Source organism: Bradyrhizobium sp. Mp27, from assembly GCF_029953005.1.
Lineage (GTDB): Bacteria > Pseudomonadota > Alphaproteobacteria > Rhizobiales > Xanthobacteraceae > Bradyrhizobium > Bradyrhizobium barranii.
Map to the genome: position 1 here is coordinate 1 of NZ_JASAUS010000064.1, position 46,510 is coordinate 46,510.

The following is a 46,510-nucleotide window of genomic DNA, read 5'->3' on the forward strand; positions in this document are numbered from 1 at the left end:
GTCTCAAAAGTTCTTCTGGAGTGATCATCGATGGTGTCCACCTCGTTCATGGTGGACACCTCATCCCATCCCCGCGCTCAACTGCATAGGTGCGTAGAAAGGAGCGCTTACGGTTGTCTTGGCCCGCTGCACTTCGTGCGGGTGACGACGATCGCCACGCCGATTTGACTTGCGAACATAGGTGACGAGTGCCTCGGGGTTCTCGAGCTTGATCTTCAGCGCCGCGACCAATGCGTCCTCGGCTTCGATCGTGAGCACCTTGGCACGCACCCCGAGCTTCAACCCGACAGTATATGACGTCATGGCAGACTCCACGGGTCCAGGCTTCCACCGTACCTCAATCGGCGTCCCTTCGGAACAGCCCTGCTCGACACATCCCCTTTCGCCGCCGAACCAAACCGGATCACGACCGCTCTATCAGGATCGGTGAGCCGAGCTCTTCGAAATGAAAGAGCTGAAAGACCCGCTGGCCGTTGAAGTCGAGCACTCTCAAATCATCGGTCTCGTGCAGATTGCTTTCGACCGCGTGAAAGTGCCCGCCGTAGCGCTCTCTGGCGAGCGACAAGGGAACCTCGAACGCGACGAACTTGCCGATGCCTTTTTGCCTGAGCACCCCCAGGAGCTTCTGGTCGTCCAGGGACTGGTGCGAGGTGAGAATGAGCAGCGGACCGCTCGCCGTGAGCAGCAGAAGCGATTTCATTGGATCCTCCTTTGCGCCCCTCCCTACCTGATCTTCGCCATGACTCCTTCAGGCGCTCCAGCTCCGTACGAACCTGCGCCTCCACGGCGTCTTGCAATGCGAGTATGCTCCTGCTGGACAATTCTGCGGAGGCCTTTCTGTCCGGATTCTGCTTCCAATCCCGGATGGCCTGCTTGGTGGCCCTTTAGGCCTCCGACGTCGTCTTAACGTACTCCTTCATGTAGGCGTCGGCCATTGAGCATGTCTGGCACTCCTGGGCCGCGGCCGGACCCGAAAGAAGCAGGGCGAGTGTCTCGGTAGAGACCCTCATGGCGCTTCCTCCCGCGATGGCACAGCACGTCGCAGGGATGCCCCGGGGAGCAGCGCCCGGCGGCTTCAGCAACCGTAACCCGCCATAAATTCTCCTTCGCGCGCGCGTTGTGTTGGACAACGGTGAGGCCTATCCTTCCGACGATCGGACTGCCGCACTCCCATTGACGCCCGACTGGATGGAGCGCGCATCGGTGCCTGAAGCGAACGACCCCAAGCCTGATACCGGCAAGCCTGAGGCCCCCAAGCCTGATACCCAAAAGCCTGAGGCCGCCAAGCCGGACGAGGTGCGCGCCGATGGCGGGCTGGCGCGGGCCTATGACCAGATCAAGAGCGCAGAGGAAGAGCTTGCGCGGCTGGACCGGCTGGTTTCCGGAATGGAACGCGGCAACGAAGCCCCGCGGACCTCGCAGGCAAGCGCCGGTGCGAAGGCAGCCGAGGGTCCCAAGGACAAGGTGCCGGCACCGGTTAGCAAGGTGGGCAATCAAGGCCTGAAGGGAGATCGGACCATGCTGCGTGCCTTGGTTGGCCTCGTGCTGGCGATCGGCCTTCTCGGTGCCGCCTTCGCTTCGCAATATCGCGATGAGGCCAAGTCGATGACCAAGTCCATCATGGCGCGATGGGCTCCGCCGGCCGCGAGCGAGCCCTCGAAAGCTTCCGTGGTCGAAAGTCCGGCGCAGCCGCCGGCCGTGCAACTGGCTGCTGCGGATGGGCCCACTCCGGTGCCCGCCCCGCCGCTCGGCAAGGAAACGGAAAGCGCTCCAAGAGCTGAAGCTCCAAAAGCTGACGCTGCAAGACCTGAGGCTGCAAGACCTGACGCGCCAAGGACTGGCGCCACGGCGCCTGACCCGTCATCGTCCGATCTCGCGCAATCGCTCAAGACCATCACCGGCGAGCTTGCGAGCATCAACGGAAAGCTCGAGCAACTGAAAAGCCGCAACGAGCAGGTGCTGCGCGAGCAGGCCGACACCATTCAACAGCTCAAGGCGGCGCAGGAGAAGGATGCGACGGACAATGCGCGCCTCGCCGCGCAGGTCCAGGCGCTGCAAACGCAACTGACGACGTCATCCGCGCCTGCACCCGCGAAACCGGTCGTGCGGAGCGCGACGAGCAACGAGACGGCTGCGCCTGCACGGCCGCACGTGCAAGCGGCCGCACCCCGGCGGCCCAGGCCGCCGCCGCCGCGAGGACGCTGGATGCCCCCGCCCTATATGGGCGACCCCTACGGCGATCCGGATTGGTGAGCCGTCAAGAGCTTTGGTGCCAAGAGCCTTGGTGCTATGCTCCGCGGCGATCGGCCGGCAGGCCCTCGGCCACATCTGCGCGACCTCACGACGGGCCTCGGCATGAAGGAGCGAGCCCATGACCAGGCACCTTTCACGCGTCCTGTTGGCCCCCATGATGCTTCTGTTTGCAGTCTGCACGGCCAGCGCCGCAGACGGCTGCGGCACCGGTTGCCACGCCACCGTTTCCGGCGCGTGCGTGGTCGATGGCTGGGCAACGGGTGCGCGGGTCTGGAATCAATGTCCGACCACGTCGCGTTCGCGTCCGCCTTGCGGCGGTTCGGATTACGTCTGGGACTCTCGCAAACGAGCTTGTTTCCCGTCCACGCGCGATTGGCTTTGAAGCCCAGCCCGCAGGATGGGGGCGCGAGCGCTTATCCATCCTGCGAACTGCGCTCTACGCCCGCCTCACCGTACCTCGTACACCGACACCTTGGCTTCGATCCCGGTCGGCTCGAGCTCTTCCGTCGCGAGCTCCTCGCTGCAGTACTCGCCGACCGAGACGTCCTTCATCCTGCGCTTGACCTGCTCGCACGTCTTGCGGACGTCTTCGGTGAAGAGCGCGCATTCCTCGATGCGCTTGAAGATCTTCCGCCCCTCTTCGCGATACCCCGCTGCCGTCTCGCGCATGAAGGCGATCGCATCATGGACCTGGGCTGTCAGCGCCTCGCATTTTCGCGCGGCATCGATCAGCTCGGCGCCCATGGCCTCGATCTCCTTTGCAGCGGACTCATAGTCACGAATGACCGCCTCAGCACTGAGCGCGCCCACCCGCGTGACCCCCTCGGTGTGCTCGACGTAATCGGGCAGCGCAATTGAAGCAATCGAGCTTCCCGTGCGCACCGATGCAATGTCCGCCTCGAGCTGGACCAGGTTTACTCCTTCACGTCTGCGCAATTGTTCGACACTTGCCATGATTGACCCTCCCAATACGCTCCCCGTACCCCAAACGGCACTGAGTGTATTACGTGGAAAAGCGGCCTTCTAATCAGATATGCAGTTGACAGTCGCAGCTTTGCCATTTTTATGCAGCTGCCGTCGCGGCACGCAATGATAATGGATGTCATCAGCGCTCAACCTCTCCTAGTTGCGGTGTCGAATTGCGGTGACGGTGCACCCAACTCCCAGAGGATCGGGACGAATCGTTGCAGTGATCCCCCCACACGATCCATAGGATGAGTGGAGCGAATCGATACCCATCAACTTCGTCAGGTGATGGATTTCGCAAAGCCTCAACTCATCCACGCGCTCCCGCCAGATCCATGCCACGAAAAAGCAAACGCCTCCTCCCCCGCCTTCGCAGCGTCCGGCGGGGCGCCCGGTGGGTGCGAAAGAGGTTCGCGCGAGCACCGCGGATGGTTCGGATCGCGGGCAGCGTGGCGATCCTGCTTGCGGTCGCAGCGCTTGTGAACATCGTCTATCACGTCATCCGCAAGCCGACCGAGCTGTTCGTCCTCGTCGGCAACGCGCTCGACAAGGAGCCGGCCGAGAACTGGCGGCAATACGGGCCGCTGTTCCGCACCTATTCCACCGCGACGATCACGCCCGAATTGCTGGCCGCGCTGGCGCAGGTCGAAAGTTCGGGCAATCCGGTGGCGCGCACCTACTGGCGCTGGCGTCTGAGCCTCAATCCGCTCGCGATCTACCGGCCCGCCTCCAGCGCCGTCGGCCTCTACCAGATGACCGATCCGGCTTTCGCCGACGCCGCACGGTTCTGTGTCCGCGGCAACGCGGTCACGGAGACCGGCTGCGGGTTCACGGGCCTCTACACCCGCGCGATCCCGAGCCACGCCATCGAGCTGGCATCGGTGTATCTGGACCGCAACGTGGCTGACGTTCTTGCCCGCGCAGGCGATGTGAAGGCGAACGCGCAGCAGAAGCAGGATCTGGCCGCCTTCATCCATCTCTGCGGCGCCGGCCCCGCCACGGCCTACGCGCGTCGCAAGTTTCAGATGATCGCCGACGAGCGCTGCGGCGATCACTCGGTTGCAAGCTATATCGCCAGGGTCAACGCGATGAAGCGGCAGTTCCTGCGACTATCGGCGGATGACCCGTAGGGTGGGTTTGCCTGCGGCTGCGCGAAGCGCAGTGCACCAGCCTAGACATTCATTGTCGCGAGGGGGCGTGCTTCAGCGGGCTGGCCGGCGCTTTGAGGCGCGTTGATATCCTTCCAACACTCATCGCTTTGATGGACTGCGAGAATGTTGATGTCGAGAGCCATGAACCGGTAGCCGTTGTCCTTGAGCCATTGCTCGAGTTGCCGGTTATCCGTCTTGATTTTTTCGATCAGGAGGATCGGGCGGTACTTCTTGATTGTCTCCCGAGCACCCGCAAGGGCCTCCATCTCCATGCCCTCGATATCGATCTTGATGAAGTCGACTCGCGGCAAGTTGAGCTCGTCCAGCGTCATTTTTCGGATGAGGACGGTGTTGTTGGTATAGTCGATCGGCTGACCGATGAATTCGTTACTCGGGCGCTGCCGCAATTCCAGGCTGCCGAAGCTGGAAGGCGCAAAATAGTTTGGATGTGGAATTTTCATCGTGCCGGATTCGGAGGAAACGGCACCATGCACCGCCAACGCATTGAAGCAGTTGTTGATGGCAATGTTACCCGCCAGAGCATAGTAGATCCGTTCCTGGGCTTCGATCGCAACCACCGAACCCCAGCCCGTCATCAACGAGGCCCATTCGATCGTGTGGACGCCGATATTCGCGCCACAGTCGATGGCGACCACCCCGTCACCGTGGTACCGCCGTCGTAAGGCCAGCAGTTCGAGAGCTATCTTGACCTCGACTGGATCGAAGGCAGCCGTTTCGAGGATCTGAAACCCCACGCCGTAGCCGCGGTCGGGAGCGACCATGCGATAGTCGAAGCGATTGACGATCATCGTTCCATGGTTGGACGAGGCCATGACAAAGGCCAGCTTTTGCCCCGCGATCGGCATTGCAGAATCTCCTCTAACTCGGAGATGCCACTATCCCAACGCGCGCTTATGCGAAGCTTGTCACGACAACGGCGCAACCAGTGCCTTGACCAGTGTCTTGCCAGCCGCGAAGATCATGCGTTTTCGCAAAGGCTCAACCCATCCTTGTAGGAGCGTGCTTTCCGCCGCGCGCTTGCGCCCTACCTGATCTTCACCAGGCACTCCTTCAACCGCTCCAACTCCGAACGAACCTGCGCTTCCATCGCGTCCTGCAATGCGAGTATGCCCCTGCTGGACAATTCGGCGGAGGCCTTTCGGTCCAGATTCTGCTTCCAGTCCCGGATTGCTTGCTTCGTGGCCCTTTGGGCCTCCGACGTCGCCTTGAGGTACTCCTTCATGCAGGCGTCGGCCATTGAGCATGTCTGGCACTCCTGGGCGGCGGCCGGGCTCGAAAGAAGCAGGGCGAGTATCGCGGTAACGACTCTCATGCTGATTCCTCCCGCCCAGGAGCATAGCACGTCTCGGGGATGCCTCGAGGAGCAGCACGTAGGATGGGAGAAGCGCTTGCGAAACCCATCGTGCCGCGACAGCTATCGATGGGTTTCGCTTCCCGTCTATTCCGCTCCGCGTCCGTCGGCGGCCTTTACCACCAGTACGGCCACCGCCATCCCTCATAGCGAACCCATGACGACACATAGGGCGGGCCGTTCGGATCGACCCGGTCGTCTTCAGGGCGATAACGATATCGTGGAACAATGTAGTAATCCCACGGCGTTGGCCTGAGCACGGGCGCCGTGACGATAAGCCTCTGCTGTGGTTCGCGAACCACCTGGGCCTTCCGCGTCCGGGCTTCAGCGCCTGATATCCCGAGGTTGCACAGCACCAGGGCCGTTCCGAGCGCACACGCGGCGGTGATGATCTTCATGCGTTGGTCTCCTTCCCTGGAAGAGTGCAAAAGGACGCAAGGCAAGGCAAGCTAAATTCGCTCGCGCTACGTGCGCGCGCGGCGCAGAGCCTCCTCGAGCTTTTTCCTTTGCTTGTCCCACCGGCCCTGCTCGGCCTCGACGCGTTCGTCGAGCGCGGCCCGCTCGGCTTCGATCGCCTCCGCCTTCGCGTCGTGCTCCCGCCTCGCATTGTCCAGCGCCGCCTGGGCTGCGGCGACCGCCTTGCCGCGGCTTGCGCGCTGCTTAGCGCGCTCCTTGGCGAGGGCGGCCTCTTCCTTGCGTCGCTCGGCGTCTCGCCGCCGCTCTTCCTTCTCGAACGCCGCGGCTGCTTTGCGCGCGTCTTGATCGTCAATCTTGCGTGACTGTTTTGTTGCGCCCTTGGCCGGACGCTGCTTCGACTTGGATTTGGACTCGGGCTTGGGCTTGGACTTGGATTTGGATTTTGGCTTGGCCTCACCGTCGGCGAGATCGGTCGGCAGCGCGGCGCTCTCGGTGAACGGACCGCCGGAGCCGACCGGACGCCGGAGCACGACGCCCGGACTTGCCATGGTCGCCGCGACGATGTCGGGGTCGTCGGTCTCCTTCGCAGCGCCCTGATGGAAGAGGTTGGAGCTGGCGCCCCAGGCCTCCAGCGCCGCCTTCATCGAGGGTGCGGCGACCGCCTGGTCGTAGAAGCCGAGCGAGGTCTGGTAGGTCTTCAGTTTTCTTTGCGGTTTTCTTGTCGCTTCACTTTTCAGATTTTTCGGCATCTCGCCCCGCGGCCCCGGCGAAGCACCTCTCCCTCGCACCGGCGCCACCATGCCATATTGCCCCTGTTTTGCCCGACGAGTCAAATTTTATTCGGGATCGCCGAAATCGACACAAGGCAAGCGACGACCGGGATTGCCGGCGGATCGACACATTATACGGTCTCGCAGACCCCTGAAATCATGCGTGTTTTCTACGGTGCATGAGGTTGTTTTCGACATTTTTGTTGGCCGAACGGTTCCGCGAGGTGTCCCCCTACGCCGCGTCGACGTCCTCAGGCGCCGGACCTGCGACGAGCCCGTCGAGACCGACCATCAGCAAATCAGCGATGTGCATCAGCTGGTAAAGCGGAATGTCCGCCTCGCCATTCTCGGCCAGCGCCAGAAAGGCGGGCGTGACGCCGATGCGCTCGGCGAGCTGGGCTTCGGTGTAGCCGCGAGTCTCGCGCGCCGCTCTGACGCGCGCGCCGATCCCGAGCCGGTGCCGGGACTGCTCATCCGCCGTCATCATGACGGCCTGCTCGTCAGGGCTCGCATAACCCTCGCCGAACGCGCTGCCGATCAGTCTGCCCTTGCGCCAGGCGACGCGGCAGTCCTTGCGCAGTCCGCTGCTGAAGACCAGCGTGAACTGCTCGGCCACCCATAGCGACGAGTTGAGCTGCAGGCGGGCGCCGGTGCCGGAGACATCGCGGATCGTGCAGGGCACGCTGACGAGGCTGCCGGTGCCGTTGTCGAACTCGACAATCCCGGTTCGCAACGTCTGATGTCTGGCAGCGGCACGATGCTCGCTCATGACCTGGACTCCCAAAGCTTGCGGCAGCGTTGAACGGCGTAGCCGACGCATCCGTATGATCAGGACATGGATACCGCGGAATTTTTCCCGAACTCCTAAGGCTCCGGCACTTCAACCGGGACCGCACGCCATGGTAAAGGATTTGCTCCCAATCCATCTTTTTCGGCGGAATGTGCGCGGCGCGCCCGTGAGAGCGTTTTCGAGCGAAGTGGATACAGGCTCGCGTAAAGAAAACGCGCCAAAACAAAAACCTGGAGCCTTCCCCGTTCCGATTGCATCGGAACGGGAGAGGCTTTGGGGGTAATGAGGCAAGCAATGACCGAACCGATGAAATGCCCGAACTGCCAGTCGGAGCACGCCTATCAGGACCGCGATCTCTGGGTTTGTCCGGAATGCGCCAATGAATGGAGCGCTGGGGGCGATGCGGCCGCGAAGGCTCCGCAGGAGGCCGGCGAGCGCGATGCGCATGGCAATGCGCTCGCCGATGGCGACAGCGTCATCGTGATGAAGGACCTCAAGGTCAAGGGGGCATCATCGGTCGTCAAGGGCGGCACCAAGGTCAGGAACATCCGCCTCCAGGACGCCACCGACGGCCACAACATCGCCTGCAAGATCGACGGCATCGGCGCGATGAATTTGAAATCGGAGTTCGTGAAGAAGGCGTAAGCTGCCCGCGTCCGCTCGAGCTATTCCTCCAGCAGCGCGTCATACCCCTTCGCGCTGAATGCCAGCAGACAAAATCCGTGCCCGAACGGATCGGCCAGCATCGCGATCCGGCCATAGGGCGCATCGCAGGCGGGCGCCTCGAGGATCGCACCGGCGGCAAGTGCGCGCGCGACAGCGGCATCGACATCGTCGACGACGACGTCGATATGCAGCGGCGTCCAGTGCCGCTCGTAGCGGCGGCGGTCGCTGCCCGCGCCCGGTGTGCCGGCCTGCTTGGTCAGAAGATACAGCGGCGCGGGCCAGCCCAGCAGCTCGACGACGTCGGTGCCGAAGCGGCGGCCGACCGTGAGGCCGAAGGCGGCGGTGTAGAAGGTGGTCGCTTGCGCTGCGTCGGGAACGTCGATGTTGAGCAGGATGGTCATGACGGGGGCAGCGTAACCCGGACGGAGCGGACGCATAATCCGGAATGTTGCCGCACCTTTCGGTCCCGGACTTCGGTTCCGCTCCAGGCTAGTCGATCACCGCTGCCGCTGCGCCAGATAGAACCCGCACAGCACCGTGACCAGACCCGCCACCTGCAACATCGTCGGCGGCTCGCCGAGCAGCAGCCAGCCGACCAGGAGCGTCAGCGCCGGCACGCAGGCCGGGATCACCGCGGCGCGGGCGACGCCGAGGCGCTGGACCGAGACGGCGAACAGATAAAGCGCGGCGGGGCCGGCGAGCACGCCCTGCGCCAGCGCCTGAATGGCATTCTCGGTCACGCCGATCGCCACGACATGGGCGAAACCGACGGTGGCGAGATAGATCGGCAACAGCAGCAGCGACAGCACGTTGATGACGAGCGCGGCCGACACGGCGGAGACGCGCCAGTGACGCAGCAGCGCGCCAAAACCGGCGAACATGAATCCGGTGAGCACGAAGGTCAGATCGCCGAGCACGCCGTCGGCTCCGATATGCCCGATCGATTCCGCGCCGATCACGCAGAGGCCGCCGACGATGACCAGGGCGCCGGCAAGGCGCGACGCGGAGATGTGCTCCTTCAGCACGACCGCCGCGAGCAGGAGGCCGCCGAGCGTCGCGCAGGAGGGCTGGATCACGCTGCCGTGGCCGAGCGGCACGAACAGGAATCCGGTGTAGGAAATCAGCGACATCACGGGACCGCCGAGCACCATCAGCACAAGGCCCCTGCCCCAGCCGATGCCGCAGAGATCACCGATTCCGGCGCGCGCGACCAGCGGCAGGAACGCGATGCCCGACCAGACATAGCGATGCACGAGCAGATCGACCGGGGTGAATCCGACCTTGAGGCCGTGCCGCGTCCCCGCAAAGCCCAGCGCCCAGAACAGCGCAGCCGACAGGCCGCAGACGACGCCGAGCAACGCCGGCGCCGCAACGTTCTTCTGAATGAGAGCGTCAGCGCCGCTCGTTCGCTGATCCATGAGCAAGCCTTATGTCAGCGCGTGGACCGCCTCAACCCACGCCGTTGCAGGTCTGGCACGCAGCGTAGCCCAACCATCATGCCTCCTCGCCGAACACCATCCGCCATCCCTTGCGCGTGTCCATGTATTCCCGCACCTCGCGAATGCGGTCCCCGGCCACCGTGAACACGAAGCAATAATCGTTCTCGTAGGGCTTGCCGCCCGCAAGCGTGGCACGCATCCGCTCCTCCACGATCACGACATCGCCGTCGGCGTAGACGCCGCGAAAGGCGATATCGACCGCGGAAAACAACCTGTGCATCTCCTGCGCGATGAAGCGCGCGATCGCTTGCGCGCCCACCATGTGATCGGTGTGATCGAGCGCGACGGCGGTGGCGTTGCCCTTCGGCGCGATCCATTTGGCATCGTCGGTGAAGAGTGCGGCGATGCGGCCGGCATCGCGCGACGAAAAGGTCTTCCAGGCGTTGAGGACGATGTCTTTCGGGCTGGTCACGGCGCGCTCCAGAACTGGCATTGAGGGGGCTTGCATCGAGGGCCGCCTTCTAGGCCGCCATGCGGGTTGCGGCTCGCCACAATCGGACTCGGTCATCCCGCGGCCCTTCCGCCAGCGCGGGCATGCGCTATCATCCGGCCATGCTGAGTTTTGACGACTGCAACGCCGCGCGCCTGCGCAGGGATCCCCGCTATGACGGCCGCTTCTTCACCGCGGTGAAGACCACGGGCATCTATTGCCGCCCGGTCTGTCCGGCCAAGCAGCCGCTGACGCGCAACGTCGTCTATTACCCGACGGCGGCCGCGGCCGAAGCCTCTGGCTTCCGGCCCTGCCTGCGCTGCCGCCCCGAAACCGCACCGTTCTGCCCGGCCTGGAACGGCACGCGTTCGACGGTCGCGCGCGCGGTGAAGCTGATCAACGAGGGCGCGCTCGATGAAGATTCGGTGGTGACGCTCGCGATGCGGCTCGGCATCTCCTCGCGTCACCTGGCGCGCTTGTTCGAGCGCCACGTCGGCGCGACGCCCCAGCAGCTTGCCAAGACGCTGCGCGTCCAGCGCGCAAAACGCCTGCTCGATGCCGGCGAACACACCATGACCGACATCGCGTTTCAGGCCGGCTTCGGCAGCCTGCGGAGATTCAACGCCGCGTTCGCCGAGCTCTATGGAAGATCGCCGTCCAGCCTGCGCTCATCGAAGCATGCTTAGCTCGAATCGAGCTGCGCAAATTCGCTCAGAAAAATCCGGGGCTGAGGTCGAGCCCGTAGGTCAGGCTCAGCACGAACACGAACAGCGCGGCGGCTGCGAACAATGCAAGATGCCTGAGAATGAACGCGCGCGGCGAGGTGGTGGCAATAACGGCTTTCTGCGCAACGGGCATGACGCCCTCCATTATGAAAACGCTTCTTGGCCGCCAATGAGCGGCGCCCGCATCAGGCGCCGCGATCTGCAAAGCAACTATTAAAGAGATCACACTCGTCTTGAACGGTCGTCCACAATCGGCACGCGACGGCGATTTTTCTTACCGCAACTTTCTCAACCCGCGCACCGCGCGCCGGATCACGGCTCGCCACGTCAAAGAAAAGACCGCGCTCCCCGAAAGGGAACGCGGTCCGTGCAGGCCCGGGAGGAGACGAGCCAACTTCGTGTTGTCTTCAGGCGATTGAGATCAACGGGCCGCGCCCGTCGTGACGTCCGCGGTCTTGACCTTGCGTGGCGTGAGCGCGCGGGCCTGGTGGACCGAAGCGACTGTGGTCGGCACGGTTGCCTGCTGCTCGACATGCGCGGCACCGAGCACGCGCACCTGCAGGGGGGAGACCGGAAAACCGTTGGCCTCATAGGTCGGCAGCTCGGCGGCGAAAGCCGCAGTGCTGCCCGCGATCGTCAGGATGGCGGCGGCGATCGACAGAGTCTTCTTGTTCATTGGTGATGCTCCTGAGTGGAAGGTTCGGAGCACATCTAAGCGCGTTTTGTTGCATTGCGACATGCTCTGCTGCATTGCAACAGCGCGTCCGCTGCATGGCAATATGTTTAATGCGCACAAGCGCTTGGTCGAATCCCCGCTAGACGCGACATGACACTTTTATGGGCGAGCACATGCCCCCGCGTCCACGCGGCCTATTTCAACGCCGTCGCCAGCGATTGCAGCTTTGCGACGAGATTGGTGCCAAGCGCATAGATGATCTCGATGATCGCCAGCGCGATACCAGTTGCAATCAAGCCGTATTCGATCGCGGTGGCGCCGGATTCATCGGCGGCAAATTCGGTCAACAGGCATTTCAATTTCACAACTCGCATCCTTCCAACTCTACCGCACGTTGCCGGCACGGGAAAGATACCAAACCGCAATCCAAGATTGAGTAAATTCAATCCCTTCAATTTGATGACAATGAATGGCTGCCGCTTTTCAGCCACTTGCCGCCCCTGAAGCCGTAGGGAATTCGCGTTGCACCTCGGCAACACCCGCCCGAAAAGCCCCGTTTGGCCCATTTGCGCCATTGCGCCGCCACACCATCCTCCGAACAATTGACGCGTCGCGTGCCTGGCTATGCAAGATTGGTTCGAACAGAACCGTTTGGAGGCAGGGATCATGAACGATCGGCGGTCTCTTCTGGTGGCGGTCTCGTGCCCCTCGGCCGTTCTCGCCGGCTGGCTGGCGCTCTCCCTGTCCGCCTACGCTCCGGCCCTCATCGAGAAAGGCAGCGCCAATGCTTCCGCCGTGTCGCACGCGAAAGATCTTGGCCGGCTCGAGCTCGCCGACGTCCCGCATGCTGCGGCCATCGAGGATGGCATCGTCCTGACCGCCGATATCGCAGCCGCTGTCGCTGCGACACCGAATCCGGATCCGGCTCCCGAGGCCGCAACAGCCGAGATGCCCGCCGGCGTCATCAAGCTCGCCTCGGCCGATCCGGCGCTGATCTTGCCGGCGGAAGCGCCGCCGGCGCTACAGATTTCACCTGAACCCGCGCCCGTCCTCAGCGAGGCTGCACCAGCAGAAGCCGCACCGGCGCCGGAGCCCGTGGTCAAACTCGCCTCCGCCGATCCCACCGAGATCGTGACGACAGATGAGCTGTCGCCCGCGGCGATCGCGACCGGCCCAGCGCCTGCCGCGAGCAAGCCGTCGCCGCCAGCCGACACCGTCGCCGTGCTCGATGAGTGCTTTGTCATGGACGCCTGCATCGACCGCTATCTGTGGACGCTCTATCAGCGCACCGCGAAGGAGGATTCGATCAAGGTCGAGGACCGCCGCCCCGTCACCATCAAGCGCAGGGGCAAGATGGTCACGGTGATGCGCAGCTTCACAAAGCTGGTCGATCAGGATTTTGGCTGGAAGGATCCGAAAGCGGCCGAGCGCGCCAGCATGCCGATGATGGATTACGTCATCGGCGGCATGGACAAGAGCTTCAAGCGAAAGCTGTTTCGCATGCTGCTCGCGGCCGAGGCCGCCGGCCTGTCGCCGGGCATCACCAGCGCGTTCCGCGACGACTACCGCCAGTCGATCGCGAGCGGCCTGAAGGCCGCGTCCGACCGCTCCTATCATGGCGGCAGCACGCGCGGTGGCTACGGCCACGGCATGGCCGCCGACATCGTCAGCACCCAGGGCAACAACCGCGCGCAGCGCTGGGTCTCGACCGAAATCCTGTGGAAGTGGGTTGACGCCAACGGCAAGTCATTCGGCATCGGCCGGCCCTATCTCGGCCGCGATCCGCCGCATGTCGGCCCGGTCGACGGCCAGGAATACATCTCGAAGCGCGGCACGGGAGACCACAAGGAAGCGGCCAACGTGAGGTCCAAGAAGGTGATGCGGGCCGCGGCCCACGCAAAGCTGCGAAAGACACACGCCGCGCGCGAGCAGAAGGGTTTGGCCAAGCCGCAGAAGTCGGCGCAATCGGCCGGCAAGCGCGCGACCTGAACCTGTTACGGCTTCCGTCCGGGGATCGGCAGCGGTACGAGGCGCATTTCGGCGGTGCCCGCGTCTTGCGTACGCACCAGCACCGCAAAGATGGTTTCGACCGCAAGCCGCACGGCCGCCTGCATCGCCTTGCCCTTGGCCAGATGCGCCGCAATCAGGCCGGCAAGGAGATCGCCGGTGCCCGAGGGGCGGATCGGCAACCGCGGCGTCGCAAAGCGCGACAGCTGGCCGTCGGCGCACAGGATCGTCTCCACCTGCCCTTCTGCCGTGTCAGCGAGCGTGCAGCCAGTAGCGACGACGTCGATCCGACGTTGCCCCGCCAGCGCCGCGCAGGCCGTGCGCAGGCCCTGCGTGTCCGCGATCGTGACGCCCGACAGCAGCTCGAGCTCGAACTGGTTCGGCGTGGTCAGGTTGGCGGCCGGCAGCAGCCGGTGCTGCACCACGTCCAGAATGCCGTCGGCGACATAGACGCGGCCGTCATCGCCGATCACGGGGTCGCAGAGATAGACCAGCTTCGAATTCCGCGTCAGCGCCCGCTCGACGAAGTCGGCGATCACCGCCGCGTTGCCCGGCGAGCCGAGATAGCCGGTGACGAGCACCGCGGCCTCGTCGACGAGGTCGCGCTCCTCGACGCCTTTCAGGAGATCGGCGACGAGCTCGGTCTCCAGCACCCGCCCGCGCAACGTCGGATAGCGCGGATGGTTCGACAGCAGCGTCGTCGGCACTGCCGCGACGTTCACGCCCTCGGCCTGCATGGCATAGGCGGCCGCGCTGTTGCCGACATGGCCGTGGACCACCTGGCTTTGAATGGAGATGACGAGCATGCAGAGGTCCGTAAGATCAAATGCTGAGCGAAGCAAGCGTAGCAGGAACGGCTGGCGTAGCCCGGATGGAGCGAAGCGTAATCCGGGGTTCTCAGATCGCGGCATGAATCCCGGGACGCGGAGCTTGTCGTCGGGCGGCCGCTTTGCGCCGACCCGTTGGCTCCATCCGGGCTACAAGTTTAGAGCATCTCATACCCCAGCCCCGGCCGCAGCGCCTGCATCCTCCGCGCCAGCCGCCGGTGCCCCGTCTCCTCCGACCGCGCCAGCCGGTCAGCGACGGCGACATGGTCCGCATCGCTCTTGTGCTGATTGAGCTTGGCCTGCCCCTCGACGGTGTCGACCACGAGATCGACGACCCGGATCGCAGCCAGCATGCTCTCGCGCTTGCCCGGCTCCATCTGCGCGAGGTCCCAGGGCTGCTTCGGCAACCGCGCCTCGGACACCGCAAGCAGCGCATCGCCGTGCCCGCGGTTCTCGTCCAGCTCGCGCAGATGCGCCACGCCCGACAGGTGCACGGCCTCGTAGAGCCAGGTCGAGACATTGTCGCACGAAGAGTACCAGTCGTTGGAGATGTAGGCGTCGTCGCCGGCAACGATCAGCAGGAAGCGCCGCGTGCCGTCCGCAAGCGCAACGAGCGGATTCTTGGCGGTGAAATGGATCTGCACGATCACCTGCCCGTTGCGCCGGTCCACCACGAACGGCACATGCGAGGCGCGCGGACCGTGCTCGTCCGCCGCGACGATCATGCCGAAGCCGCGTCGCCCGGCAAATTCCAGCGCGCGCTGCTCCTCGATGCGAAACTGGGGGCGAAGCACATGCATGGCGCGGCGCTCGATGGCTCGAATAGGGGACGGCGAGCGAAGGCTAACCCATGAGCCGGCAAAATCTGAAGAACAATCGGCCCGCAAACGCCGATGTCAGCAATGCCTCAGCGCCGCGCCAGCGTCGCAAGATAGGCGCAGAACATGTCGGCCATGGCATCGGCATAGACTGCGATCTCCGTCTCGCCCCGCGTCTCTTCCGAAAAACTCTTGCCGACCTCGCTCAGCGTCGCCGTGATCAGCTCGCCGGCGAGGATACGCGTCGCATCCGAGGCTTTCGGCAGCGCCTCCCGCATGAACGCGGCGACGATCCCCTCGCCGGCTGCCCGGGCGTCCTGCGCCTCCGGCGCGTCGCGATACAGCGGTGCAGCGTCATTGAGCGCGACGCGGATCGCGGCCTCCTCGCACTCGGAACGAATGAAGGCGTGGACCAGCGCGCGCAGCCGCGCCGGTGGCGGCTTCGCCGCATCCGCGAGGATCCCGCGCAACAACTCGCTCGTGCGCCGCCACTCGTCGCTCTGGAGGCGGAACAGGATCGCCGCCTTGTTCGGAAAATATTGGTAGAGCGATCCGACGCTCACACCGGCCCGCTCCGCCACCCGCGCCGTGGTGAAACGCTGCGCTCCCTCCTTGGCCAGGACCTGAACAGCGGCATCCAGAATGGCCGCCACCAGCCCGCTCGATCGGGCCTGTTGCGGCTGTTTTCGTGAGGAAATTGAACGGCTTCGGCGGTCGGCCATGGCGTGCTCGGACAATGCGAATAGGAAATGCGACGAATTAGTCGTATTTCACCCCCTGCGCAAGCACGCGCTGCTTCGCGAACTCTGGAGACATCAAATGACCACCCCGACCATCACAACGCTTGCGCCGCTGCTGGATCGCCTGTTTGACGAGGCCGAAGCAGCCAGGGGCGCAACGCATGCCGCCGTCGCCGATTTGTCCGACGCAGACCGGGCGCGGATGATGCGGAGCAAGACCGCTTACCGCGACCTCTACGGACGCTTGAAGGACGCACCGCTCGCGGTCTCTCGCGAGACGGGTCACCTGCTCTACATGCTGGCGCGCAGTTCGCGCGCCAAGGTAATCGTCGAGTTCGGGACCTCGTTCGGCATCTCGACCCTGCACCTTGCCGCAGGCTTGCGCGACAATGGCGGCGGCCGCCTCATCACCAGCGAGTTCGAGCCGTCCAAGGCGGCGCGGGCGCGGGACAACCTCTCGGCCGGCGGACTGATCGATCTCGTCGAAATCCGCGAGGGCGATGCGCTGAAGACGCTCAGCGCCGATCTGCCCGACACGATCGACCTCGTGCTGCTCGACGGCGCCAAGGCGCTCTACCCGGATATCCTGGATCTGGTCGAAGGCCATCTCAAGCCGGGCGCGATCATCGTCGCCGACAATGCTGACGACAGCCCCGACTATCTCGCGCGCGTACGCAAGCTCGCAAGCGGCTACATGTCCACGCCCTTCGCTGAAGACGTCGAGCTGTCCGTGCGGATCAGCTAACGCCGACGCTCCCAAGCCGCCGCCCGGGTCATCGCGCGGCGGCTTCGTTTTCGCGGCGAAACAGCCAAAACTCCGGCAAACCGCTGCCAACAGGCTCCGCCCTGTCGCAGGCTCGTCACTCACACGTGATACCTCCACCCGCCAAAAGCCATGTTCCGCGTGCTAAACATACCTACCGCGCGGTATCTTTCGCGCGCCACATCTGAGCTCGCCATGACCTCCGCCTTCAATGCCTACGCAGCGCTTGCCCTCGCCATCGTCTTCGAGGTGACCGCGTCCGCCTTCCTGCAACAGTCCGCGCAGTTCGCGCGGCCATGGCCGACGCTGGCCATGGTGCTGTTCTACGTCGCCTCTTTCTACGCGCTGTCGGTGGCGATCCGGGTCATTCCGCTCAGCATCGCCTACGCGATCTGGGGCGGCGTCGGCATTATTCTGACTGCGACCGTCTCCTTCATGCTGTTCCGCCAGATGCTGGACGCCGCGGCCTTCGTCGGCATCGGGCTGATCGTGTCAGGGGTCGTGGTCATCAACCTGTTCTCGCAGACGACGGCGCATTGATGCCGGCCAGCGCCTACACCCGCGCCAAGCAGCCCGAGCAGGTCCGGCGCGCCCTGCTCGACCATGCCGCGGCGATCGCCATGGATCACGGCGTATCGGGGATCACGGTGCAGGCGGTGGCAGCGGCGGCCGGCGTCACCAAGGGCGGGCTGTTTCATCATTTCGGCAGCAAGCAGGCGCTGATCGAGGGCCTGTTCGCCGATCTCCTCGCCCGCGTCGATGCCGAGATCGACGCCGCTATCGAAGCGGACCCGAAGCCACGCGGCAGCTTTACGCGGGCCTATGTCAATGCGGTGTTCACCGGCAAGGCCTTCGGCTTTGCGACGCCCTGGGCGGCGCTGAGCATGGTCGTGGTCACAGATCCGTCCCTGCGCCGGCTCTGGAACGACTGGATGAAGGCGCGCCTGAAGCGCCATCGCACCACCGACGCAGCGCCCGAACTCCACGTCGTGCGCCTCGCCGCCGACGGCGCCTGGCTGTCCTACATCACGACGGGACAGACGCGCATGGGCGCAGACTTGCGTGCCGTGCACGACCGCCTGATCGCACAGTCCTATCGGCGCGGATAGCCGGAACGACGGCTATTGGCTCTGCACTGCCTTGGGCGGACGCGGCGCGGATCTGGCCGGCTTTGCACTGGACTTGGCCGCCGCGCGCGGCGGCGGTTCGTCGACGGACACCAGATAGGCGGCGAGTGCCTTGGCGGAGTCGGAACTGGTCACGTAATGGTCCTTCAGGAACCAGGCGAGCGTCAGGCTGAAGCGCCCTTTCGCCAATCCTCGCGGGCTGCGATGGCAGCTCGCACAGCCGTCCGCGAAGAGCTTTGCGGCCGGCTTGCCAGCATCGAGATTTTGCGCGGACGCGACCGTCATCGTCAGAGCCGCGGCCGCGAGAGTCACCAGGGGCGCGATCACGTCGCGCCCCGGTCGAAACAGCGAAATCAATGTCGTCCCCTAGAGCGTTTTCGAGCGAAGTGGATTCCGGTTCGCGTAAAGAAAACGCGTCATCGGCCCCGTCGCGCGGTCACGCCGCCAATAGCTGATCGAATTCGGGCGGAGTGTAGGCCTTGCCGTCCGGGTCGGTGATGACGACCTGCCAGCCCTCGCTCGCCCATACTTTTGCCTTCGCCACGATGAGCAACCGGCTCTCGCGGGCAAAACTGCACTTCTCATTGTCGCGTTCTGCGACCATTTTATAGGCCAATTCGCATCCCCTTGCGTCGCCCTGCACCAACTCTCCTCGTGGCAGCGGGCTTTGGCGGCAATTCGCCGGGAGCGTGGCAATTTGGTGCCATCGACGGCAGCATTGTGCCCTGGTTCCAACTGAGCGATGGAGATTGATCGTGCGCAGCATCAGAAATGCGATTCTGCTTGTCGCGGGCTTGCCTGGCATGGCGCTGCTTGCCACCGCACCTGCGCGGGCGCAGACCTACGATCCGCGCTATCCCGTCTGCATTGAAATCTACACCATCGACGGCAGCAGCATCGATTGCAGTTTCACGTCGATCGCACAATGCGCCGCGACCGCTTCCGGGCAGTCCGCCCAGTGCTACGCCAACCCTTATGCCCTGCGGAGCCGGCCACCCGGCCCCGGTCCATCGCCGCCGCGACGGAACCGTTAGGGTATCGCGATCCGCTCAGTGGACGCGGATGATATGGGGACGGCCGAGATCGATCAGCCCCTGCACCGCCGAGAGACGGTCGTCCAACGCTGCGATGGTCAGCAGCAGGTTGTTGCGGCGCTCGTCGAGCATGCCCATCTCGGCACCGGTGAGCTTCGTGCTCGTCCGCTCCTTGTGAATCCCGTCGAGGGATTTGCGCAGCCCGGCGATCAGGCTGGACAGCTGTTTGGCCTCCTTGGTCATCGACCGCTTCGCGACATTTTGGCGGCGCGTCTCCGCCTGGCTCTGTCTCATCGTCATCCTCCCGTGCCCCGCTGCCCCGAGTGGATGCTTACAGCTTTGAGTACACATATTACGATCGATGAAATCTGCCCGCGAAGAACTTTCTTAAATTGGACAAGCCGGGAACCCGAGGGCGCCCCTGACAGAAAGCCCGGCGCGAGGGCCGGGCCTTCTTGGGCGATGTCAGTGCTTCTGGTGACCGCCACCGGGCCCGCCGGCCGGCGCGCCGCCGCCGCGCGGAGCGGCATTCATATGCGGAGCGCCACCGCCGCCGTGCGGCATCGCAGGTGCTGCTGTGCGCGGCGCAGGCATCTGCGCGCGCGCATTCATCGGCGAACCGTGGCTCACATTCGGCTGAGCCATGTGCGGTGCTGCAGGACGTGCGGCAGGCGCGGCCGAGACACGCGGCGCGTCATGTGCGCGCGCCATCGGCTGCGCACGCGCCGCAGCGCGGCTTTGTGTCTGCTCGTGCATCATGCGCGCCTGTGCATCGCGCGGATTGCGGGTCTGCACATTGGCGCGTTCATGCGCGATGCGCTCGCTCCGTCCGGCGTGGGTCCGGTCGGCCGTGACCGCAGCGTCGCGCTTCGCGATCGCAGCGTCGCGCTTGGTCATCGCGGCGTCATGCCGTGCGGTCGCAGCGTCACGCCCGGAGATCGCGGCGGCACTCCCGTTACCCCTGTCGCCCTTGCCGCGCACACCCTCGCGTCCCAGCGCGATTGCGGCGTCATGCGTCGCCGCACGGCCGATGCGGGCCGCACGCGGATCGATCGTCATCCGCGTCGCGACGCGCTGATGCGAGCTCCAGTAATTGTTCCAGTAGGCGTGGCGTCGATAAAAGGGACGCCCCTCGTAATAGTTCGACCAGTACGAGGTCAGCACGAACGGAACGATCGGCACGTCGATCTGGTCGGCGTAGTCGGGCAGATAGACGTAGTGATTGCGATAGAGATATTCGAGATATTGCGACGATACCCAGCCGCGATCATCGGAGAAGCTCACGTCGCACCAGGCATTGCCGCGCAGGCAGCCATGGATGTTGACGCGGGCGCCCTCGGGGACGCGATCGACCAGTGGAAAGCCCGCACCCGGCCCGGCGCGCAAGCCGGTCGAGACGGTGACGATGCCCGGCGCAGCCAGCGCGGCCGTCGGGGCGAGCAACAATGCTGCAACTAAAGCGGTTCTGAGTCTCATGGCGAATTCCTCCTCGTGCGAGTCGGAACGCGCTGGTGCAATGAGCGTTCCGCGTGCAGCCGTCACATCCGTCGAAAGATTGAGACGGACGTCGCGCGCGGTTCAATATTCATTCGCCGTTCATCGGCGCAGCGCGGCGAGAGCGCTTTAGCTCGTCAATTCGCTTGCAGCATGAAGCCATCGAAGTACGACGCAAGCGCAGCAAAATCATCGAGCGGCAGCACCGTCGCAACATACTGGTCCGGCCGCACTACGACGATGCAGCCGACCTCGCGATCGATGCCGCGCACTGCAAAGACATCCTGGCCGCTCTTGAGGTCGGGGCAGAACATCTTTTCGTAGTCGAGCAAACCGTAGCGGCCCTTGCGCGGAAGCAGCAGGGAAGGCATCGCTTCGATGGCGAGCTTGCGATGATCCTGCTGGAAGACCGCGCGGAGGTCGATCACGCTATCGATGTCGGCGCCAGCGGGCGTGTATCGCCTGACCGGTGATTCCCTGGCTTCGGTGAGGAAATTGCACAGGGACCGAATGGCCGAGCCAGCAGCCGCGGGATCTTCCGAGGGCGAGAACGCGTAGATGCGGAAGCGACCATCGGCCTGCGATGCGTGGCCGAGATGGACCGGCTTGGCGTCGCCCAGCCGAATGACCGGCGCGGAATGGAAGCGCGTGCCGATGACGAGGCCTCCGGCAAGATGCTGGTGTGATGTCGCGCCAGTGAGAAGCGACGGCCGGTAATGCGTCGCCGTGCCAGCGGTGTAGCGCCCGTGCCTGACGAAATAGTCCTGCGTCCTGGCCGCATCGGCACCGCCGGCCTTGGCGGCGGAGGCGAGAATGCCCGCCCATTCGCGGTCGAAATCGATCAGCTCCTTCGCCACCGCCTGGCGCTCGGCCGAATAGGAATGCAGGAGGCTCGGTGCACACTGCCCCCGGAGGACGGCGGCGAGTTTCCAACCGAGATTGAAAGCGTCCTGCATCGAGACGTTCATGCCCTGCCCCGCCTTCGGGCTGTGGGTATGGCAGGCATCGCCGGCGATGAAGATGCGCGGCAGCCGGGAGGCGATCTCGGCCTCCGGCACGTCGTCGAACTTGTCGGTCAGGCGCTGGCCTATCTCGTAGACCGACCACCAGGCGATCTCCTTCACGTCAAACGTGTGCGGGTTCAGGATCCGCTGCGCTTTCGCAATCACGTCCTCAGCCGTGATATTGCGATTGGCGACGCGCTCGCCGACGTCGAGTTTTGCGAGCTCGACATAGAGGCGGACCATGTAGCCGCCTTCGCGCGGAATGATCAGCAGGCTGCCGTCCTTCGCCGACTGGATCAGGGCCTTGAAACGGATGTCGGGAAAATCGGTCACCGCAAGCACGTCCATCACGCCCCAGGCGTGGTTGGCGGAATCGCCATGCAGCTCGCGGCCGATCGACTTGCGCACCGTGCTGCGCGCGCCGTCGCAGCCGACGACGTAGCGCGCCTTGATCGTTTCGATCTTGCCCTCGTTTGCACCATCGACGCGTTCGAGCCGCACCGTCACGGCGTGGTCGGCGGGACCCGCGGCCGGATCGACCTCGAGGTCGAGCAGGCGCCGGTTGTAATGCGGTTCGAGCTTGGCCGGCGATTTGCGCATGACATCGAGAAAACCATCATGGATGCGCGCCTGGTTGAGGATGACATGCGGGAATTCAGACAGCCCGTCCTCGACATCCTGCACACGTCCGCTGCGGACGATCGTCTCGGGCTTCCGTTCGTCCGGCTTCCAGAACGTGGTCTCGTTGACCCAATAGGCCTCCTTCAGCACGCGCGCGCTGAACCCATAGGCGTGGAACATCTCCATGGTGCGGCAGGCGATGCCGTCGGCCTGCCCGACCAGCAGCCGACCCGGCTTCTGGTCGACGATGCAGGTCTTGATGTGGCCGAATTGCGCAAGCTGGGCCGCGAGCGTCAGGCCCGCAGGGCCGCAGCCGACGATGAGGACATCGACCTCTTCAGGCACGGCCCCGGCTGCGCCCGAAGCCAGAACGCGTTCGGCGGGATCGGCGATTTCAGGATCGCCCGGCTGAAATCCATTGAGATGGAATTGCATGAGCACCTCTCCTGTCAACGTCTTCTTCGATATTGCTCAGTATGCTGACTATCAGTATACTTGTCAACGAGCCGCGCCTTCCCTGCCGCAACGGAGAATTCGGTGAAAGACAACAACGACATGCCCGGGCATCTGGCGCGCCGGTTCCAGCAGATCGCGGTGGCGGTGTTTCTGGCCGAGGTCGGCGAAGCCGGTTTCGACCTCACGCCGGTGCAATACGCGGCACTTGTGACCATCAAGGCCAATCCGGGGCTCGACCAGGTGACGCTGGCAGGATTGATCGCCTACGACCGTACCACCATCACCGGCGTCATCGACCGCCTCGTCCAGAAAGGCCTTGCCGAGCGCCGCGCCTCCAGCCGCGACCGCCGCGCCCGCGAGCTCGAGATCACCGACGAAGGCCGGCGCACGCTGCGCAAGATCACCCCGGCCGTGGAGTCCGCCCAGCGCGTCATGCTGCGCGGCCTCAGCGCGAAGGAAGGTGAAGAGCTGATGCGGCTGCTGCGCAAGGCCATTGCCGCCGGCAACGAGCTCAGCCGCGCCCCGCTGCGCGAGCTGGAGGCATGAACCCCGTATTTCCATCCGTAATTGTCGCAGTGCCGTGAAACCTGGAACTAACCTTCGGCTGCTACGGTCGCCAACATTCGGCGCTTAACGCGCGATTAACTTTGCCGCTCGGGAGTTTCGGATGTTCAGGTTCCTCATTGCGGCGACAGCCATCGCGCTCTCGGCCGGTCCTGCGCTTGCCAACGGCCATGGCGGCGGCGACCCTGCTCCGCCGAAGCCCGAGGCCACGACCGCACCGGCGAAGGTGGTCCTGACCAAGCAGGGCCCCACACTCGTCGACCTCAAGGGCATGACGCTCTACACTTACGAGCGCGACACCATCGGCAAGACGTCGAACTGCAACGGCAAGTGCACCGAAAGCTGGGTCCCGCTATCCGCAACGGTCGACGCCAAGGCCATCGGCGACTTCACCGTGATCAGCCGCAACGACGGCAGCAAGATGTGGGCGTACCGCTATCGTCCGCTCTACACCTCGCCGGCCGACAAGGCGCCAGGCGATGCCAACGGCAATGCCACGACGCTGCAATGGCGCGTCGCCCGGCCTGAGAACTAGGTCTCAACCGGCAGCCCTGCCCACGACGAAAGTCCCGTGAGCAGTGGAATGACCGATCGCACCGCGCTTACCCGCGCCAGCTAGACCCCGCGTCGACCCGTGCATTCTGCCCGGGCGGCAGCACCACCACCGTGGCATTCAGCTTCACCCGGTCGAACAGATCGATCACGTCCTCGTTGCGCATCCGGATGCAGCCGGACGAGATCGCCTGCCCGATATATTCCGGCTGGTTGGTGCCGTGGATACGATAGAGCGTGTCCTTGTTGCCGAGGTAGAGATAGATGCCCCGCGCGCCCAGCGGATTGGCGGGGCCACCGGCGACGCGCGCCGGATATGGTCCGAGCCGCGCCTGGATCTCCGCTGTCGGAACCCAGTCGGGCCATTCCGCCAGACGGCCGACGCGCGCGACGCCGGAGAAGGCCATGGCTTCCTCACCGACCGCGACGCCGTAGCGGATCGCCTTGCCTTCGGGCAGCACGAAATAGAGGTAGCGCGCATCGGTATCGACCAGGATCGTGCCCGGCTGCTCCTTGCGCGGATAGTCGACGATATGACGGAGATATTGCTCAGGCACGTTCGCCTGCGCGTAGGGCGTGTGCGCAAGCAACTGCCGGTCGCGCGGCGTCATGCTCGCATCCGTCGATGGAGAAAGCGTCGTCTGCATGCAGCCGGCGAGCGGAAGCATGGCAATGACGAACAATATGATTCGAGATTTTGGCACCACCGGCCCCCCGATAGCGGATAGCAGCGCCCCCAGCCCCGCTAGATGCTGCCCAAATCGTGCTGAAAAAAAGGCAGTGTGGAACACGTGCACGTGTTTGACCGGCCCGGTTCCATCACCACAAACGGCGGAGAAGCGTCGCACAGTCTCCATCCCCTCGCCTTGCTTTGGTCAAACCCGGCTGGACTCGTGGGTCATCGTGCTGACTCATCGGATTTGGGATGGGTTCACCTCGACAGATCGGCTCGCGCCAATGCGGACGCCTATACTTTAAACACTCGGACTTCAAAGGAGCTGCGATGCTCGCGACGCTGAACTCTAGGCAAATCGTCGATGAGATCGTGAAGGACACGGTCAAGGACAACGATCCGCACGACGCCATTCAGATTTCACCCGACATGCAGATTTCACCCGACATGGTGCTGGCTTCGCGCCCCATCAGTGGTGCGCCCGCGTTGGCCCCTGAGATCGCAACCCGTCCAGAGCCGAAAATAGATCCGAAGTTCGCGCCGGAGCGCACCACCAATCCGGAGCCGAAATTCAGTCCCGTCCTGGAGCCGCAGACGGCAGCGCCGTCGGTCGACACCGCCGTGCGCGTCGCCGCCAGCGATGGTCGCAACCGGCAGAAGCGATCCTCCGCCGGCAAATGGCTGCGCGGCGCGTTCGTTATGATCTTGTTTGCGGGCGGAAGCGCGGCCGCCACTGTCGCCTGGGAGAAACATGGCGACACGGCCAGGCAGATCCTCGCCGAATGGACACCAGCGTTGACTGCGTTGACCTCGCTGCTGCCTTCGACATCGCGAACGGCGGCACCGGTGCCCGCCGCGCCGGTCACCGCCGCGCAGGCCGCGCCGCCCACAGAGCAAGCCGCAACGGACCAAGCGACCGATCAATCTCCTCAACCTGCGACGCCGCCTCCGGTTCAGGTTGCAACAGCAGCACCTGTCGCAACACAGCCCGATCCCGCGCAGTCGGTACAATCGATGACGCGCGATCTCGCGGCGATGGCGCAGCAGATCGAATCGCTCAAGGCCAACATCGCCGAGCTGAAGGCCGGGCAGGAGCAGATGGCGCGCGAGATGGCAAAACCGCCCGCGCCAAAGCCCGTCACTGAGGCCAAGCCGGTCGATCCGCGCGCGCGTGTGTCCACGCTCCCGCCGCGGTCTCCGGCGCCTCCGGTGCGCAAGCCGAAGCCGGTCGTGTCGCAAACCTACATGCCGGCCTATTCGCCCGCGCCGCCTGCGCCTTCGCCGGCTGCCGCGGTCGCGCCGACAGCAGCACCGGTCGCCACGACGCAGGCCGTTGCCGATGACGACGGACCTGTCGTGCGTCCGCCGATGCCGCTGCGCTAGACCAGGCGCGAGCGCAGCGTCGCTGTCGCGACGTCGCCCAAGCTGTCCGAGTCGATGCGATGCGTTGAGTCCGGGCAATTACGGAGACCGATATTTCGATCGTCTCCCGTCAAGAGAAAAGGCCGTCGGGATTTATGCCGCCGGCCTTCTCTTGCAGCTGCCGGTTCCCGGAGCCCGGTTCTGCTGCAATTCCATGCCTTATGATCACGTCGACATATTTAATAAAATCTTAACGCGCACGAATGCTGCACATGATTTCTGCGCCATAAGCACAGAGATTGCGCGACCCGTTCATTCGAAAATATCGACTCAGTGGTATCATCCGAGATGTGTTGAGACTTCCACTGAAGCTCACGTCGTCACACCGGGGAAATCGAATGCCCTACTATTCCTTCGATCTCGTGGTTGGTGAAGAGTTCAAGAACCAGGGTGGAATCATCCTCGAAGACATCGAGGTCGCTTCCGATCGCGCCGTTCAATTGGCTACCGAGCTGTCGCAGGTGAAGCCGGAGCTGCAACGGAAGGGTTGTGCGGTGCGCGTCACCGATCGCGATCACAACGAGGTCTATCGCACGCCGCTCGATCCCGTGCCCGCCTGGCGACGCTAGGCCAGAGCGTTTTCGAGCGACGTAGAAACCGGTTCGCGTAAACGCGCGTCGAACCGTGACTCAAAAGTACCGTTCCGAGTCATCGGAACGGGTCCTTAGTCGTCCAGCTCCGGCGGCTCGAACCAGTTCGTCAGCGACAATCCGCCGTCGACGACGAAGGCTGCGCCGGTGACGTAACCCGAGAGCTTGTTCGACAGCACCGCAAGCGCCATCGGCGCGAGGTCCTTGGCCTCGCCGAGACGCCCGAGCGGAATGTGCTTCGCCAGCGAGGCATCGGCAACGAACCCGCCCGCCGCGATCGCGCCGGGCACCAGCGCGTTGACGCGGATGTCGTGACGCCCGAGCGTCTTCGCGAGCTCCTTCACCAGCATCGCCATCCCCGCCTTCGCCGTCGAATAATGCGGCAGGTTGCGCGGCGTACCCGCGTGCAGCGAGGTGAGAAACAGGAACGAGCCGGGCCGTTTCGCCGCGATCAACCGTTTTGCCAGCCCGCGCGCCAGATGGAATCCGGCATCGAGATTGACGGCATGCATCTCCTGCCAGGTCTTGCGATCCACCGCGAGCGCATGATCGGCCTCCCGCCGCGGCGGCGATGCGCTGTGCACGAAATGCGAGACCTCGCCGAGCGCCTCTGCGGCGGCCAACAGGGCATCGCAAGCGTCTGACCTGGCGAGATCGCCGACCCACGGTACCGCCAGTTCAGGCCTGCTGCTCGCGCTGATCGCCGCACTCACCCGCTCCAGGCTCACATCGGCGAACACGGTCCGAACGCCCTCGCCGACCAGCGCCTGCGCGATCGCGCGGCCGATGCCGTTGCCTGCGCCGGTGACGAGGGCCGTGTCGCGTGCGGGGTCGAACGGCGTGCTCAACAGGCTCATGTCGCTCTCCGTGGCCAGGACGGGATGACGATAGCGCACCGCACCGGGGAGCGACAAATACGTCCCGGCACCATTGCGGAGTGGCTTGCCGGACGCTAGCCTCCAAAAAAACGGAGGAGATACCAAGGATGCGCACCGGTTTCCTGATCGCAGGTCTGTTACTGCTCGCCGCGCCGGCCCAAGCGGCGGACCATCCGCGCTCAACCTATGTGACGATGGTCTTGCAGGCCTTCGCCGCCAGGGTCGAATGCCCGAACACCGATCTCGTCTATCAGGACCTCGTGCAGAAGGCGCAGCAGATGCAGCTGCCGGACGGCACCACCGAGAAGGTGCGCAAGGCGATCGCCTGGATGCACACCGGCGGCAAGATGGGCGAGAAGCAGGACGACGATTTGATGGCCGAGGTCGCGGTCGCGACGCAGGCGACCGACATGGACCAGCGCCGCCTCGGCATGCCCGGCTGGTGCGAGGCCCAGAAAACCAACCTCGCCGGCCTGATCCGTAGCAAGGGCGGCTAGGCGCGTTCTCGCGGCGTTAAGCACGCCGCGGCGGAACCGTCGGGGCGGCTAACTATCGTCATAATCCTCGACACCATGCGGCCTCTTCGAATTCGAGCAGGAGAGGCCACATGCGGAGTATCCATTTCGTTTTCGCCGGCGCATTTGCGGCCGCCACGGTGCTGACCGCGCCCGCCCTGGCGAAGAATTCCGATGCCCAGAAAGGCGAGGAAAAATCCACCTCGTCATCCTGTAGTGCCTACCAGCAGGCACCCGACGGCTCGTGGGAACCGCTCCCTTGCAAAGAGACAGGCGAGCGCCCCCAGCCGCAGACGCAAAATCGCACCTCGCAGCCGGACGCCGACCGCGGGGAGCGCTGAGCGCGCTGGCCGCGGATCAGCTCTGGTGCGGGCCGCGGATGATCTTCATGGCGTCCTCGATGTGACGCCACTCCTTGGCCTCATCGGCCTCGCCGCGGCCCTCACAGGCCTGGGCCTGCTCGGCAGCCTTCGCAATCGCAGCGAAACCATGTTTTTCCAGCATCTGGCGCGCGATGGTGTGGACCTGGACCTCGGATATCATGGGCGCTCTCCTGTTCAGGAAACCGCAGCGCCTGACTTGGCGCTCCGCGGCCCCTGACAACGATTACGCCGCAGGTCCCGTTCCGCCCACGACCGATCACATCGGCAGGCCTTCAAACAGGACGCCTTCAAACAGGACGCCTGCAAACAGGACAAAGGCGGTCCGCTATGCCCAGCGGACCGCCTTCTCACCCACCCCAAATCGGACGTCTTCGGCCGCGTCCCCTACCCGACCGCCGCGCGCTTGCGCTCGATATCGTTCGGCACCTCGATATCGACCTCCAGGGTCGACACCTCGTCGCCGCGCTCGAGCCGGACGATCACCTTGGTCGGATCCAGCGTGACGTGCCTGGACACGACGGCGAGAATTTCCTCACGCAGCACGCCGAGCAGGTCGGGCTGGCCGCGCAGTCCGCGTTCATGCGCAAGCAGGATCTGCAGCCGTTCGCGTGCGACGGGTGCCGAAGCCTTCTTGCCGCGGAGAAGTCGAAGCAGACCCATGCTCATGCAGCCCTCCGTCGCAGCAGGCGATCCATGAAGCCTCTGCGCTCGGCAGGAACATGCATCGTCACGTTCTCGCCGCTGAGGCGCTTGGCCGCGTCCATATAGGCCCGCGCCGGCGCTCCATCCGCGTTCGACAGCGTCACCGGTGTGCCGACGTTGGAGGCCTTCAACACGTCCTGGCTCTCGGGAATAATGCCGAGCAAGGGCGTGGCAAGGATCTCGAGGATGTCGTCGATGGTCAGCATCTCGCCGCGTGCGGCGCGCGAGGCATCGTAGCGGGTGATGAGAATGTGCTTCTCGACGCGCTCGCCCTTCTCGGCCCGCACCGTCTTGGAATCGAGCATGCCGATGATGCGGTCGGAATCGCGCACCGAGGAGACTTCCGGATTGGTGACGATCACGGCCTCGTCGGCAAAGCGCATCGCCATGGAGGCGCCGCGCTCGATGCCGGCCGGGCTGTCGCAGATCACCCAGTCGAAGCGGCTGCGCAGATCGGCAATGACCTTGCCGACGCCCTCTTCCGTCAACGCGTCCTTGTCGCGGGTTTGGGAAGCCGGCAGCAGCCAGAGGTTCTCCAGCCGCTTGTCCTTGATCAGCGCCTGCGGGAGCTTTGCGACACCCTGCACCACGTTGATGAGGTCGAACACGACGCGGCGTTCGGCGCCCATGACGAGATCGAGGTTGCGCAGGCCGACGTCGAAGTCGACGACGACGACCTTGTCGCCGCGTTGCGCCAGCGCAGCCCCCAACGCGGCGGTCGTCGTGGTCTTGCCGACCCCGCCCTTGCCTGATGTCACGACCAGTACCTTACTCATCTGAAATGTCTCCTTTGCTGGTCAGTTCAGTGCTGTAATTCGCATGGTATTCCCCTGCAGCCAGGCCTGCGCCGGCTTGCCGCGCAAAGCGGCGTCGATGTCGTCCGCAGTCTGGTAAAATCCATCAATTGCAAGCAGTTCGGCCTCGATCTTCTGACAATAGATGCGGGCGCTCGTGTGCCCGTTGACCCCCGCCATGGCACGCCCGCGCAGGGCGCCGTAGATGTGGATGGAGCCGCCGGCGACGACCTCGGCGCCGGAGCCGACCGAGCCCAGAATGGTGACGTCGCCCTCCGGGAAGATCACGGTCTGGCCGGAGCGAACCGGGCTTTCGAGCAGAAGCGAGGTCGGCTTGGTTTCGACCTTCGCCTCGGCCTTCTTCGGCGCGCTCGGCTCGACCACGCAGCTGCGCCCGCCCGAGAGCAGCGGCGGCATCGTCGGCGCCAGCCGGCCCTCCTCGACCCCCTCGATCCCGAGCACCCGGATGTTGCGATCCTGGAGGCTCGTGAGCAGATGGGCGATGCCGGACTGGCTGAGATCGACCGAGGACAGATCGATCACCACGGGCCGGCCAGCGAAGAAACCCGGCGAGCGTGCGATCGTGGCGTCGATCTCCTGCAGCCAGTCCTGGATCGGAACCGTCGGCACGAACACGAAGGCCACGTAGGAGCGCCCGCGCAGGCGAACCATTTGGCGTTGGACTTTTGCTGCAGCCTCCATAGCGGCCGACTCGATCCCTGTTATTGAATGGTTAACGATGCGGCGGATTTGGTTAATGGCTGGTTAATTTATCCTTGGGCACGTGGGGGTGTGGACGGGCTGGGCCTGCGGAAGGGCTTGGGCGAGCGCTTCCGCGCAACACACCGCTGTCATGCCCCGGCTTGACCGGGGCATCCAGTACGCCGCGGCTTATCCGCATCATGGCATGGCCTCTGGAATACTGGATCGCCCGCCTACGCGGGCGATGACACTGAGAATGTCGAGACAGTGGGCCCTCACGCCGTCCATTGTGATCGCAGGCCCGACCATCCGGATTGACATGCTCATGGCATCTGGTTTCGATCCGCCTCCCCCGTGGACGGAGCCGATCATGTCAATTCAGTCTTCCATCGGGCGCAAGACCGCGCCGGACATCCGTGCACGCAAGCGGGGCGAGCCGATCGTGATGTTGACGTCCTATCACGCGCATACGGCCGCACTGGTGGATCGGCATTGCGACGTCATCCTGGTCGGCGATTCCCTTGGCAACGTCATGCACGGCTTCGAGACGACGGTGCCGGTTACGCTCGACATGATGATCCTTCAGGGCGCCGCGGTGATGCGCGGCTCGAAGCAGGCGCTGGTCGTTGTCGACATGCCGTTCGGCTCGTATGAAGCTTCCAGGGAGCAGGCGTTCAACTCTGCAGTGCGGATCATGAAGGAAACGCAATGCGGCGCGGTGAAGCTTGAAGGCGGCGTTCGCATGGCGGAGACGATTGCATTCCTGTCCGGGCGCGGCATCCCGGTAATGGGTCATATTGGCCTCACGCCGCAATCCATCAACACGCTCGGTTCGTTTCGTGCCCAGGGGCGCAACGAGGTGGACTGGGGCCCGATCGAGGACGATGCGAAGGCCGTCGCCGATGCCGGTGCATTCTCGGTCGTCGTCGAAGCCGTGGCCGAACCGTTGGCGCGCAGGATTACGGAGACGATTGCGATCCCCACCATAGGCATCGGCGCGAGCGCGGCCTGCGACGGTCAGGTGCTCGTGCTCGAGGACATGCTCGGGCTGTCGCCACGAACCCCGAAATTCGTCCGGCGCTACGGCAATCTTGGTCCGGCCATCGAAGCGGCGATCGAAGGGTATGCCACCGACGTGCGGTCACGCGCCTTTCCCGGGCCTGAACACGTCTACGAGATGAAGAAAAGCTGAGGGTAGCACCGTAGCCCGGATGGAGCGCAGCGAAATCCGGGACAGCGCATCCTCAGCGGCAGGTTTCCCGGATTGCGCTTCGCTCCATCCGGGCTACTGGTGCCCTACTTCTTCACCTTGCTCGCATCCATCTTGACGGCGGGATCCAGCATCTTCGTCGTGAACGCCGTGGTCACGTCGAACGGCTTCTCCATGCCGAGATAGGTCTGGACCAGCTCATAGTCCTTCTTCATCCGCTCGCCGTCGATCCAGCCGAGACCCTTGGTGGTCGTGAACTCGTCGGTCATCAGATACTTGATGCGCTCCCACTGACGTTCCTGGTTCTCCTTGTCGAGACCGGAGACCTGGTCGAGCAGCGCCTTCAGGCACGGCGTGACGTCGGCGACGCAGGCCGCAAAGGCCTTCTGCGAGATGCGCACGAACTCCTCGACCAGCTTGGGATTCTTCTGGAGATAGGCGCCGTTGACGATCAGCGAATTGCCGTAGGGGTTGAGCCCGATGTCCTTCCAGTTGACGAAGCCGAGATCGGGCCCGAACTCGATCACCTTGAGATCGTGCTCGTTGTAGAAGTCACTGATGATATCGACGGTATGGCTCTTCAGCGCCGCGATCTTCGCGGTCGGCCCGATATTGACGAAGCTGACGGCATCAGGCGCGATGCCTGCGGCCTTGGCAAAGGCCGGCCACATCACGCGCGAGGCGTCGCCGGGCGGGTTGCCGATCTTGTGGCTCGGAAAATCCTTGACGCCATTCACGCCGTAGCTCTTCAGCCAATAAAACGTCTGGCCGGTGTTGGCGTAGATGCTCATCAGCGCGACGTCGTCCGCGCCCTTGCTCTTGGCGACCAGCATGGTGGCGAGATCGGCGATGCCGAACGGCGAGCCGCCGGAGCCGACCTTGGCGGCGGAGACGCCGGAGCCCTTGCCGACCTCGATGGTCAGGTCGATGCCGGCCTTCTCGTACCAGCCCTGCGCCTTGGCGTAATAGAACGGCGAATGGTCGGCCGTCGGCGTCCAGTTCAGGATCAGGTTGACCGCCTCCCCCGCGCTTGCCGGCACCGCCGGCACACCGAGCATCAGGGCCAAAGCCAAAGCCGAGCCCGCAGCCTGCAAACGCTTCATCGCATCCCTCCTCATTGCCGCGACCCGGCTTGTCGCTCTCCCCGTGTGAGGCTACCAATGCAACAAGCCCGCCCTCGACTTGTCAACTGTCTGGTTGGAAATGCCCGCAAAACGTTCAGGCGACACCGTGCCGCAGCGGCGCGATCCCGTCGCCACCCGCAAGAAGCTGCTCACCGCGGCGCGCCTGGAGTTCGCCCGGCACGGCTTTGCCGGCGCCCGCGTCGACGAGATCGCCGAGCGCGCGGGGGTCAACAAGCAGCTCGTCTACCACTACTTCGGCGACAAGGACGCGCTCTATCTCGCCGTGCTCGAATGGGTCTACGCCGACATCCGCGAGCAGGAGCGCCAGCTCAACCTCGAAGGCCTGCCGCCGGAAAAGGCGATCCGGAAGCTGATCGAGGCCTCGTTCGATTACCTCGCGACAAACCCCGATTTCATCGTGCTTCTGAACGACGAGAACCGCGGCGGCGCCCGCCACGTCCGCGGCTCGACCCGGCTGGAGGCGATGCATTCGCCGCTGGTGAAGAGCGTCTCCCACATCCTCCACGAGGGCGTCCGCGCCGGCATGTTCCGCAAGGGGATCGACCCGATCCAGCTCTATATCTCCATCGCCGGCCTCAGCTATTTTTATCTCTCCAACACGCCGACGCTGTCGGCGATCTTCGGCAAGGACCTGTCGAGCCGGGCGGCAAGGCGCGCCCGCCGCAGGCATGTCGTCGACCTCTTGCTGCATTCGCTCCGGCCCTAATCAACCAACTGGTTGAAACTTGCTGCAAGGCCGGTTAGGCTGACGAACAGCGGCAAGGTGGCCGCTGGCAACACGGAGCAACCGGTGACCGGAGACGGCGCACGCACCTCGCGCAGCTTTGCGATCATCTTGATCGTGCATCTCGCCGTGCTCGTGTTCTGGCAGGTCGCGGTCGATGCCTTCCACGTGCCGAAATTCATCCTGCCCTCCCCGCTGGCAACGGTGCAGACGCTGGGCACCGCGAGCTATGCCTGGGGCGCCAACACGCTGGTCACGGCGATCGAGATCCTCGGCGGCTTCGCGCTCGGCGCGTTCGTCGGCGTCGCGCTGGCCGTGATCTTCAGCTGGGCACCGCTGCTCAGCCTCGTGCTGCTGCCGTTGTTCGTGACGATGAACATGATCCCGAAGGTCGCGCTCGGCCCGCTCTTCATCGTCTGGTTCTCCTACGGCATCGTGCCGAACATCCTGATCGCCTTCAGCATCTGCTTCTTCCCGATCCTGCTGACCACCGCGCGCGGCCTGCGCGAGGTCGAGCCGGATCTGCTCGACCTCGTCAAATCGCTGCGCGGTTCGCGCTGGACGCTGTTCCGCAAGATCCAGTTGCCGGGATCGCTGCCTTACGTGTTCTCCGGCATGAAGGTCGGCGCGATCCTCGCGGTGGCCGGCGCCATCGTCGGCGAGTTCATCGCCTCCGAGCGCGGCCTCGGCTATCTCATGATCCAGGTGCAGTCGTCGCTCGACACGCCCGCGATGGTGATGGCCGTTGTGCTGCTGACCCTGCTCGGCGTCGCTCTCTACAGCCTGGTCCTCGCCCTCGAACGCATGTTCGTGGTCGGCGACGCCAGGCAAACTTGAAACGGCAGAACTAACAACAAGGACCGATCCATGCTGCTCACCCGCCAGACGCTGCCGAAGACGATCCCGGATATCGCAGCCCTCGACGATCTCCTGTGCCGGCCGACCCAGGCGCTGATCGACGACCTCAAGAAGGTCGAGGGCGACATCATGATCCTCGGCGTCGCCGGCAAGATGGGGCCGACGCTGGCGGGGCTCGCGAAAGCCGCCGCACCAGATCGCCGCGTCATCGGCGTCGCTCGCTTCAGCGACGCGAGCGTCAAGGTCTGGCTGCACGCGCGCGGCGTCGAGACCATCAGTTGCGACCTGATGGACGAGACCGCAATTCACGCATTGCCGAAGGCGCCCAACATCATCTTCATGGCCGGCCGCAAGTTCGGCGCCGAGGGCGACCTGTCGCTGACTTGGGCGATGAACGCGCATGTGCCCGCGCTGGCCGCGCAGGCCTTTCCGTCGTCGCGCATCGTGGCGTTCTCGACCGGCTGCATCTATCCCTTCGTCCCTGTCGACGGCAAAGGCGCGACCGAGGACATGGCGCCGAACCCGCCCGGCGAATACGCCCAATCCTGCGTCGGCCGCGAGCGCATGTTCGAGTATTTTTCGCGCAAGTTCGGAACCCCGGGCCGGCTGTTCCGGCTCAACTACGCGATCGACATGCGCTATGGCGTGCTGCACGACATCGCGACAAAGGTGCTCACGGGCACCCCGATCGACGTCAGTCTCGGCCACGTCAATTTCATCTGGCAGGGCGATGCGTCCGCGCAGGCGCTGCGCTGCCTTGCGCATTGCACCGCGCCGACCTCGCCGATCAATGTCAGCGGCCACGAGATCTTGGCGGTGCGAGATCTCGCAGCAAAATTCGGCGCGCGCTTCGGCCGCGCGCCGGTGCTGACAGGCCAGGAAGAGCCGACGGCATGGCTCACCGACACGTCCAAGGCGGTCGAGCTGTTCGGCCTGCCTGTGGTCGGCACCGAGCAGTTGATCGCCTGGACCGCGGACTGGGTCTCGCGTTCCATGCCAAGCCTCGGCAAGCCCACCAAATACGAGGTGCGCGATGGACGCTACTGACGGTCCGCCCATCCTCAAGCTCGGCGTCGACGACGCGATCGCCGGGCTGGTGCTATCGACGGAAGCGCAGTGGAACCAGACCGAGGAGGACTGGCGCGTCTTCCTGCGCGATGGCGTCGTGTTCGGCATTCGCGACGGCCTGCGGCTGGTCGCGACCGCCGCGCTGCTGCCCTATTCCGACAACAACGCCTGGATCAGCATGGTGCTGGTATCAGGCACGCATCGCCGCCGCGGCCTTGCCACCCGTCTGGTCGATGCCTGCCTGGAAACCGCGCGCAAGAACGGCCTGACCAGCTGGCTCGACGCGACGCCCGACGGCGCCGCCGTCTACGGCCCGCTCGGATTCACGCCGACGCTGCAATTGCGCCGGCTGAAGCTGGTGAAGTCCGGGCGAGCCGAAGCCCCACCGCCTTCATCGGCGACCATCGATGCGCTGCGGGCGCGGGACCGGCGCGCCACCGGTATCGACCGCACCGCGCTCCTCTCCGCCATCGCCCTGCGCTCCGGCTCGCGCATCGTCGCAGCGCATGGCGCCATCGCGCTGGTTCGCGACGGCCGAACCGCGCGCCATATCGGGCCGTTGTTTGCCAACAATGCCGCGCCGGCGCTGGCCCTGGTTCATGCGATCGTGCGCTCCGAGACCGGCCCGATTCTGATCGATGCCGTTGCGTCGCAAGCCGCATTCCTGGACGGATTGACCGCCTCGGGCTGGACCATCGAGCGGCCGTTCCAGCGCATGCGGTTCGGCCTGGCCACCACCGCTACCAAGGAAACGCCATTCGCCGTCGCCGGCCCTGAATTCGGATAGGACATCATGCACCACAGCCAGATCAACAGCGACGTCCGCAAGCTGATCGCCGACGGCACCGTGTTGCCGGCGCATCCCCTTGCGCTCACGGCGGAGCGCCAACTCGACAAGACGCATCAGCGCGCGCTGACGCGCTACTACATCGACGCCGGCTCGGGCGGCCTTGCGGTCGGCGTCCACACCACACAATTCGCGATCCGCGACGTCGGTCTCTATCGCCCGGTGCTCGAGCTCGCCGCCGAGACCGCTGCGAACTGGACCAGGCGTCCGCTGGCGATGGTCGCGGGCCTCGCCGGTCCAACAAGCCACGCAACGGCTGAGGCCCGCACCGCGCGTGATATCGGCTATCACGCAGGGCTCCTCAGCCTCGCCGCGATGAAGAGCGCCTCCGAGGATGAGATCATTGCGCATTGCACGGCGGTCGCCGCCGAGATCCCGCTGGTCGGCTTCTATCTCCAGCCGGCCGTCGGCGGGGTCGTCCTGTCGAGCCGGTTCTGGCAGCGCTTCGCCGCGATCGACAATGTGATCGCGATCAAGATCGCGCCGTTCAACCGCTATCGCACGCTCGACGTGCTGCGCGGCGTCGCGGCGGCGGGTGCGCTCGACCGCGTCGCGCTCTACACCGGCAACGACGACCATATCCTGCTCGACCTGATGCTGCCGTTCGACCTGCGCGACAACGGCATCACCACGCGCACCTATTTTAGGGGCGGCCTGCTCGGCCATTGGTCGGTGTGGACCGCGAGCGCCATCAAACAGTTCGAGCGCTGCAAGGCGGCGCGGCACAAGGAGACCGTGCCGGCCGATCTGCTCGCCCTCGATGCCCGCGTCACCGACTGCAACAGCGCCTTCTTCGACGTCGCCAACAATTTTCACGGCTGCATCGCCGGTTGCCACGAGGTGCTGCGGCGTCAGGGCCTGATGCAGGGCCTGTGGTGCCTCGACCCGAACGAGGGCCTCAGCCCCGGTCAGAAAGAGGAGATCGACCGCGTCACTCGCGAGCACGCCGACCTCGGCGACGATGCGTTCGTCGCCGCCAATCTGAGCAAATGGCTGGCATGAGCGCCGAGCCCTTCATCAGCCTGAGCGGCGTCCGAAAGGTTTATCGCAGCGGCGGCGCCGAGTTCCTGGCGGTGTCCGACGTCACGATGGACGTGCAGGAAGGTGAGCTCGTCTCGCTGGTCGGCCCCTCCGGCTGCGGCAAGACCACGGTGATGAAGATCTTGGCCGGCCTGCACGGCGCCGACGGCGGCACCGTCAGAATTGGCAATGCCAAGAGCCCGTTCGATCCGACCCGCGACATCGGCATGGTGTTCCAGCAGGCGCTGCTGCTGAAGTGGCGCACCATCCTGGACAACGTTCTGTTGCCGGCCGAGATCGTTGGCCTGCCGATCAAGGCCGCGCGCGAGCGGGCGCGCGATCTGCTCAACCTGGTCGGGCTTGCCGGCTACGAGCAGAAATATCCGCGAGAGCTCTCCGGCGGCATGCAGCAGCGCACCGCGATCGCGCGGGCCTTCATTCACGATCCAAAACTGATCCTGATGGACGAGCCGTTCGGTGCGCTGGACGCCCTGACGCGCGAGCAGATGAATCTGGAGATGCTGCGGATCTGGCGCGAGAGCGGCAAGACCATCATCTTCGTCACGCACTCGATCCAGGAAGCCGTGTTCCTGTCCTCGCACTGCGCCGTGCTGACGGCGGGCCCGGCGAAGATGGCCGACTACTTCCCGATCGACCTGCCCTTCCCGCGCGACCTGCCGCTGAAGACGACCGACGCGTTCGGCGCCTATGCAAGGCGGATCTATGCGAAGCTGGGCCTGGGCGCGGCGTAAAACTGCCCGATGAGTCCGTAGCCCGGTGGAGCGAAGCGTAATCCGGGGCGGTGCCGTTGACGTGCGAGATCCCGGATTTCGCTGCGCTCCATCCGGGCTACGGAAGCGGGGCGCGGCGTAACCACCGCGCCCCCTTCACACTCAAGTCTTATTCCGCATCTTGCTGAGCAGATAGTTGTCGTAGAAGTTTTCCGCGATCTGCGTGTAGAACAGCAGCTCCTTCATATAGGCGTCGTGGCTCTCCTTGGTGCGCTTGAACAAATCGCTCTTGGCGGCGAGCTCGTTCAGATGCTCCTGGGTCGCGTTGTAGCAGGCCTCCAGCACCGGCTGCGGGAACGCCTTCAGCTCCGCGCCGTTGGCGATCAGCCGCTTCAGGGCCGCCGGATTCACGCTGTCGTATTTCTCCAGCATCCAGGCGCCGGCCGCCGAGGCAGCCTGATTGACGATCGCCTGGTACTGCTTCGGCAAGCTCGCCCACTTCTCGTCATTGACGATCATGTGCAGCATCGCGCCGCCTTCCCACCAGCCGGGGAAGTAATAGTACTTGGCGACCTTCTGGAAACCGAGCTTCTCGTCGTCATAGGGACCGACGAATTCAGCGGCGTCGATCGAGCCCTTCTCCAGCGCCGCATAGACGTCGCCGCCGGCGAGCTGCTGCGGCACGATGCCGAGCCTGGCCAGCACATGGCCGCCCATGCCGGCGATGCGGAATTTGAGGCCCTTGAGATCGTCGACGGTCTTGATCTCCTTGCGGAACCAGCCGCCCATCTGGGTGCCGGAATTGCCGCAGAGGATGGCGTGCGTCTTGAACGGCTTCAGCGCCTCGTTGGTGAGGTCGGCACCGCCGCCGAAATACCACCAGGATTCCTGGTGGCGATGGTTCATGCCGAACGGCGCGCCGGTGGCGTAGGCCAGCGCCGGCTCCTTGCCGATGTAGAAATACAGCGGCGTCTGCGCCATCTCGACGGACGCGACGCTGACGGCATCGAGCGCCTGGAGGCCGGGGACGAGCTCGCCGGCCGCAAAGGTCTGGATCTGGAATTTGTTGTCGGTGGCTTCCGCAACGTATTTCGCAAAGGTCTGCGCCGTGCCGTAGATGGTGTCGAGCGACTTCGGGAAGCTCGAGGTCAGGCGCCATTTGATCTCGGGCGCGCCTTGCGCAATTGCAGGTGCAGCAACCAGCGTCGTCGCGCCGGCGACCGCGCCGCCCTTGAGGAATGTACGGCGTTTCATGTTGGGGTCTCTCCCTGGAAGTAAGTTTCAAACATATCGGGGTCTGGCCACGGCCTTCGCGGACCGTTTGCCCGTTCCTATAGCGGAGTTCAAGCCGGGAGCGGAAGGCCTGCCGGCGTCCGTAGCCCCGGATGGCGCGCAGCGCGATCCGGGACGAGAGCGCGTTGGAAGGCCGCTCAGAGCAGCTTCGCGCTCACGAACAGCGCGCGCACGGCGTTGGTCGCCTGCACCGCGAGCATGGCGTTGTCGGCGGCGCCTTCGAGCGCCGCGACCGCCTCTTCATGGAGCGAGCGGAATTCCATCCACTCGACCGATTTGAAGTTGGTGAGGAATTGATAGGCCTGGCCGACGGTCGCAATCGCCAGCGTGTCGCCGTTCAGCTTGATCTTGAACGTCGTACGCAGCGGGGTCTCGGAACTCTGGGGATCACTCATGGGCTGCTTCTGGACGAGGTGGGCTTAACGAAGGGGAAACGGCACCCCCGCCGTCCAGCAAATATCAGGAGTCGGTGCTCGCGCGCTGCGCGGCTATCGCCGATCCACTCAGGCTCGGCACCACGACCAGGCGGTTGAACTCGCCATTGTCCCAGGCCTTGAGGAAACGATCATAGTCCTTGATCGAGACGCAGCCGTTGGAGTCGCCGCGCGGTCCGAGCATGTAGCTGTGGGTGAGCAGCCCGACGCGGCCAAGCGCGCTGGTACCCTCGGTCGGCGTCAGGCGCAGCGCGCGGATGCCGTGGAACAGCTTTTCACGCGGCTTCAGATCGTAGGTCGCGGGCGGGGTCGCGCCGACCATGCGCTGGTCGACATGATTGGGGTCGTCCATCAGCGCGCCCATGCCCGAATGGGCTTCCAGCGCGACGCCGCTCGGCAGGTAAAGCGCCTTGGCCTTGATGTCATAGACCGCCGTGCGTGAATCGTAGCCGAGCGCGGCGAGATCAGGCGCCCTAACGAGCAGGCCGTCGCCGGGAGTCAGCGAGGCCAGCTTGATCTTGTCGGTGAACTTCTCGAAGAAATTGCGGTTGTCGACCCTGGGGTTGGTCTCGGCATAGGCTTGGCTCGAGGCGATCTGAGACGCGAGGTCTGCCTGGGTCGGGCGCGAGCGCGGCATCGGGACGGCGTCGGCGCGCTGCGACGGCCTCGTCTCGTCAACCACGTGCCGGTCGTCATCGGTCAGGGTCGAGCCGGTCAGGGTCGAGCGCCAGTCGTCGCCCTGGAGTTTTTGGGCCAGCATCGCTTTGGCGTCGCGCAGCTTGAGCTGGACCGCGCTCACCGCGGAACGCTCCAGCGACCGCAGGCCGAAGTCACGGGCGGGCGGGCTGCTGGATACCGAAGCGAAACGGTCGTCAAACGAAGGGCCATTGGCCGGAGGCAGTGCGGTGGCCGGAGGCAGTGAGGCGGTGACCAGCGGCGTCGAATCGCCCATGTCCGCGACCCAGGCGGCAGCTCCCAGTGCCAGCGCGACGGCTGCCAAAGACAGCAGTATCGTCTCCGCTCGCCCAATACGGCGGCGCGACAACAGCCTTTCGGCGCTTGCGCGGTCGGAAACCATCAGATCCCCAAATCGACCCCCGGAGGGCCCAGCCCCGTCCGGAGACTCTATACCAGCTATGGCATTGGGAGCCAGCTCTATGATGGAATTGTGGCTCGGTAAAGAAAAGTTGGAAGCCCTTACAAAATAAGGGTTTTTGGCAAACACTCCGGGCCACGTTTTCACGCGTTGGCCCCACGTTTCCGGTGAGTCGGTTAGCCGGGGCTACGCTCCAACCTATCAAGTTTGAGGGGCAAATGCCGTACATCACCGACCTCCATCTCAAGGCCTCCGACACCCGCCAGAGCATCAGCGACTGCCCCGTGAAGGGCCAGAAGGGGTTCGTGCTGCGCACCACCCCCAACGGGGTGTTCAGCTTCTACTACCAGTACCTGAACAAGAAACGGCTGCATCCCGAGACCGGCAAGCCGGTGCGCGAGTGGCACCTGATCGGCGAACACCCGGTGTGGACGATTGCCCGCGCCCGCGCCGAAGCCACCGCCCTCGCCGGGCTGGTCGCCAGCGGCAAGAGCATCACCGCTGAGCGCGCCCGTGACCTCGTCCTGTCCCGCGCCACCGGCCGCACCTTCCGGCAGATGCACGACGCCTACATGGCCTATTGCGAGGAACCGGTGCTGCGCCGCTGGGGCACCGTGCCCCGCAAGGAGAGCCACGACGGCATCCGTTCGGCGCTGAGCCGCCCGCTGGCATGGTGGGGCGACCGGGTCGCCAGCGAGATCACCAGCCAAGAGATCATGGAGCTGTACCGCAGCTACGTCACGGAGAAGCACCCGGCCCAAGCCAACAACGTCCTGCAACAGCTTGGCACCATGTTCACAGGGGGCAAGCATCCCGACCGCGCCTTCGTGACCATCAACCCGGTCCCGACGCTGAGGGGGGACGACCGCGCGACCGAGGTCGGCGACATCGAGGATGGTCTCGTCCTCACCGCCGACCAGCTGCGCAAATTCTGGTTCGGTCTCGACGCCCCGCACTGCCCCGGCTCGCCGCTCACCAAGCTGGCGCTGAAGCTGTCGCTGGTGACACTGCTGCGCACCGGGGAATGCTGCGCGATCCCGCGCGCAGGGATCGGGCCCGACACGGTGACGATCCCGCTCGCCGTCACCAAGGGGCGTCGCTCGCCCAAGGCGCGCGACCTCGTGCAGCCGCTCAACAGTCTGGCGCGCGAGATACTCGGTCAGGTCTTTTCGATTGGCGACCCGATGCGGGAGTATGCATTCCCGAAAGCGCGCGGCGGCCGCAAGTCCAGCAAGGCCGCCACCGCCAACAAGCGCTACATGGCGCAGTGTTCACTCCAAATCATGACACGCCGTCGCGGATGCCGCGACAAGGAGCGCAGCCAGATCGGCATCAACCAGTATCTCGGCCTGCCCGAAGGCTTGTCGCCGCACGATCTGCGCCGCACCGGGGCCTGCATCCTTGAGCAGTTGGGGTACAGCGACGCCGAGATCGGCAAGGTGATGACGCACAAGGCCCCCGACAAGAACGCCGCCCCGGTCACCCGCAGGCACTATCTCGTGCCGGTCAAGATCATCGAGCGTCAGATCGTTGACCCGCGCGTCAAGGCACTCGACGACCTCGATGCCGCGCTGCGCGAAATACTCGGCCTGTCGTCAACGCCGCATTTGGTCGAGGCCGCCTGAAGCGTTCGCCAACAATCGCTCACCAGCCAGACCCCGCCACGGCGGGGTTTTTCTTTTGAGAATTGTATGCTCACAATCCATACAATCGCGGAACGACACGATGAAGTCGCGATCTCGCCATCCAGCTCGATGGCGCCTGCTTGAGCGGCAATCGCGCGGCGTTTGCTGACTTCTTTTAATGCGAATCGCATCTCGACGCGGCAAATTTTGAATCGAGGAACATCGCGGCCTTGGTCAAGTTTTCCCGACGCCCTCAAGCTCGTGAGGGCAAACTCAAGCCCCGGCTCATGCCCTAACGTGGGCTGGGGTCCTTTTGAAAAAGCCCGGCGCGGAGGCCGAACACCCGCCGCCTGCGTCCGGTGTACGCTCAACACTGTGCATAACTGTGCCCCAGCATCCACTATGCAGTTTGTGCCACTAACCATTGTCACTGGATCGCGCGCGCAGAACAGCTACCTCCCCGCTGTGCAAGCAGAGACACCCATCCCGCTGAAACTGTCGAACGCCCGTCGCGCGCTGGCGGAAATGTTCATCGATCTCTGCTTGGCGTTTCACGCCACCACGGTGCCGCTGGATCAGGAGCCGGGCGAGACCGATGCCAACCGCGCCTTGGTCGCTGTCGCCGCGATGCTGGGTCACGCCGAAGGGCGCGCGATGAACGCCAGCGAGATCGCCGTCCGCCTCAACATGCCGCGCACGTCTGTCATGTGACGGCTCGACGTGTTGCGGGAGCAAGGTCTGCTGCAGCGGATCAAGGGCAGATATTATCTTGAGCCACATCGCGCGGCGCAGGTGCCACACCGGGACAAATTCACGCTGATCCTGGCAAAGGGCTTCAAGGAGATCGCGCCGCTCCTGTCCGAAATGGACAGTTGATTTTTGCGATGCAGAAAAGTCTTTCCGCGCCTTCGCATTTCTGCGGGGAACGTTCTCCGCAATTCTTGCTTCGCACCTTATGCGATAATTCGTAGATGATGCGACCTGTAACGCCTGCCTCATTTCTGTCGTACTCTGTACGCTCTGTTGACTCCGAGGGGATTCGACGATTGATTAACAATCGCGCCCCAGTTGAAAACTGAGAAGGCGATTGTGTCGCGTAATGTACGACACCTACAGGAGGACGGGGACGGTGGCGAAGAAGAAGCGGGTGGCAAAGCTGGGCCCGACGAAAGTGAACGCCGACACCGAACGCGAGTTCGGCACGCGTCTGCGACTGGCGCGGCTCGCGAAGAACATGAGCCAAGAGCAACTGGCTACTCAGTTCGGCCTCTCCTTCCAGCAGATCCAGAAGTACGAGAAGGGCACCAACCGCATGTCCGGCTCCCGCCTGATCCAGTTCAGCAAGGCGCTCGACACCACGCCGCACCAGCTGCTGGGCGGGACAAGACCGAGAGTGCGGCGATCATCGACGCCGAGGTGTACAGGCTGGCGCAGGTGTTCATGCAAATCCCGGCGCTGCTGCGCCCGCTCGTGCTGAAGCTGCTCAACGGCATCGTGGAGCTGGTCGCGTGAGCAACATCGTCCGCATGAACCCCGACGAGAGCGAAGGATAACAACCATGGCCTATCAGAACGAACTCACGGAGATCGCGATCAACGAGCTGAAGGCGCACGGCATCCGGCCGCAACTCCGCGACACCAACGGCGGCCACATCGAGATCGCATGGCAGGTTGTCCCCGAGAAGGAGGTGCGCAAGGTTGTCGTTGCGAAGACGACCAGCGACTGGCGCTCACGCATGAATACACGCGCGGATGTGCGCCGCCTGTTACGCGCCGACAATGTTTCGTTGAAGATGTCCACCGACAAACCAAAGAAGCCCGAGAAGCTGAAGGTCGAGCAGGCGCTGTCACTGCCGGTCGAGGTGCTGCCGATCCCCGATCAGGTCGCCGCGATGCGCGGCGAAATGGCCGACCTCGCCGAGTTGGTCGTGCGCCTCGTCAAGATCGTCACGGGCGTGCGCGACACCATCTCGACCTACGTGCCGAAGGCCGTGGAAGTCAAACCGGCACCAGCCTCGTCGCGCAGCATCAAGCTGGTCGAGTACCTCTCGCATGACCGCTGGACGAACATCGACACGCTGCCGCGCGACACCGGGTTGAAGCCCGAGCAGATCAAGCTGAAGCTGCAATATCTGAAGACCCACGATGAGGTCGAGATTTTCCGGGGACAGGTCAAGCTGAAACCGCCGAAGCAAGACGAGGTGCAGCCGAAGAAGGTCCACTGGAAGACCGCGCAGAAGATCGCGCGCGAGGAAGCCGAGCGGGCGGCGCAGGAGAAGGCGGCGGCAAAGAAGCCTGCCAAGGTGGCTGCGAAAAAGAAGGGACCGAAGACCAGCAGCGCCGCCGCCGGGCCCGCGTTCCTCAACGGGGCCACCGCCGAGAAGGCGACATGAAGCTGGAGATAGCGAACGAGCCGGGCTGGATCGGAGACTTCTCCCGGCATCAGGCCAAAGGCGCGATCCCCAACGGCTCGCGGATCATGAAGACGCGGGCTGAGCCGCGCGACATGAACCCGGTGGGGACATTCGGCACCGTTCTCGGCTCCATCGACACGCGTGAATCGACCCGGCCTTCGCCACGCGCATGAAGACCGAATACGCCTACTGGGTCGAGTGGGATGACGCGCCAAAGTGCGCCGTGTTCATTGTCGGCTGGAAGATCGGGCGACCGACCTTTTGCGTAGGGTAGCGGCACTTGAAAACGTGGTCACGACCTGTGGGGCTGCTCCGCGATACTACGGAGGGCGGGCTGGCGCTCTTCCATTGCAGGTCGAGCCAGCCGGTCTAGACTCGTCCCGATCTACCAAATCGATTCGAAGAGAATGGCGAAGTCTTCAAAACTTGTGGTCGCGAAGAAGGGACGCGTGCTCCTGGTCCGACGACGACGCGATAGGCTCTGGATGTTTCCGGGCGGTCGCAAGCGTGCAGGTGAGAGCGAAAGGAAGTGCCTCCGCCGCGAGATCAGGGAAGAACTGCCGAAGCTCAAGCTGGGACCGATGAAGCTCTGGAAAGAAGTAAAGGCAAAGAATCGTCGGTCCGGTCGTAAGATGAGTGACGCGATCTTCTTAGCAAAGAACGCGTCCGGCCCGCTGAAGATCGGCGACAAGAAGGAGATCGACAGGGCAGTCTGGTGCAAACCACGAGGAATTAGGCTGACGCCGACTTCGCGTTACATTCGGGACAAGTTGTTTCCGAAGTGAACTGTGTCCCCACAGTCGGCAAGTTGGCAAAACGCCTTGCATGTTCTCAAAGGTTAGTGGTCTGGCTTTTCGCGCACGATGACGCCGGTTTTGGGATCAGCATGAAATTCCATCTTCTGTCCGTTCTTGATGCCTTCGCCCTCCCACTGGCCGTCGTCGGCTTCAAGCTTAGTGACCTGAGAATAGCCGGACTCGATGACCTTAGCCTTCACTTGCTCCATCGGCATCCAGTCAGGTCCGGGTTGATCGGCGCTTGCTGCTGAGGCCACGGCGAGAGAACCGATAACCAGAATTGTGGCAAGCTTCATTTTGGCCTCCTCTCGTTAGGGCGTTAGAGGCGTTAACGAGAGCGCTGACATGGTTGTTCCCCTGCCACTCTCGCAAGTTCTCGCGCTGTGCCTCTGATAGCGCCGCAATAGCGGATCTCAGCAGAGGTCCGCGAGTTGGGCCATGAACGGACTCATGCACCGCCGCAATCGTCTATTCGATCACCTCATCTGCGCGAAGGAGCAATAAGGTCGGCACGCTGAGACCGAGTGCCTTGGCAGTTTTCATGTTGATCACGAAGTCGAATTTGACCGGCTGCTCTACCGGCAGATCAGACGGCTTGGCGCCTTTGAGGATCTTATCGACGTAGCTTCCTGCACGGCGGAACAGATCGGCTATATCGGGGCCGTAGACGATCAATCCATCACTAGCGAATTGTCGGGAGAAATGAATCGCAGGCAGATGATGTTTCGCCGCGAGCGCGACAACTCGGGGGGCCTCGACAGAGCTGGCCCCGCAAATTCGGACAGTAGCTTGAGTGGATTTTCTGCCTGACAGCGGCGAGGATTCTTGCTGCGAATCAGGAGCGAAGATGACGAAGAAGAGCCGCCGG

At 64.3% G+C, this 46,510-nt stretch carries 62 protein-coding genes; 28 read left to right on the forward strand and 34 right to left on the reverse strand.

Going from position 1 to position 46,510, the window contains the following annotated elements:
- Window positions 1-60 precede the first annotated feature (60 nt).
- Window positions 61-303 (reverse strand): hypothetical protein, encoded by a 243-nt coding sequence (locus tag QJT78_RS27615; RefSeq protein WP_281460370.1) that lies wholly within the window; start codon window positions 301-303, stop codon window positions 61-63.
- 100 nt (window positions 304-403) lie between these two features.
- Window positions 404-700 (reverse strand): hypothetical protein, encoded by a 297-nt coding sequence (locus QJT78_RS27620; RefSeq protein WP_014495618.1) that lies wholly within the window; start codon window positions 698-700, stop codon window positions 404-406.
- Window positions 701-1,188: 488 nt separating this feature from the next.
- Between QJT78_RS27620 and QJT78_RS27625 the strand changes: the two genes are divergently transcribed.
- Window positions 1,189-2,253, forward strand: a complete 1,065-nt coding sequence (locus QJT78_RS27625) for a hypothetical protein (protein WP_028154592.1) — start codon at window positions 1,189-1,191, stop codon at window positions 2,251-2,253.
- A gap of 447 nt (window positions 2,254-2,700) precedes the next feature.
- Here the strand turns inward: QJT78_RS27625 and QJT78_RS27630 are convergent, their stop codons facing one another.
- Window positions 2,701-3,207 (reverse strand): hypothetical protein, encoded by a 507-nt coding sequence (locus tag QJT78_RS27630; protein ID WP_038943795.1) that lies wholly within the window; start codon window positions 3,205-3,207, stop codon window positions 2,701-2,703.
- A gap of 347 nt (window positions 3,208-3,554) precedes the next feature.
- Here QJT78_RS27630 and QJT78_RS27635 point away from each other — a divergent pair, with 347 nt between their 5' ends.
- Entirely contained in the window at window positions 3,555-4,349 is a 795-nt protein-coding gene (locus QJT78_RS27635; RefSeq protein ID WP_028154646.1) for a transglycosylase SLT domain-containing protein, read from the forward strand.
- 41 nt (window positions 4,350-4,390) lie between these two features.
- Here the strand turns inward: QJT78_RS27635 and QJT78_RS27640 are convergent, their stop codons facing one another.
- From QJT78_RS27640 to QJT78_RS27660, 5 genes are all read right to left on the reverse strand, one after another.
- Entirely contained in the window at window positions 4,391-5,236 is an 846-nt protein-coding gene (locus QJT78_RS27640) for an FkbM family methyltransferase (RefSeq protein ID WP_038943794.1), read from the reverse strand.
- Window positions 5,237-5,415: 179 nt separating this feature from the next.
- A complete protein-coding gene (locus QJT78_RS27645) occupies window positions 5,416-5,703 on the reverse strand; it encodes a hypothetical protein (RefSeq protein WP_028151753.1) in 288 nt (95 codons plus the stop codon).
- A gap of 155 nt (window positions 5,704-5,858) precedes the next feature.
- The gene (locus tag QJT78_RS27650) at window positions 5,859-6,140 is read right to left on the reverse strand and encodes a hypothetical protein (RefSeq protein ID WP_071914421.1); all 282 of its coding nucleotides are present in this window, start codon (window positions 6,138-6,140) and stop codon (window positions 5,859-5,861) included.
- 66 nt (window positions 6,141-6,206) lie between these two features.
- Complete coding sequence (locus QJT78_RS27655) at window positions 6,207-6,908, reverse strand: hypothetical protein (protein ID WP_028151754.1); 702 nt, start codon at window positions 6,906-6,908, stop codon at window positions 6,207-6,209.
- Window positions 6,909-7,161: 253 nt separating this feature from the next.
- Window positions 7,162-7,698, reverse strand: a complete 537-nt coding sequence (locus tag QJT78_RS27660; protein WP_028151755.1) for a helix-turn-helix domain-containing protein — start codon at window positions 7,696-7,698, stop codon at window positions 7,162-7,164.
- A 315-nt stretch (window positions 7,699-8,013) separates the two neighbouring features.
- Between QJT78_RS27660 and QJT78_RS27665 the strand changes: the two genes are divergently transcribed.
- Complete coding sequence (locus QJT78_RS27665) at window positions 8,014-8,364, forward strand: zinc ribbon domain-containing protein YjdM (RefSeq protein WP_038943793.1); 351 nt, start codon at window positions 8,014-8,016, stop codon at window positions 8,362-8,364.
- A 20-nt stretch (window positions 8,365-8,384) separates the two neighbouring features.
- Here the strand turns inward: QJT78_RS27665 and QJT78_RS27670 are convergent, their stop codons facing one another.
- From QJT78_RS27670 to QJT78_RS27680, 3 genes are all read right to left on the reverse strand, one after another.
- The gene (locus tag QJT78_RS27670; RefSeq protein WP_038943792.1) at window positions 8,385-8,786 is read right to left on the reverse strand and encodes a VOC family protein; all 402 of its coding nucleotides are present in this window, start codon (window positions 8,784-8,786) and stop codon (window positions 8,385-8,387) included.
- 96 nt (window positions 8,787-8,882) lie between these two features.
- Window positions 8,883-9,803, reverse strand: coding sequence for a DMT family transporter (locus tag QJT78_RS27675; protein ID WP_028151758.1), 921 nt, complete (start codon window positions 9,801-9,803; stop codon window positions 8,883-8,885).
- 76 nt (window positions 9,804-9,879) lie between these two features.
- Complete coding sequence (locus tag QJT78_RS27680) at window positions 9,880-10,296, reverse strand: nuclear transport factor 2 family protein (protein WP_038943790.1); 417 nt, start codon at window positions 10,294-10,296, stop codon at window positions 9,880-9,882.
- A 122-nt stretch (window positions 10,297-10,418) separates the two neighbouring features.
- Between QJT78_RS27680 and QJT78_RS27685 the strand changes: the two genes are divergently transcribed.
- Window positions 10,419-11,000: an Ada metal-binding domain-containing protein gene (locus tag QJT78_RS27685; RefSeq protein WP_028151760.1), complete on the forward strand. Its 582-nt coding sequence runs from the start codon at window positions 10,419-10,421 to the stop codon at window positions 10,998-11,000.
- 25 nt (window positions 11,001-11,025) lie between these two features.
- Here QJT78_RS27685 and QJT78_RS27690 read toward each other — a convergent pair whose 3' ends face one another.
- The 3 genes from QJT78_RS27690 to QJT78_RS27700 form a co-directional block, all read right to left on the reverse strand.
- Entirely contained in the window at window positions 11,026-11,172 is a 147-nt protein-coding gene (locus QJT78_RS27690) for a hypothetical protein (RefSeq protein ID WP_167541704.1), read from the reverse strand.
- Window positions 11,173-11,460: 288 nt separating this feature from the next.
- Window positions 11,461-11,715, reverse strand: coding sequence for a hypothetical protein (locus QJT78_RS27695; protein ID WP_028151761.1), 255 nt, complete (start codon window positions 11,713-11,715; stop codon window positions 11,461-11,463).
- 194 nt (window positions 11,716-11,909) lie between these two features.
- Window positions 11,910-12,074 carry a Flp family type IVb pilin gene (locus tag QJT78_RS27700; protein ID WP_028151762.1) on the reverse strand — a complete coding sequence of 55 codons (165 nt, stop codon included), beginning with the start codon at window positions 12,072-12,074 and terminating at the stop codon, window positions 11,910-11,912.
- A 307-nt stretch (window positions 12,075-12,381) separates the two neighbouring features.
- Between QJT78_RS27700 and QJT78_RS27705 the strand changes: the two genes are divergently transcribed.
- Window positions 12,382-13,704 (forward strand): hypothetical protein, encoded by a 1,323-nt coding sequence (locus QJT78_RS27705; protein ID WP_028151763.1) that lies wholly within the window; start codon window positions 12,382-12,384, stop codon window positions 13,702-13,704.
- Between the two features lie 5 nt (window positions 13,705-13,709).
- On the opposite strand, the gene pdxY is transcribed toward QJT78_RS27705, so the two are convergent.
- The 3 genes from pdxY to QJT78_RS27720 form a co-directional block, all read right to left on the reverse strand.
- On the reverse strand, window positions 13,710-14,528 hold the full coding sequence (gene pdxY, locus QJT78_RS27710; RefSeq protein WP_038943789.1) for a pyridoxal kinase: 819 nt from the start codon (window positions 14,526-14,528) through the stop codon (window positions 13,710-13,712).
- 179 nt (window positions 14,529-14,707) lie between these two features.
- On the reverse strand, window positions 14,708-15,349 hold the full coding sequence (locus tag QJT78_RS27715) for an FMN-binding negative transcriptional regulator (RefSeq protein ID WP_028151766.1): 642 nt from the start codon (window positions 15,347-15,349) through the stop codon (window positions 14,708-14,710).
- A 107-nt stretch (window positions 15,350-15,456) separates the two neighbouring features.
- Window positions 15,457-16,089: a TetR family transcriptional regulator gene (locus tag QJT78_RS27720; protein ID WP_028151767.1), complete on the reverse strand. Its 633-nt coding sequence runs from the start codon at window positions 16,087-16,089 to the stop codon at window positions 15,457-15,459.
- Window positions 16,090-16,186: 97 nt separating this feature from the next.
- Here QJT78_RS27720 and QJT78_RS27725 point away from each other — a divergent pair, with 97 nt between their 5' ends.
- The 3 genes from QJT78_RS27725 (at window position 16,187) to QJT78_RS27735 (ending at window position 17,979) form a co-directional block, all read left to right on the forward strand.
- Entirely contained in the window at window positions 16,187-16,852 is a 666-nt protein-coding gene (locus QJT78_RS27725) for an O-methyltransferase (protein ID WP_028151768.1), read from the forward strand.
- 213 nt (window positions 16,853-17,065) lie between these two features.
- Entirely contained in the window at window positions 17,066-17,410 is a 345-nt protein-coding gene (locus tag QJT78_RS27730) for a multidrug efflux SMR transporter (RefSeq protein WP_028151769.1), read from the forward strand.
- Window positions 17,410-17,979: a TetR family transcriptional regulator gene (locus QJT78_RS27735; protein WP_028151770.1), complete on the forward strand. Its 570-nt coding sequence runs from the start codon at window positions 17,410-17,412 to the stop codon at window positions 17,977-17,979. Before QJT78_RS27730 ends, QJT78_RS27735 begins: the two co-directional genes overlap by 1 nt.
- A 12-nt stretch (window positions 17,980-17,991) precedes the next feature.
- Here the strand turns inward: QJT78_RS27735 and QJT78_RS27740 are convergent, their stop codons facing one another.
- Window positions 17,992-18,354 (reverse strand): hypothetical protein, encoded by a 363-nt coding sequence (locus QJT78_RS27740; RefSeq protein ID WP_028151771.1) that lies wholly within the window; start codon window positions 18,352-18,354, stop codon window positions 17,992-17,994.
- A gap of 79 nt (window positions 18,355-18,433) precedes the next feature.
- On the reverse strand, window positions 18,434-18,640 hold the full coding sequence (locus tag QJT78_RS27745; protein ID WP_028151772.1) for a hypothetical protein: 207 nt from the start codon (window positions 18,638-18,640) through the stop codon (window positions 18,434-18,436).
- A gap of 112 nt (window positions 18,641-18,752) precedes the next feature.
- Here QJT78_RS27745 and QJT78_RS27750 point away from each other — a divergent pair, with 112 nt between their 5' ends.
- The gene (locus QJT78_RS27750; RefSeq protein ID WP_028151773.1) at window positions 18,753-19,031 is read left to right on the forward strand and encodes a DUF3551 domain-containing protein; all 279 of its coding nucleotides are present in this window, start codon (window positions 18,753-18,755) and stop codon (window positions 19,029-19,031) included.
- Window positions 19,032-19,046: 15 nt separating this feature from the next.
- Here QJT78_RS27750 and QJT78_RS27755 read toward each other — a convergent pair whose 3' ends face one another.
- From QJT78_RS27755 to QJT78_RS27765, 3 genes are all read right to left on the reverse strand, one after another.
- Complete coding sequence (locus tag QJT78_RS27755) at window positions 19,047-19,325, reverse strand: hypothetical protein (protein ID WP_014495645.1); 279 nt, start codon at window positions 19,323-19,325, stop codon at window positions 19,047-19,049.
- Between the two features lie 171 nt (window positions 19,326-19,496).
- A complete protein-coding gene (locus tag QJT78_RS27760; RefSeq protein WP_038943788.1) occupies window positions 19,497-20,507 on the reverse strand; it encodes an SH3 domain-containing protein in 1,011 nt (336 codons plus the stop codon).
- Window positions 20,508-20,662: 155 nt separating this feature from the next.
- Entirely contained in the window at window positions 20,663-22,585 is a 1,923-nt protein-coding gene (locus QJT78_RS27765) for an FAD-binding monooxygenase (protein WP_028151775.1), read from the reverse strand.
- 102 nt (window positions 22,586-22,687) lie between these two features.
- Between QJT78_RS27765 and QJT78_RS27770 the strand changes: the two genes are divergently transcribed.
- Both QJT78_RS27770 and QJT78_RS27775 read left to right on the forward strand, forming a co-directional pair.
- Complete coding sequence (locus tag QJT78_RS27770) at window positions 22,688-23,152, forward strand: MarR family winged helix-turn-helix transcriptional regulator (RefSeq protein ID WP_028151776.1); 465 nt, start codon at window positions 22,688-22,690, stop codon at window positions 23,150-23,152.
- Window positions 23,153-23,273: 121 nt separating this feature from the next.
- The gene (locus tag QJT78_RS27775) at window positions 23,274-23,705 is read left to right on the forward strand and encodes a hypothetical protein (RefSeq protein ID WP_028151777.1); all 432 of its coding nucleotides are present in this window, start codon (window positions 23,274-23,276) and stop codon (window positions 23,703-23,705) included.
- 67 nt (window positions 23,706-23,772) lie between these two features.
- On the opposite strand, the gene QJT78_RS27780 is transcribed toward QJT78_RS27775, so the two are convergent.
- Window positions 23,773-24,390, reverse strand: a complete 618-nt coding sequence (locus tag QJT78_RS27780) for a L,D-transpeptidase (protein WP_166105773.1) — start codon at window positions 24,388-24,390, stop codon at window positions 23,773-23,775.
- Between the two features lie 335 nt (window positions 24,391-24,725).
- Between QJT78_RS27780 and QJT78_RS27785 the strand changes: the two genes are divergently transcribed.
- Both QJT78_RS27785 and QJT78_RS27790 read left to right on the forward strand, forming a co-directional pair.
- Window positions 24,726-25,778, forward strand: coding sequence for a hypothetical protein (locus QJT78_RS27785; RefSeq protein WP_028151779.1), 1,053 nt, complete (start codon window positions 24,726-24,728; stop codon window positions 25,776-25,778).
- A gap of 377 nt (window positions 25,779-26,155) precedes the next feature.
- Window positions 26,156-26,386 (forward strand): hypothetical protein, encoded by a 231-nt coding sequence (locus QJT78_RS27790; protein WP_027530842.1) that lies wholly within the window; start codon window positions 26,156-26,158, stop codon window positions 26,384-26,386.
- Window positions 26,387-26,481: 95 nt separating this feature from the next.
- On the opposite strand, the gene QJT78_RS27795 is transcribed toward QJT78_RS27790, so the two are convergent.
- Window positions 26,482-27,264: an SDR family oxidoreductase gene (locus QJT78_RS27795; RefSeq protein ID WP_028151780.1), complete on the reverse strand. Its 783-nt coding sequence runs from the start codon at window positions 27,262-27,264 to the stop codon at window positions 26,482-26,484.
- Between the two features lie 128 nt (window positions 27,265-27,392).
- Here QJT78_RS27795 and QJT78_RS27800 point away from each other — a divergent pair, with 128 nt between their 5' ends.
- Both QJT78_RS27800 and QJT78_RS27805 read left to right on the forward strand, forming a co-directional pair.
- Window positions 27,393-27,782 (forward strand): hypothetical protein, encoded by a 390-nt coding sequence (locus QJT78_RS27800; protein ID WP_028151781.1) that lies wholly within the window; start codon window positions 27,393-27,395, stop codon window positions 27,780-27,782.
- Window positions 27,783-27,892: 110 nt separating this feature from the next.
- The gene (locus QJT78_RS27805; RefSeq protein WP_028151782.1) at window positions 27,893-28,141 is read left to right on the forward strand and encodes a hypothetical protein; all 249 of its coding nucleotides are present in this window, start codon (window positions 27,893-27,895) and stop codon (window positions 28,139-28,141) included.
- 16 nt (window positions 28,142-28,157) lie between these two features.
- On the opposite strand, the gene QJT78_RS27810 is transcribed toward QJT78_RS27805, so the two are convergent.
- The 4 genes from QJT78_RS27810 to minC form a co-directional block, all read right to left on the reverse strand.
- Window positions 28,158-28,343: a hypothetical protein gene (locus QJT78_RS27810; protein ID WP_014495656.1), complete on the reverse strand. Its 186-nt coding sequence runs from the start codon at window positions 28,341-28,343 to the stop codon at window positions 28,158-28,160.
- A 224-nt stretch (window positions 28,344-28,567) separates the two neighbouring features.
- Window positions 28,568-28,849 carry a cell division topological specificity factor MinE gene (minE, locus tag QJT78_RS27815; protein ID WP_028151783.1) on the reverse strand — a complete coding sequence of 94 codons (282 nt, stop codon included), beginning with the start codon at window positions 28,847-28,849 and terminating at the stop codon, window positions 28,568-28,570.
- Window positions 28,846-29,661 (reverse strand): septum site-determining protein MinD, encoded by an 816-nt coding sequence (gene minD, locus QJT78_RS27820; protein ID WP_028151784.1) that lies wholly within the window; start codon window positions 29,659-29,661, stop codon window positions 28,846-28,848. The genes minE and minD overlap by 4 nt, the downstream gene beginning before the upstream one ends.
- A 21-nt stretch (window positions 29,662-29,682) precedes the next feature.
- Entirely contained in the window at window positions 29,683-30,381 is a 699-nt protein-coding gene (gene minC, locus QJT78_RS27825; protein WP_028151785.1) for a septum site-determining protein MinC, read from the reverse strand.
- Window positions 30,382-30,751: 370 nt separating this feature from the next.
- Here minC and panB point away from each other — a divergent pair, with 370 nt between their 5' ends.
- The gene (panB, locus tag QJT78_RS27830; protein ID WP_281460372.1) at window positions 30,752-31,573 is read left to right on the forward strand and encodes a 3-methyl-2-oxobutanoate hydroxymethyltransferase; all 822 of its coding nucleotides are present in this window, start codon (window positions 30,752-30,754) and stop codon (window positions 31,571-31,573) included.
- A gap of 104 nt (window positions 31,574-31,677) precedes the next feature.
- Here panB and QJT78_RS27835 read toward each other — a convergent pair whose 3' ends face one another.
- Window positions 31,678-32,694: an ABC transporter substrate-binding protein gene (locus tag QJT78_RS27835; RefSeq protein WP_028151787.1), complete on the reverse strand. Its 1,017-nt coding sequence runs from the start codon at window positions 32,692-32,694 to the stop codon at window positions 31,678-31,680.
- A gap of 100 nt (window positions 32,695-32,794) precedes the next feature.
- On the opposite strand from QJT78_RS27835, the gene QJT78_RS27840 reads away from it, so the two are divergent.
- The 6 genes from QJT78_RS27840 (at window position 32,795) to QJT78_RS27865 (ending at window position 38,005) form a co-directional block, all read left to right on the forward strand.
- Window positions 32,795-33,442, forward strand: a complete 648-nt coding sequence (locus QJT78_RS27840) for a TetR/AcrR family transcriptional regulator (RefSeq protein ID WP_028151788.1) — start codon at window positions 32,795-32,797, stop codon at window positions 33,440-33,442.
- Between the two features lie 84 nt (window positions 33,443-33,526).
- Window positions 33,527-34,297, forward strand: coding sequence for an ABC transporter permease (locus QJT78_RS27845; protein WP_028151789.1), 771 nt, complete (start codon window positions 33,527-33,529; stop codon window positions 34,295-34,297).
- 30 nt (window positions 34,298-34,327) lie between these two features.
- Window positions 34,328-35,365, forward strand: a complete 1,038-nt coding sequence (locus QJT78_RS27850; protein ID WP_038953728.1) for an NAD(P)-dependent oxidoreductase — start codon at window positions 34,328-34,330, stop codon at window positions 35,363-35,365.
- Complete coding sequence (locus QJT78_RS27855; protein WP_028151791.1) at window positions 35,352-36,173, forward strand: GNAT family N-acetyltransferase; 822 nt, start codon at window positions 35,352-35,354, stop codon at window positions 36,171-36,173. The genes QJT78_RS27850 and QJT78_RS27855 overlap by 14 nt, the downstream gene beginning before the upstream one ends.
- Window positions 36,174-36,179: 6 nt before the next feature.
- Complete coding sequence (locus tag QJT78_RS27860) at window positions 36,180-37,235, forward strand: dihydrodipicolinate synthase family protein (protein WP_038943784.1); 1,056 nt, start codon at window positions 36,180-36,182, stop codon at window positions 37,233-37,235.
- Window positions 37,223-38,005, forward strand: coding sequence for an ABC transporter ATP-binding protein (locus tag QJT78_RS27865; protein WP_028151793.1), 783 nt, complete (start codon window positions 37,223-37,225; stop codon window positions 38,003-38,005). The genes QJT78_RS27860 and QJT78_RS27865 overlap by 13 nt, the downstream gene beginning before the upstream one ends.
- Window positions 38,006-38,146: 141 nt before the next feature.
- Here QJT78_RS27865 and QJT78_RS27870 read toward each other — a convergent pair whose 3' ends face one another.
- From QJT78_RS27870 to QJT78_RS27880, 3 genes are all read right to left on the reverse strand, one after another.
- Window positions 38,147-39,238: a substrate-binding domain-containing protein gene (locus QJT78_RS27870; protein ID WP_028151794.1), complete on the reverse strand. Its 1,092-nt coding sequence runs from the start codon at window positions 39,236-39,238 to the stop codon at window positions 38,147-38,149.
- A 176-nt stretch (window positions 39,239-39,414) separates the two neighbouring features.
- Window positions 39,415-39,672, reverse strand: coding sequence for a hypothetical protein (locus QJT78_RS27875; protein WP_014495671.1), 258 nt, complete (start codon window positions 39,670-39,672; stop codon window positions 39,415-39,417).
- A gap of 64 nt (window positions 39,673-39,736) precedes the next feature.
- Window positions 39,737-40,789 (reverse strand): DUF2778 domain-containing protein, encoded by a 1,053-nt coding sequence (locus QJT78_RS27880; RefSeq protein WP_240537635.1) that lies wholly within the window; start codon window positions 40,787-40,789, stop codon window positions 39,737-39,739.
- A gap of 236 nt (window positions 40,790-41,025) precedes the next feature.
- On the opposite strand from QJT78_RS27880, the gene QJT78_RS27885 reads away from it, so the two are divergent.
- From QJT78_RS27885 to QJT78_RS27910, 6 genes are all read left to right on the forward strand, one after another.
- Window positions 41,026-42,432, forward strand: coding sequence for an integrase arm-type DNA-binding domain-containing protein (locus QJT78_RS27885; protein ID WP_038943783.1), 1,407 nt, complete (start codon window positions 41,026-41,028; stop codon window positions 42,430-42,432).
- Between the two features lie 465 nt (window positions 42,433-42,897).
- Entirely contained in the window at window positions 42,898-43,143 is a 246-nt protein-coding gene (locus tag QJT78_RS27890; RefSeq protein WP_028151797.1) for a hypothetical protein, read from the forward strand.
- A gap of 418 nt (window positions 43,144-43,561) precedes the next feature.
- Window positions 43,562-43,909, forward strand: coding sequence for a helix-turn-helix transcriptional regulator (locus QJT78_RS27895; RefSeq protein ID WP_240537634.1), 348 nt, complete (start codon window positions 43,562-43,564; stop codon window positions 43,907-43,909).
- Between the two features lie 81 nt (window positions 43,910-43,990).
- Window positions 43,991-44,824 (forward strand): hypothetical protein, encoded by an 834-nt coding sequence (locus QJT78_RS27900; protein ID WP_028151798.1) that lies wholly within the window; start codon window positions 43,991-43,993, stop codon window positions 44,822-44,824.
- On the forward strand, window positions 44,821-45,018 hold the full coding sequence (locus QJT78_RS27905; RefSeq protein ID WP_028151799.1) for a hypothetical protein: 198 nt from the start codon (window positions 44,821-44,823) through the stop codon (window positions 45,016-45,018). The genes QJT78_RS27900 and QJT78_RS27905 overlap by 4 nt, the downstream gene beginning before the upstream one ends.
- 234 nt (window positions 45,019-45,252) lie before the next feature.
- Complete coding sequence (locus QJT78_RS27910) at window positions 45,253-45,630, forward strand: NUDIX hydrolase (RefSeq protein ID WP_028154387.1); 378 nt, start codon at window positions 45,253-45,255, stop codon at window positions 45,628-45,630.
- 53 nt (window positions 45,631-45,683) lie between these two features.
- Here QJT78_RS27910 and QJT78_RS27915 read toward each other — a convergent pair whose 3' ends face one another.
- Window positions 45,684-45,938: a PepSY domain-containing protein gene (locus QJT78_RS27915; RefSeq protein ID WP_028154388.1), complete on the reverse strand. Its 255-nt coding sequence runs from the start codon at window positions 45,936-45,938 to the stop codon at window positions 45,684-45,686.
- Window positions 45,939-46,110: 172 nt separating this feature from the next.
- Window positions 46,111-46,510 (reverse strand): ABC transporter substrate binding protein (locus tag QJT78_RS27920; protein WP_281460371.1); only part of this gene is annotated, 400 nt, incomplete at its 5' end.

Coding starts and splice junctions, on each gene's coding strand:
- QJT78_RS27640 (WP_038943794.1), bottom strand. CDS start 5,236: ATGCCGATCGCGGGGCAAAAGCTGGCCTTTGTCATGGCCTCGTCCAAC.
- QJT78_RS27810 (WP_014495656.1), bottom strand. CDS start 28,343: ATGATATCCGAGGTCCAGGTCCACACCATCGCGCGCCAGATGCTGGAA.
- minC (WP_028151785.1), bottom strand. CDS start 30,381: ATGGAGGCTGCAGCAAAAGTCCAACGCCAAATGGTTCGCCTGCGCGGG.
- QJT78_RS27685 (WP_028151760.1), top strand. CDS start 10,419: ATGCGCTATCATCCGGCCATGCTGAGTTTTGACGACTGCAACGCCGCG.
- QJT78_RS27725 (WP_028151768.1), top strand. CDS start 16,187: ATGACCACCCCGACCATCACAACGCTTGCGCCGCTGCTGGATCGCCTG.
- QJT78_RS27635 (WP_028154646.1), top strand. CDS start 3,555: ATGCCACGAAAAAGCAAACGCCTCCTCCCCCGCCTTCGCAGCGTCCGG.
- QJT78_RS27755 (WP_014495645.1), bottom strand. CDS start 19,325: ATGAGACAGAGCCAGGCGGAGACGCGCCGCCAAAATGTCGCGAAGCGG.
- QJT78_RS27885 (WP_038943783.1), top strand. CDS start 41,026: ATGCCGTACATCACCGACCTCCATCTCAAGGCCTCCGACACCCGCCAG.
- QJT78_RS27630 (WP_038943795.1), bottom strand. CDS start 3,207: ATGGCAAGTGTCGAACAATTGCGCAGACGTGAAGGAGTAAACCTGGTC.
- minD (WP_028151784.1), bottom strand. CDS start 29,661: ATGAGTAAGGTACTGGTCGTGACATCAGGCAAGGGCGGGGTCGGCAAG.
- QJT78_RS27760 (WP_038943788.1), bottom strand. CDS start 20,507: ATGAGACTCAGAACCGCTTTAGTTGCAGCATTGTTGCTCGCCCCGACG.
- QJT78_RS27840 (WP_028151788.1), top strand. CDS start 32,795: ATGCCCGCAAAACGTTCAGGCGACACCGTGCCGCAGCGGCGCGATCCC.
- QJT78_RS27720 (WP_028151767.1), bottom strand. CDS start 16,089: ATGGCCGACCGCCGAAGCCGTTCAATTTCCTCACGAAAACAGCCGCAA.
- QJT78_RS27780 (WP_166105773.1), bottom strand. CDS start 24,390: ATGCTTCCGCTCGCCGGCTGCATGCAGACGACGCTTTCTCCATCGACG.
- QJT78_RS27670 (WP_038943792.1), bottom strand. CDS start 8,786: ATGACCATCCTGCTCAACATCGACGTTCCCGACGCAGCGCAAGCGACC.
- QJT78_RS27860 (WP_038943784.1), top strand. CDS start 36,180: ATGCACCACAGCCAGATCAACAGCGACGTCCGCAAGCTGATCGCCGAC.
- QJT78_RS27735 (WP_028151770.1), top strand. CDS start 17,410: ATGCCGGCCAGCGCCTACACCCGCGCCAAGCAGCCCGAGCAGGTCCGG.
- QJT78_RS27850 (WP_038953728.1), top strand. CDS start 34,328: ATGCTGCTCACCCGCCAGACGCTGCCGAAGACGATCCCGGATATCGCA.
- QJT78_RS27675 (WP_028151758.1), bottom strand. CDS start 9,803: ATGGATCAGCGAACGAGCGGCGCTGACGCTCTCATTCAGAAGAACGTT.
- pdxY (WP_038943789.1), bottom strand. CDS start 14,528: ATGCTCGTCATCTCCATTCAAAGCCAGGTGGTCCACGGCCATGTCGGC.
- QJT78_RS27835 (WP_028151787.1), bottom strand. CDS start 32,694: ATGAAGCGTTTGCAGGCTGCGGGCTCGGCTTTGGCTTTGGCCCTGATG.
- QJT78_RS27715 (WP_028151766.1), bottom strand. CDS start 15,349: ATGCATGTGCTTCGCCCCCAGTTTCGCATCGAGGAGCAGCGCGCGCTG.
- QJT78_RS27855 (WP_028151791.1), top strand. CDS start 35,352: ATGGACGCTACTGACGGTCCGCCCATCCTCAAGCTCGGCGTCGACGAC.
- QJT78_RS27625 (WP_028154592.1), top strand. CDS start 1,189: ATGGAGCGCGCATCGGTGCCTGAAGCGAACGACCCCAAGCCTGATACC.
- QJT78_RS27795 (WP_028151780.1), bottom strand. CDS start 27,264: ATGAGCCTGTTGAGCACGCCGTTCGACCCCGCACGCGACACGGCCCTC.
- QJT78_RS27620 (WP_014495618.1), bottom strand. CDS start 700: ATGAAATCGCTTCTGCTGCTCACGGCGAGCGGTCCGCTGCTCATTCTC.
- QJT78_RS27805 (WP_028151782.1), top strand. CDS start 27,893: ATGCGGAGTATCCATTTCGTTTTCGCCGGCGCATTTGCGGCCGCCACG.
- QJT78_RS27650 (WP_071914421.1), bottom strand. CDS start 6,140: ATGAAGATCATCACCGCCGCGTGTGCGCTCGGAACGGCCCTGGTGCTG.
- QJT78_RS27870 (WP_028151794.1), bottom strand. CDS start 39,238: ATGAAACGCCGTACATTCCTCAAGGGCGGCGCGGTCGCCGGCGCGACG.
- QJT78_RS27800 (WP_028151781.1), top strand. CDS start 27,393: ATGCGCACCGGTTTCCTGATCGCAGGTCTGTTACTGCTCGCCGCGCCG.
- QJT78_RS27665 (WP_038943793.1), top strand. CDS start 8,014: ATGACCGAACCGATGAAATGCCCGAACTGCCAGTCGGAGCACGCCTAT.
- QJT78_RS27900 (WP_028151798.1), top strand. CDS start 43,991: ATGGCCTATCAGAACGAACTCACGGAGATCGCGATCAACGAGCTGAAG.
- QJT78_RS27875 (WP_014495671.1), bottom strand. CDS start 39,672: ATGAGTGATCCCCAGAGTTCCGAGACCCCGCTGCGTACGACGTTCAAG.
- QJT78_RS27905 (WP_028151799.1), top strand. CDS start 44,821: ATGAAGCTGGAGATAGCGAACGAGCCGGGCTGGATCGGAGACTTCTCC.
- QJT78_RS27910 (WP_028154387.1), top strand. CDS start 45,253: ATGGCGAAGTCTTCAAAACTTGTGGTCGCGAAGAAGGGACGCGTGCTC.
- QJT78_RS27705 (WP_028151763.1), top strand. CDS start 12,382: ATGAACGATCGGCGGTCTCTTCTGGTGGCGGTCTCGTGCCCCTCGGCC.
- QJT78_RS27655 (WP_028151754.1), bottom strand. CDS start 6,908: ATGCCGAAAAATCTGAAAAGTGAAGCGACAAGAAAACCGCAAAGAAAA.
- QJT78_RS27695 (WP_028151761.1), bottom strand. CDS start 11,715: ATGAACAAGAAGACTCTGTCGATCGCCGCCGCCATCCTGACGATCGCG.
- QJT78_RS27645 (WP_028151753.1), bottom strand. CDS start 5,703: ATGAGAGTCGTTACCGCGATACTCGCCCTGCTTCTTTCGAGCCCGGCC.
- QJT78_RS27880 (WP_240537635.1), bottom strand. CDS start 40,789: ATGGTTTCCGACCGCGCAAGCGCCGAAAGGCTGTTGTCGCGCCGCCGT.
- QJT78_RS27785 (WP_028151779.1), top strand. CDS start 24,726: ATGCTCGCGACGCTGAACTCTAGGCAAATCGTCGATGAGATCGTGAAG.
- QJT78_RS27865 (WP_028151793.1), top strand. CDS start 37,223: ATGGCTGGCATGAGCGCCGAGCCCTTCATCAGCCTGAGCGGCGTCCGA.
- minE (WP_028151783.1), bottom strand. CDS start 28,849: ATGAGCATGGGTCTGCTTCGACTTCTCCGCGGCAAGAAGGCTTCGGCA.
- QJT78_RS27790 (WP_027530842.1), top strand. CDS start 26,156: ATGCCCTACTATTCCTTCGATCTCGTGGTTGGTGAAGAGTTCAAGAAC.
- QJT78_RS27660 (WP_028151755.1), bottom strand. CDS start 7,698: ATGAGCGAGCATCGTGCCGCTGCCAGACATCAGACGTTGCGAACCGGG.
- QJT78_RS27765 (WP_028151775.1), bottom strand. CDS start 22,585: ATGCAATTCCATCTCAATGGATTTCAGCCGGGCGATCCTGAAATCGCC.
- QJT78_RS27730 (WP_028151769.1), top strand. CDS start 17,066: ATGACCTCCGCCTTCAATGCCTACGCAGCGCTTGCCCTCGCCATCGTC.
- QJT78_RS27915 (WP_028154388.1), bottom strand. CDS start 45,938: ATGAAGCTTGCCACAATTCTGGTTATCGGTTCTCTCGCCGTGGCCTCA.
- QJT78_RS27690 (WP_167541704.1), bottom strand. CDS start 11,172: ATGCCCGTTGCGCAGAAAGCCGTTATTGCCACCACCTCGCCGCGCGCG.
- panB (WP_281460372.1), top strand. CDS start 30,752: ATGTCAATTCAGTCTTCCATCGGGCGCAAGACCGCGCCGGACATCCGT.
- QJT78_RS27615 (WP_281460370.1), bottom strand. CDS start 303: ATGACGTCATATACTGTCGGGTTGAAGCTCGGGGTGCGTGCCAAGGTG.
- QJT78_RS27775 (WP_028151777.1), top strand. CDS start 23,274: ATGTTCAGGTTCCTCATTGCGGCGACAGCCATCGCGCTCTCGGCCGGT.